This is a genomic window from Pantoea sp. X-Soil-TKNS-1207 (assembly GCF_059730485.1).
The window spans coordinates 1-56,309 of sequence record NZ_AP035959.1 but is presented as its reverse complement, the minus strand read 5'-3'; the positions used below and the strand labels follow the sequence as shown (position 1 = coordinate 56,309).

53 protein-coding genes (1 of these 53 running past the window's edge) are annotated in these 56,309 nt (G+C 56.8%); 22 read left to right on the top strand and 31 right to left on the bottom strand.

The window, feature by feature from the left end:
• The 4 genes in view from fabF to AC6I8V_RS20395 are tightly spaced (at most 22 nt apart) and all read right to left on the bottom strand, a layout consistent with a single transcriptional unit that may run on beyond the window.
• Positions 1–703 carry the 5' portion of a beta-ketoacyl-ACP synthase II gene (gene fabF / locus AC6I8V_RS20410; protein ID WP_497846292.1) on the bottom strand. Its footprint begins 575 nt before the window's first position, so 703 of the gene's 1,278 nt are visible here — the first part of the coding sequence; it begins with the start codon at positions 701–703; the stop codon falls past the left edge of the window.
• Positions 704–725: 22 nt separating this feature from the next.
• The gene (locus AC6I8V_RS20405; RefSeq protein ID WP_497846291.1) at positions 726–2,276 is read right to left on the bottom strand and encodes a DHA2 family efflux MFS transporter permease subunit; all 1,551 of its coding nucleotides are present in this window, start codon (positions 2,274–2,276) and stop codon (positions 726–728) included.
• Positions 2,273–3,316 carry an HlyD family secretion protein gene (locus tag AC6I8V_RS20400; RefSeq protein WP_497846290.1) on the bottom strand — a complete coding sequence of 348 codons (1,044 nt, stop codon included), beginning with the start codon at positions 3,314–3,316 and terminating at the stop codon, positions 2,273–2,275. The genes AC6I8V_RS20405 and AC6I8V_RS20400 overlap by 4 nt, the downstream gene beginning before the upstream one ends.
• Entirely contained in the window at positions 3,313–3,858 is a 546-nt protein-coding gene (locus tag AC6I8V_RS20395) for a winged helix-turn-helix transcriptional regulator (RefSeq protein WP_497846289.1), read from the bottom strand. Before AC6I8V_RS20395 ends, AC6I8V_RS20400 begins: the two co-directional genes overlap by 4 nt.
• Positions 3,859–4,128: 270 nt before the next feature.
• On the opposite strand from AC6I8V_RS20395, the gene AC6I8V_RS20390 reads away from it, so the two are divergent.
• Positions 4,129–4,494: a protease inhibitor I42 family protein gene (locus AC6I8V_RS20390; RefSeq protein WP_497846287.1), complete on the top strand. Its 366-nt coding sequence runs from the start codon at positions 4,129–4,131 to the stop codon at positions 4,492–4,494.
• A gap of 13 nt (positions 4,495–4,507) precedes the next feature.
• Here AC6I8V_RS20390 and AC6I8V_RS20385 read toward each other — a convergent pair whose 3' ends face one another.
• Entirely contained in the window at positions 4,508–5,521 is a 1,014-nt protein-coding gene (locus tag AC6I8V_RS20385) for a LacI family DNA-binding transcriptional regulator (protein ID WP_497846286.1), read from the bottom strand.
• Positions 5,522–5,830: 309 nt separating this feature from the next.
• Between AC6I8V_RS20385 and ascF the strand changes: the two genes are divergently transcribed.
• Both ascF and AC6I8V_RS20375 read left to right on the top strand, forming a co-directional pair.
• Positions 5,831–7,282 (top strand): PTS cellobiose/arbutin/salicin transporter subunit IIBC, encoded by a 1,452-nt coding sequence (gene ascF, locus AC6I8V_RS20380; protein WP_497846285.1) that lies wholly within the window; start codon positions 5,831–5,833, stop codon positions 7,280–7,282.
• 18 nt (positions 7,283–7,300) lie between these two features.
• Positions 7,301–8,731, top strand: a complete 1,431-nt coding sequence (locus tag AC6I8V_RS20375; RefSeq protein ID WP_497846284.1) for a 6-phospho-beta-glucosidase — start codon at positions 7,301–7,303, stop codon at positions 8,729–8,731.
• A gap of 61 nt (positions 8,732–8,792) precedes the next feature.
• Here AC6I8V_RS20375 and AC6I8V_RS20370 read toward each other — a convergent pair whose 3' ends face one another.
• Positions 8,793–9,842 carry an NAD(P)-dependent alcohol dehydrogenase gene (locus AC6I8V_RS20370; protein WP_497846283.1) on the bottom strand — a complete coding sequence of 350 codons (1,050 nt, stop codon included), beginning with the start codon at positions 9,840–9,842 and terminating at the stop codon, positions 8,793–8,795.
• A 112-nt stretch (positions 9,843–9,954) separates the two neighbouring features.
• Between AC6I8V_RS20370 and AC6I8V_RS20365 the strand changes: the two genes are divergently transcribed.
• Positions 9,955–10,386: a winged helix-turn-helix transcriptional regulator gene (locus AC6I8V_RS20365; RefSeq protein WP_497846282.1), complete on the top strand. Its 432-nt coding sequence runs from the start codon at positions 9,955–9,957 to the stop codon at positions 10,384–10,386.
• Here the strand turns inward: AC6I8V_RS20365 and AC6I8V_RS20360 are convergent.
• Positions 10,328–11,152 (bottom strand): helix-turn-helix transcriptional regulator, encoded by an 825-nt coding sequence (locus AC6I8V_RS20360; protein ID WP_497846280.1) that lies wholly within the window; start codon positions 11,150–11,152, stop codon positions 10,328–10,330. The genes AC6I8V_RS20365 and AC6I8V_RS20360 overlap by 59 nt on opposite strands.
• A gap of 103 nt (positions 11,153–11,255) precedes the next feature.
• On the opposite strand from AC6I8V_RS20360, the gene AC6I8V_RS20355 reads away from it, so the two are divergent.
• On the top strand, positions 11,256–12,143 hold the full coding sequence (locus tag AC6I8V_RS20355) for an SDR family oxidoreductase (RefSeq protein ID WP_497846279.1): 888 nt from the start codon (positions 11,256–11,258) through the stop codon (positions 12,141–12,143).
• 40 nt (positions 12,144–12,183) lie between these two features.
• Here AC6I8V_RS20355 and AC6I8V_RS20350 read toward each other — a convergent pair whose 3' ends face one another.
• Together AC6I8V_RS20350 and AC6I8V_RS20345 are read right to left on the bottom strand one after the other, a co-directional pair.
• On the bottom strand, positions 12,184–13,005 hold the full coding sequence (locus AC6I8V_RS20350) for a Cof-type HAD-IIB family hydrolase (protein ID WP_497846278.1): 822 nt from the start codon (positions 13,003–13,005) through the stop codon (positions 12,184–12,186).
• A gap of 135 nt (positions 13,006–13,140) precedes the next feature.
• Positions 13,141–13,779 (bottom strand): TetR/AcrR family transcriptional regulator, encoded by a 639-nt coding sequence (locus AC6I8V_RS20345; RefSeq protein ID WP_497846277.1) that lies wholly within the window; start codon positions 13,777–13,779, stop codon positions 13,141–13,143.
• Positions 13,780–13,871: 92 nt separating this feature from the next.
• Here AC6I8V_RS20345 and AC6I8V_RS20340 point away from each other — a divergent pair, with 92 nt between their 5' ends.
• Positions 13,872–14,540, top strand: a complete 669-nt coding sequence (locus AC6I8V_RS20340) for an O-methyltransferase (protein WP_497846276.1) — start codon at positions 13,872–13,874, stop codon at positions 14,538–14,540.
• 12 nt (positions 14,541–14,552) lie between these two features.
• Here AC6I8V_RS20340 and AC6I8V_RS20335 read toward each other — a convergent pair whose 3' ends face one another.
• Both AC6I8V_RS20335 and AC6I8V_RS20330 read right to left on the bottom strand, forming a co-directional pair.
• The gene (locus tag AC6I8V_RS20335; protein WP_497846274.1) at positions 14,553–15,089 is read right to left on the bottom strand and encodes a DUF4865 family protein; all 537 of its coding nucleotides are present in this window, start codon (positions 15,087–15,089) and stop codon (positions 14,553–14,555) included.
• Positions 15,090–15,225: 136 nt separating this feature from the next.
• Positions 15,226–16,140, bottom strand: a complete 915-nt coding sequence (locus tag AC6I8V_RS20330) for a LysR family transcriptional regulator (RefSeq protein ID WP_497846273.1) — start codon at positions 16,138–16,140, stop codon at positions 15,226–15,228.
• 112 nt (positions 16,141–16,252) lie between these two features.
• On the opposite strand from AC6I8V_RS20330, the gene AC6I8V_RS20325 reads away from it, so the two are divergent.
• Both AC6I8V_RS20325 and AC6I8V_RS20320 read left to right on the top strand, forming a co-directional pair.
• Positions 16,253–17,389, top strand: coding sequence for a M20 family metallopeptidase (locus AC6I8V_RS20325; RefSeq protein WP_497846272.1), 1,137 nt, complete (start codon positions 16,253–16,255; stop codon positions 17,387–17,389).
• On the top strand, positions 17,386–18,783 hold the full coding sequence (locus AC6I8V_RS20320) for a YfcC family protein (protein WP_497846271.1): 1,398 nt from the start codon (positions 17,386–17,388) through the stop codon (positions 18,781–18,783). Before AC6I8V_RS20325 ends, AC6I8V_RS20320 begins: the two co-directional genes overlap by 4 nt.
• A gap of 37 nt (positions 18,784–18,820) precedes the next feature.
• On the opposite strand, the gene AC6I8V_RS20315 is transcribed toward AC6I8V_RS20320, so the two are convergent.
• The gene (locus AC6I8V_RS20315; protein WP_497846270.1) at positions 18,821–19,600 is read right to left on the bottom strand and encodes a sulfite exporter TauE/SafE family protein; all 780 of its coding nucleotides are present in this window, start codon (positions 19,598–19,600) and stop codon (positions 18,821–18,823) included.
• A 128-nt stretch (positions 19,601–19,728) separates the two neighbouring features.
• Here AC6I8V_RS20315 and AC6I8V_RS20310 point away from each other — a divergent pair, with 128 nt between their 5' ends.
• From AC6I8V_RS20310 to AC6I8V_RS20295, 4 genes are all read left to right on the top strand, one after another.
• A complete protein-coding gene (locus AC6I8V_RS20310) occupies positions 19,729–20,499 on the top strand; it encodes an AraC family transcriptional regulator (RefSeq protein WP_497846269.1) in 771 nt (256 codons plus the stop codon).
• A gap of 161 nt (positions 20,500–20,660) precedes the next feature.
• Positions 20,661–21,923, top strand: coding sequence for a DUF1479 domain-containing protein (locus tag AC6I8V_RS20305; RefSeq protein WP_497846268.1), 1,263 nt, complete (start codon positions 20,661–20,663; stop codon positions 21,921–21,923).
• An 82-nt stretch (positions 21,924–22,005) separates the two neighbouring features.
• Complete coding sequence (locus tag AC6I8V_RS20300; protein ID WP_497846267.1) at positions 22,006–22,761, top strand: DeoR family transcriptional regulator; 756 nt, start codon at positions 22,006–22,008, stop codon at positions 22,759–22,761.
• Positions 22,762–22,825: 64 nt separating this feature from the next.
• Positions 22,826–23,923 (top strand): NADH:flavin oxidoreductase/NADH oxidase, encoded by a 1,098-nt coding sequence (locus AC6I8V_RS20295; protein WP_497846266.1) that lies wholly within the window; start codon positions 22,826–22,828, stop codon positions 23,921–23,923.
• 176 nt (positions 23,924–24,099) lie between these two features.
• Here the strand turns inward: AC6I8V_RS20295 and AC6I8V_RS20290 are convergent, their stop codons facing one another.
• The 3 genes from AC6I8V_RS20290 to AC6I8V_RS20280 form a co-directional block, all read right to left on the bottom strand.
• Entirely contained in the window at positions 24,100–24,282 is a 183-nt protein-coding gene (locus tag AC6I8V_RS20290) for a hypothetical protein (RefSeq protein ID WP_497846265.1), read from the bottom strand.
• Between the two features lie 114 nt (positions 24,283–24,396).
• Positions 24,397–24,921: a hypothetical protein gene (locus tag AC6I8V_RS20285; RefSeq protein WP_497846264.1), complete on the bottom strand. Its 525-nt coding sequence runs from the start codon at positions 24,919–24,921 to the stop codon at positions 24,397–24,399.
• Between the two features lie 103 nt (positions 24,922–25,024).
• Entirely contained in the window at positions 25,025–26,431 is a 1,407-nt protein-coding gene (locus AC6I8V_RS20280) for an aminotransferase-like domain-containing protein (RefSeq protein WP_497846263.1), read from the bottom strand.
• 121 nt (positions 26,432–26,552) lie between these two features.
• On the opposite strand from AC6I8V_RS20280, the gene AC6I8V_RS20275 reads away from it, so the two are divergent.
• A complete protein-coding gene (locus tag AC6I8V_RS20275; protein WP_497846262.1) occupies positions 26,553–27,416 on the top strand; it encodes a DMT family transporter in 864 nt (287 codons plus the stop codon).
• 45 nt (positions 27,417–27,461) lie between these two features.
• Here the strand turns inward: AC6I8V_RS20275 and AC6I8V_RS20270 are convergent, their stop codons facing one another.
• Positions 27,462–28,568, bottom strand: coding sequence for an ABC transporter substrate-binding protein (locus AC6I8V_RS20270; protein ID WP_497846261.1), 1,107 nt, complete (start codon positions 28,566–28,568; stop codon positions 27,462–27,464).
• 121 nt (positions 28,569–28,689) lie between these two features.
• On the bottom strand, positions 28,690–29,442 hold the full coding sequence (locus tag AC6I8V_RS20265; RefSeq protein WP_497846260.1) for an IclR family transcriptional regulator: 753 nt from the start codon (positions 29,440–29,442) through the stop codon (positions 28,690–28,692).
• A 405-nt stretch (positions 29,443–29,847) separates the two neighbouring features.
• Between AC6I8V_RS20265 and AC6I8V_RS20260 the strand changes: the two genes are divergently transcribed.
• The 6 genes from AC6I8V_RS20260 to AC6I8V_RS20235 all read left to right on the top strand — a co-directional run bounded on the left by AC6I8V_RS20260 (position 29,848) and on the right by AC6I8V_RS20235 (position 34,661).
• Positions 29,848–30,240, top strand: coding sequence for a RidA family protein (locus AC6I8V_RS20260; protein WP_497846259.1), 393 nt, complete (start codon positions 29,848–29,850; stop codon positions 30,238–30,240).
• A gap of 139 nt (positions 30,241–30,379) precedes the next feature.
• Complete coding sequence (locus AC6I8V_RS20255) at positions 30,380–31,216, top strand: ABC transporter substrate-binding protein (RefSeq protein ID WP_497846258.1); 837 nt, start codon at positions 30,380–30,382, stop codon at positions 31,214–31,216.
• Between the two features lie 49 nt (positions 31,217–31,265).
• On the top strand, positions 31,266–32,003 hold the full coding sequence (locus tag AC6I8V_RS20250; RefSeq protein ID WP_497846256.1) for an amino acid ABC transporter permease: 738 nt from the start codon (positions 31,266–31,268) through the stop codon (positions 32,001–32,003).
• The gene (locus AC6I8V_RS20245) at positions 32,000–32,644 is read left to right on the top strand and encodes an amino acid ABC transporter permease (RefSeq protein WP_497846255.1); all 645 of its coding nucleotides are present in this window, start codon (positions 32,000–32,002) and stop codon (positions 32,642–32,644) included. The genes AC6I8V_RS20250 and AC6I8V_RS20245 overlap by 4 nt, the downstream gene beginning before the upstream one ends.
• Entirely contained in the window at positions 32,641–33,378 is a 738-nt protein-coding gene (locus tag AC6I8V_RS20240; protein ID WP_497846254.1) for an amino acid ABC transporter ATP-binding protein, read from the top strand. Before AC6I8V_RS20245 ends, AC6I8V_RS20240 begins: the two co-directional genes overlap by 4 nt.
• An 11-nt stretch (positions 33,379–33,389) precedes the next feature.
• Positions 33,390–34,661: an alanine racemase gene (locus tag AC6I8V_RS20235; RefSeq protein ID WP_497846253.1), complete on the top strand. Its 1,272-nt coding sequence runs from the start codon at positions 33,390–33,392 to the stop codon at positions 34,659–34,661.
• 55 nt (positions 34,662–34,716) lie between these two features.
• Here AC6I8V_RS20235 and AC6I8V_RS20230 read toward each other — a convergent pair whose 3' ends face one another.
• On the bottom strand, positions 34,717–35,415 hold the full coding sequence (locus tag AC6I8V_RS20230) for an aspartate/glutamate racemase family protein (protein ID WP_497846252.1): 699 nt from the start codon (positions 35,413–35,415) through the stop codon (positions 34,717–34,719).
• Entirely contained in the window at positions 35,412–37,463 is a 2,052-nt protein-coding gene (locus tag AC6I8V_RS20225; RefSeq protein WP_497846251.1) for an FUSC family protein, read from the bottom strand. The genes AC6I8V_RS20230 and AC6I8V_RS20225 overlap by 4 nt, the downstream gene beginning before the upstream one ends.
• A 32-nt stretch (positions 37,464–37,495) precedes the next feature.
• Between AC6I8V_RS20225 and AC6I8V_RS20220 the strand changes: the two genes are divergently transcribed.
• Together AC6I8V_RS20220 and AC6I8V_RS20215 are read left to right on the top strand one after the other, a co-directional pair.
• The gene (locus tag AC6I8V_RS20220; RefSeq protein WP_497846250.1) at positions 37,496–37,645 is read left to right on the top strand and encodes a hypothetical protein; all 150 of its coding nucleotides are present in this window, start codon (positions 37,496–37,498) and stop codon (positions 37,643–37,645) included.
• Positions 37,646–37,726: 81 nt separating this feature from the next.
• Positions 37,727–38,674, top strand: coding sequence for a sulfonate ABC transporter substrate-binding protein (locus AC6I8V_RS20215; RefSeq protein WP_497846569.1), 948 nt, complete (start codon positions 37,727–37,729; stop codon positions 38,672–38,674).
• A 355-nt stretch (positions 38,675–39,029) separates the two neighbouring features.
• Here the strand turns inward: AC6I8V_RS20215 and AC6I8V_RS20210 are convergent, their stop codons facing one another.
• From AC6I8V_RS20210 to ssuD, 8 genes are all read right to left on the bottom strand, one after another.
• Positions 39,030–40,244, bottom strand: coding sequence for an acyl-CoA dehydrogenase family protein (locus AC6I8V_RS20210; protein ID WP_497846249.1), 1,215 nt, complete (start codon positions 40,242–40,244; stop codon positions 39,030–39,032).
• Between the two features lie 3 nt (positions 40,245–40,247).
• Positions 40,248–41,681 carry an MFS transporter gene (locus tag AC6I8V_RS20205; protein WP_497846248.1) on the bottom strand — a complete coding sequence of 478 codons (1,434 nt, stop codon included), beginning with the start codon at positions 41,679–41,681 and terminating at the stop codon, positions 40,248–40,250.
• A gap of 178 nt (positions 41,682–41,859) precedes the next feature.
• Complete coding sequence (locus tag AC6I8V_RS20200) at positions 41,860–42,735, bottom strand: MetQ/NlpA family ABC transporter substrate-binding protein (protein ID WP_497846247.1); 876 nt, start codon at positions 42,733–42,735, stop codon at positions 41,860–41,862.
• The gene (locus tag AC6I8V_RS20195) at positions 42,732–43,430 is read right to left on the bottom strand and encodes a methionine ABC transporter permease (RefSeq protein ID WP_497846246.1); all 699 of its coding nucleotides are present in this window, start codon (positions 43,428–43,430) and stop codon (positions 42,732–42,734) included. The genes AC6I8V_RS20200 and AC6I8V_RS20195 overlap by 4 nt, the downstream gene beginning before the upstream one ends.
• Positions 43,427–44,446 carry a methionine ABC transporter ATP-binding protein gene (locus tag AC6I8V_RS20190; protein ID WP_497846245.1) on the bottom strand — a complete coding sequence of 340 codons (1,020 nt, stop codon included), beginning with the start codon at positions 44,444–44,446 and terminating at the stop codon, positions 43,427–43,429. Before AC6I8V_RS20190 ends, AC6I8V_RS20195 begins: the two co-directional genes overlap by 4 nt.
• Positions 44,443–45,834 carry an LLM class flavin-dependent oxidoreductase gene (locus AC6I8V_RS20185; protein ID WP_497846244.1) on the bottom strand — a complete coding sequence of 464 codons (1,392 nt, stop codon included), beginning with the start codon at positions 45,832–45,834 and terminating at the stop codon, positions 44,443–44,445. Before AC6I8V_RS20185 ends, AC6I8V_RS20190 begins: the two co-directional genes overlap by 4 nt.
• 75 nt (positions 45,835–45,909) lie before the next feature.
• Positions 45,910–47,316 (bottom strand): FAD/NAD(P)-binding protein, encoded by a 1,407-nt coding sequence (locus tag AC6I8V_RS20180; protein ID WP_497846243.1) that lies wholly within the window; start codon positions 47,314–47,316, stop codon positions 45,910–45,912.
• Positions 47,317–47,357: 41 nt separating this feature from the next.
• Complete coding sequence (ssuD, locus tag AC6I8V_RS20175; protein WP_497846242.1) at positions 47,358–48,530, bottom strand: FMNH2-dependent alkanesulfonate monooxygenase; 1,173 nt, start codon at positions 48,528–48,530, stop codon at positions 47,358–47,360.
• Between the two features lie 274 nt (positions 48,531–48,804).
• Between ssuD and AC6I8V_RS20170 the strand changes: the two genes are divergently transcribed.
• Complete coding sequence (locus AC6I8V_RS20170) at positions 48,805–50,739, top strand: aliphatic sulfonate ABC transporter substrate-binding protein (protein WP_497846241.1); 1,935 nt, start codon at positions 48,805–48,807, stop codon at positions 50,737–50,739.
• A gap of 458 nt (positions 50,740–51,197) precedes the next feature.
• Here AC6I8V_RS20170 and AC6I8V_RS20165 read toward each other — a convergent pair whose 3' ends face one another.
• The 4 genes from AC6I8V_RS20165 to AC6I8V_RS20150 all read right to left on the bottom strand — a co-directional run bounded on the left by AC6I8V_RS20165 (position 51,198) and on the right by AC6I8V_RS20150 (position 56,266).
• A complete protein-coding gene (locus tag AC6I8V_RS20165; RefSeq protein WP_497846240.1) occupies positions 51,198–52,169 on the bottom strand; it encodes a ParB family protein in 972 nt (323 codons plus the stop codon).
• A 7-nt stretch (positions 52,170–52,176) separates the two neighbouring features.
• Positions 52,177–53,376 carry an AAA family ATPase gene (locus tag AC6I8V_RS20160; RefSeq protein ID WP_497846238.1) on the bottom strand — a complete coding sequence of 400 codons (1,200 nt, stop codon included), beginning with the start codon at positions 53,374–53,376 and terminating at the stop codon, positions 52,177–52,179.
• Positions 53,377–54,257: 881 nt separating this feature from the next.
• On the bottom strand, positions 54,258–54,734 hold the full coding sequence (locus AC6I8V_RS20155) for a hypothetical protein (protein ID WP_497846237.1): 477 nt from the start codon (positions 54,732–54,734) through the stop codon (positions 54,258–54,260).
• 602 nt (positions 54,735–55,336) lie between these two features.
• Entirely contained in the window at positions 55,337–56,266 is a 930-nt protein-coding gene (locus AC6I8V_RS20150; RefSeq protein ID WP_208726072.1) for a RepB family plasmid replication initiator protein, read from the bottom strand.
• Positions 56,267–56,309 lie beyond the last annotated feature (43 nt).

Genomic DNA, 56,309 nt, shown 5'->3' with positions numbered 1-56,309 from the left:
AGGGACGTGAGGCGCTGGTGGGTTGATCGTTGAAGCCGCTGGACAACGCTTTGGCCGCCGCGAATCCACCAAGGCTGACGCGGTGAATCGCCGCTTCACTGCCGCCGCATAAGGCAATATCCGCCTCGCCGCTGCGAATCAGGCGGGCCGCATCGCCAATCGCCTGAGCACCGGCAGCACAGGCCGTGACCGGTGCGCCAATCGGGCCGCGAAAACCGTGGGCGATGGAGACATGCCCGGCCGCCAGATTGGCGAGAAATGAGGGTACGGTGAATGGTGACAGGCGACGCGGGCCGCGAGCCTGAGTGGTTTCCACCGCCGCCGCGATTTCGTTAAATCCGCCGATGCCGGTGGCGATGACCGTTGCCGTGCGCTCGCGTAATGCCTCCAGCTGGGGAAACCAGTTAGCCTGGGTTAAGGCTTCATGGGCGGCGACCAGCGCGAACTCAATAAAGCGATCCATTTTCTTACGTTCTTTCGCCGGGATAACCGCCAGCGGATCGAATCCATGCTGCGGGTCCTGCTCCACCGAGGGCACCTGCCCCGCGACTTTACAGGGAATATCTTCCGCGGTGGCGTCCGGCAAGGGGCTGATGCCGGATTGCCCTTTCACCAGGGCGCGCCAGACGTGTTCCACGCCACAACCTAATGGGCTGACAATGCCCATGCCGGTGACGACAATGCGCTTTAATGAGATATCCATATGATCTCCAGATAAAAAATGGCTAGGTTTTTGGCACTTTCATAAACGGCACCAGCAGCGCGGCGATAAAAAATCCGATCATGATGAGCCAGAAAGCGTCCGCAAAAGCCTGGGTTCTGGCTTCGCGAAGGGTGAGTGCCGCAAGGTTCTTCAGCGCGGCGGTCTGTGCAGCATCGGGGCTAAAGCCCTGGCGAGTCAGTGCTGCGGTTGAGGATTGCATAAAATCGCCCAGCGTCAGGCTGGCGCTGTTGAGATGATCCGCCAGGCGACTGTAATGCAGGTTGGTACGATTGTTCAGGATGGTGCCGCACAGGGCGATGCCGATCGCGCCGCCAAGATTGCGCATCAGGTTAAACAGGCCGGAGGCCTGTTTCAGACGCGACGGCGGCAGACTGCCCAGCGTGAGCGTTACCGTTGGCGCCACGGCGAATTGTTGCGCCATGCCGCGAAACGCCTGCGGCAGCAGCAGCTGATCCGCGCCCCAGTCATGGGTTATCGGCACAAAACTGTACATCGACACGCCAAAGGCGATCAGGCCGAACGCCAGCAGCCAGCGCAAATCGACCCGATTCGCCAGAAAGGAGTAAAACGGGATAGAGAGAACCTGAAACAGGCCGGTGGAGAAGATCGCCAGCCCAATCTCCAGCGCGCTGAAGCCGCGTACCGTGCCGAGAAACAGGGGCGTCAGATAGATCGTGGCGAAGATGCCCACGCCAGCCATAAAGGAAAAATAACAGCCGAGGGTAAAAGTGCGATCTTTTAAGGCGCGCAGATCCATTACCGGTTGCCGATGGCGCAGCGTGCGGATGATAAACATCGCCCCGCAAATCAGCGCCAGCCAGCCGGTGAGGGTCAATGTCTGATCGTCAAACCAGCCCCAGCGCGGCCCCTCTTCCAGCGTATATTCGAGGCATCCCAGCGACACCGCCAGCAGCAGGATGCTGAGGTAATCCGCGCCGCGCAGCAGCGAGGTATCCGGCTCATCGATTTTCACCAGCATTGGCACCACCAGCGTGATGTAGAGGCCGGGCAGCACGTTGATGAAAAACAGCCAGTGCCAGTTGTATTGTTCGGTAATCCAGCCGCCCACCGTCGGACCGAGAGTGGGCGCCAGCGATGCAAGGCCGCCGATGGTTGCGGCCGCGATGACTCGCTGCTTTCCCTGAAAGAAGGCGAACGCGGTGGTGAAGACCAGCGGGATCATCGAGCCACCCGCCAGTCCCTGCAAGGCGCGAAAGGCGATCATGCTCTGGATATTCCACGCCCAGCCGCACAGCACGCTCATCAGGGTAAACCCCGCTGCCGAGGCCGCGAATAGCCAGCGGGTTGACATCACCCGCGCCAGCCAGCCGGAGAGTGGAATGATGATGATTTCGGCAATCAGGTAGCTGGTCTGCACCCACACGGTTTCATCGTCGCCCGCCGACAGACCACCGCCGATATCGCGCAGCGAGGCCGAGACAATCTGGATATCCAGCAGCGCGATAAACATGCCGATGCACATGGTGGCAAACGCGATGACCTTCTTGCTGACCGGCATTTCCAGCGTCGGTAGCGCAACCTGGCTACTCATGGAGTGGATTTCTCATCAACCGTCACGGTGACCGACAGACCCGGTCGCAGCAGTCCCAGCTTCGCCGCATCGCCTTCCAGCGCGATACGCACCGGCACGCGCTGGACTATTTTGGTGAAATTGCCGGTGGCGTTTTCCGCAGGCAGGATGCTGAAGCGAGAGCCCGTCGCCGGAGAGAGACTGACTATATGCCCGGTGAAGGTACGGCCAGGAAACACATCGGCAACGATCTTCGCGGATTGTCCCGCCTGCAAATGCGCCAGCTGGTTTTCCTTAAAGTTGGCATCCACCCACAGTCCCTGCGACGGCACCAGCGACAACAGTTGCGTGCCGCTGGTGACGTAAGCGCCAGACCAGGCGCGGCGGTTGCCGATGACACCATCAAATGGCGCACGGATCTCAGTATAGCCAAGATTGAGTCGCGCCATTTCCAGCTCCGCCTGGGCCTGCGTCAGCGCCGCTTGCGTCTGTTGTTCGCGCGCGTCGAGTACCCGCAGCTGACGTTCAGCCACGCTTTTATCGGCGCGCGCTTTGCTTTCCTGCGCCACCGCCTGGTGGTAATCCGCCTGGGCGTATTCGCGCGTCTGCACCGAGACCGCCGCAGTCTGCGCCAGCGCGCCGTAGCGACGGCTGTCTCCAGCGGTTTTTTCCGTCATGGCCTGCGCGGCATTGACGGCCGCCACCGAACCGGCAATGGTCGCCAGCTGCAACTGCCGCGTGGCATCGATATCGGCCAGCGCCGCCTGCTGCGCCTCCACTTCACCGCTGGCTTTCATTAACGCAGCCTGATAATCGCGAGCATCGAGGCGCACCAGCAAATCGCCCTGTTTCACCTGCATATTGTCCTGCACCGCGATTTCCTGCACGTAGCCCGCCACTTTGGCGGAGATCGCGCTGATATCGCCGCCGACATAGGCATCATCCGTTGACTGGATAAAGCGGCCGGATTGCCACCACCACAGGCTATACCCGGCCGCCAGCAGCAGTACGATTACCACCGCGCCCAGCATCAGCAGGCGTTTGTTAGCAATGGCTTTCATGGCGCATCGCCTTTTGCCGTTTGCGGCATAAATTTCAGCGCGGCTTCACCGGCACGTTTTTTCTTCAGGTACTCATGACGGTAGATGAGACCGGCTCCCGCCGCAGGTCCTGGCACCATCGCGTATTTTTCCACGCTGATTGGCTCACCGGTTTCGCTGTCGACCATAATTGCGCGTACCGGGCGCTGCGTTTCGGTTTCCACCAGCTGCATCTGCCGTCCTTCCGGCGAGAAATGGCGGCTGCCCCACTCGGCCAGCGCCATCAATACCGGCCTGAAGTCACGCCCCAGTTCGGTGAGATGATATTCGTAACGCGGCGGCGTGCGGTGGTAGCACACCTTTTCCAGCAGGCCATCTTCCACCAGTTCTTTCAGGCGACGGGAGAGGATGTTGGGCGCGATATCCGAGCTTTTCTGGAACTCATCAAAACGGGTAAACCCGGCGAAGGCATCGCGCAGGATCAGGATGCTCCAGCTATCGCCGATGCGCCCAAGGCTGCGCGCAATCGGACAAGGGGCTTTGCATAGCGGTTCGTTTTTCATGTTGCTGGCTCGGATTAGCGTTCGATGCGCACAGATTTCCACAGTAACTTGCAAAATGCAAGTTACTCCTTTTACCACCGCTCGGCGTGCTAAGGGGGCGCAATTAACTGCTACTGACCCGATCTGTCGCCGGGCCTGGCGCCGTGACGGAATCAACTAATAGTATGTTGTAACTAGGTTGCGCAAAATTATCCCAGCAGAACCCCTTACCTTTGCTGGCGGCAGTGCTATGTTCAGAGAGAGAGAAGCCGTTGAGAGAGGGGCATTATCATGAAGTTGAGGTGTGTGACAGGCGCCGCGTTGTGCCTGGTATTAACCGCGGCGGCGGCCACAGCAGATGCCGCCAGCATGTCCAAAACGCTGAAAAGGGGTGAACAATTTGAGGTGGCGCTGCCAGCCAATCCCAGCACCGGTTATTCCTGGATGCTGCGCACGCTGCCTGCGCCTTTGATGTTGGTTTCCATCGACGTGCGTCGCTCTGGCAAGTGCAAGCCAGGACAAACCGGATGCGGTGGCGAACAGATCTTCCGTTTTAAAGGCGTGCGTCCCGGTTCCGGCAAGATTGAACTCCTTTATGGACGCCCGTGGGACACGGCCACCGTGAAAAATCGCGTGATGAATGTCGTGGTCAGGTGAGGCGGATTGCAGCTTAACCATGCGGACCCGGCCCGATGGATTCCCGCATCATCAGGCTGGCATTGAAACTTTTGCGATGACCAATTTCGCCACCGTCGAGCATCGACACCAGCTGTTCGATGGTCTCCTGCACCATTTCCGTCACCGGGAGTTTCATGCTGGAGAGCGACGGAATGGTGTAAGGCGCGAGGGGAATATCATCAAAGCCCACCACCGAGACCTGCTGCGGAACGGCCACGTTGGCGGTGGCTAGCTGCTTCATCGCGCCGATCGCCATTTCGTCATTGCTGGCGATAACGGCAGTGAAATGACGCCCGGTCGCCAGCAGTGCGGCAACCGCCGCCATGCCGCTTTGCGCATGCCATTTACCCTCGATAATCAGGGCATCCTGTAGCGGAATCTGATGCTCCGCCAGCGCCGCTTTATAACCCGAAAGTCGTTCCAGCCCGGTGGGGGAATCGAGCGATCCGGTGATAAAAGCGATGTCGCGATGCCCCAACGCAATCAGCTGATGCACCGCCTGGGCGCTGGTGGCTTTCTGATCGGCATAGATACAGTAGCTATGATGCTGCCGCAGGCGACGGTTAATCACCAGAATCGGTTGTTTATGTTGGGAGATGATGTCATCCATCTCGTCGATGGAGAGAAAACGGGGATAGATGATGATGCCATCACAACGCAAATCCAGCAGAAACTGAATGGCCGCCCGCTCCTCGGCCGCGCTGTGCTTGCCGTCGGCGAGGATCAGCTGACGTCCCTGCTGCTCCATCAGGCGCGCCGAGTGCGACATCAGTTCGCTAAAGTAATTGCCGCTGTACAGCGTATTGGTGATCACCAGACCAATGGTTTGCGTGGATTTGACCGCAAGATTACGCGCCAGCAGATTGGGCCGGAAGTCGGTCTCAGCGATAGCCTGTAGCACCTGTTCACGCTTTTCCTGGCTGACGTAGCCGTTCCCCGACAACACGCGTGACACCGTCGCTTTAGAAACGCCCGCCTTTTTTGCCACTTCGAGAATGGTCGCCATGGTTATCTCATCTCACTCAGTCCGGGTTGCAGTGTAACTAAGGTACTCATTGATTGGGAAATTTTTAACAGCTTAGCCCTGATTTCGCTCTCCGTTCATATTGATACGTGTCACATTTTTTAAAACCCAATTTTAAATCTCTTGTTAGGCGCAAAAGATCGCTTCATGATTTTGTGAAACCGGTTTCTCATGGTGAGAAATTAACCCAGCGCGCTGCCTCCCTGCGCTGATGGCAGGTTGCTTCTGTCCCTACAACAACAGATGCGCGCCGGTCAAAACGATACCTATTTGATAAGAGACGACTATTCCATGCCGAAGAATTATGCCGAAGTCTCCCGCGCCATCGTCGATGCGCTAGGCGGACCCGATAACATCGAAGCCGTCACCCATTGCATGACCCGCCTCCGATTTGTGGTGAAAGAGAGCGAACGCATCAACACCGCGACCTTAAAGGCCATTCCTGGCGTGATGGGGGTGGTGCATAACGATGCGCAGTGTCAGGTGATCATTGGCAACAATGTCAGCCAGGCCTACCAGGAAGTTCTGAAACTCGGGATGCCCGGCGTGGCCCCGGCAGCTGACGCGGTAAAACGCAGGATCACCCTGAAGCGCATCGGCGCGGGCATTCTTGATGCGCTGGTCGGCACCATGTCACCGCTGATCCCCGCCATTATCGGTGGCTCGATGGTGAAACTGCTCGCCATGATCCTCAATATGACCGGCGTGTTTCAGGCAGGCTCCTCAACGCTTGTCATCCTCAATGTGATTGGCGACGGCGCGTTCTTCTTCCTGCCGATCATGGTGGCGGCTTCGGCAGCACTGAAATTTAAAACCAATATGTCGCTGGCCATCGCCATTGCCGGGGTGCTGGTCCACCCCAACTTTATCGATCTGATGGCGAAAGCCGCCCAGGGCCAGGCGGTTGAATTTGCCTATATTCCCGTCACCGCCGTCAAATACACCTACACGGTTATCCCGGCGCTGGTGATGACGTGGATTCTGTCGCATATCGAACATATCGTCGATCGCATCACCCCGGCGGTGACGAAAAACTTCCTCAAACCGATGCTGATTGTGTTGATTGCCGCGCCGATAGCCATTGTGCTGATTGGCCCGCTGGGCATCTGGATTGGTAGCGGGATTTCCGCGCTGGTTTACACCATCCACGGCTACCTGGGATGGCTGTCGGTGGCGATTATGGGCGCGCTCTGGCCGCTGCTGGTGATGACCGGTATGCACCGGGTGTTCACACCCACCATCATTCAGACCATCGCTGAAACCGGCAAGGAAGGCATGGTGATGCCCTCGGAGATTGGCGCTAACCTTTCGCTCGGCGGCTCCTCGCTGGCGGTGGCCTTCAAAACCCGCAATCCTGAATTACGTCAGACGGCGCTGGCCGCTGCCGCATCCGCCATCGTTGCCGGTATTTCGGAACCGGCGCTGTACGGGGTTGCGGTACGTCTGAAGCGTCCGCTGATCGCCAGCCTGATCAGCGGATTTATCTGCGGTGCCGTAGCGGGGATTGGCGGCCTCGCCAGCCATTCGATGGCCTCTCCTGGCCTGTTCACCAGCGTGCAATTTTTTGATCCCGCCAATCCAATGAGCATTGTCTGGGTCGGCGGCGTAATGATTTTGTCGGTAGTGCTGTCATTTGTATTGACCCTGATGCTGGGTTTTGAAGATATCCCGGTAACGAACCCTGGCGAAAAAACATCACCACCAGCGACGGATGGCGTGAAACTGTCAACGCCGGTTAATTGAAAAAAATTGAGGTTATTCATGTCTGAACTGACATTTCCTGCGGGATTTTTATGGGGTGGCGCGTTAGCGGCTAATCAGTCGGAAGGGGGTTATCTGGCAGGCGGCAAGGGATTGACCACCGTGGATATGATCCCGCACGGTCAGCACCGTATGCCGGTGAAACTGGGCCTGGAAAAACGTTTCTCGCTGCGCGAGGATGAATTCTATCCGAGCCACGATGCCATCGATTTCTATCATCGCTACAAAGAAGATATCGCGTTGATGGCGGAGATGGGGTTCACCGTCTTTCGCACCTCTATCGCCTGGAGCCGTCTCTACCCGAATGGCGATGAGTTGCAGCCCAATCCCGAGGGCATCGCGTTTTATCGCGCTGTCTTTGAAGAGTGTCAAAAATACGGCATCGCGCCGCTGGTCACGCTGTGCCACTTCGATGTCCCTATGCATCTGGTCACCGAATATGGTTCGTGGCGCAACCGTAAAATGATCGAGTTTTTTGCCCGCTACGCCCGCACCTGCTTTACCGCATTCGATGGTCTGGTGAAATACTGGCTGACGTTTAACGAGATCAACATCCTGCTGCATAGCCCATTTTCCGGTGCCGGTCTGGTGTTTGAAGCGGGCGAAAATCCTGAACAGGTGAAATATCAGGCGGCACATCATGAGCTGGTCGCCAGTGCGCTGGTTACGCGCATCGCCCATGAGGTGAACCCGCAAAACCAGGTGGGCTGTATGCTGGCGGGCGGCAATTTCTACCCCTGGTCGAGCAAGCCGGAGGATGTGTGGGCTGCGCTGGAGAAAGATCGTGAAAACCTGTTCTTTATCGATGTTCAGGCACGAGGCGCATATCCCTCTTACTCGGCGCGCGTATTTCGCGAGAAAGGCGTGAAGATTCAGATGGAAGACGGGGATGCGGAGATCCTGAAAAACACCGTGGATTTCGTCTCCTTCAGTTACTACGCCTCGCGCTGTGCGTCGGCGCAGATGAACGAGCAAAACAGCAGCGCGGCAAACGTGGTGAAATCGCTCACCAACCCGCATATCACTCGCAGCGAATGGGGCTGGGGCATCGATCCTCTCGGGCTACGCATCACCATGAATATGATGTACGACCGCTACCAGAAGCCGCTGTTTCTGGTGGAAAACGGCCTGGGCGCGCGCGATGAGGTCACCGCAGAGGGCGAAATCAATGATGATTACCGCATCAGCTACCTCAAAGAACATATCTTTGCCATGGCTCAGGCCATCGATGACGGCATCCCGGTTATCGGCTACACCACCTGGGGATGTATCGATTTGGTCGCGGCATCAACCGGCGAAATGAGTAAACGCTATGGCTTTGTCTATGTCGATCGGGATGATCAGGGGCAAGGTACGTTGAACCGAACGCGTAAGAAATCGTTCTGGTGGTATAAAAAAGTGATTGCCAGCAATGGCCGGGATTTGGATTAGCCTGACTTTTTGGCGATTTCAGCCTGAAATCCCTGCCGCTCGCGGCAGGGAGTCTTCAGACTTACCAGCGTGTCGCCTGCATATCGATGACGAAACGGTACTTCACATCGCCCTTCAACATACGCGCAAACGCGGTTTCAATCGCTTCACCGGCGATCAATTCAATATCCGCCGTGATGTTGTGCTCACCGCAGAAATCCAGCATCTCCTGCGTTTCTTTAATGCTGCCAATCGATGAGCCGCTGATGCTCAGACGACGGAAAACCATCGGCGTGACGTTTGGCGACGGGTGCGGCTGATCGGGAATCCCCACCAGCACCAGTTTGCCATTGGTTCTCAGCGTCGCCAGGTACGGGTCCAGGTCGTGCGGGGCCGCGACGCAATCCAGAATCAAATCCAGCGAGGTTTGGCAGGCGGCCATTTGTGCCGCATCACGCGAAACCACCACCTGCTGCGCCCCTAAACGGCGGGCGTCTGCGCCCTTCTCCGGGGAAGTGGTAAACAGCGTCACTTCCGCGCCCATCGCGCTCGCCAGTTTCACCGCCATATGACCGAGGCCGCCTAAACCGACGACACCGACCCGGTCTCCGGCTTTCACCTTGAAATGACGTAGCGGAGACCAGACCGTGACGCCCGCACATAACAGCGGGGCAACCCCTGCCAGCGCCAGCTGCGATGGGACGCCGACCACAAAATCCTGATCGACGATCACGCTTTGCGCATAGCCGCCCCAGGTGCTGTCGCCGGTATATTTGTCGATACCGTTATAGGTGGCGGTGAATCCCACCTCGCAATATTGCTCCTCCTGCTGCTGGCAGAAATGGCAGGTGCGACAGGAATCGACCATCACCCCGACGCCAACCACATCACCCACCTTAAAGCGGCTGACGTCTGCGCCGGTGGCGACAACGCGTCCGACAATTTCGTGGCCCGGCACCAGGGGATAGCGACTCACGCCCCATTCATTGCGCGCCATATGCAGATCGGAATGGCATACGCCGCAGTAAAGAATGTCGATTTTGACATCCTGCGCCTGCACGCTGCGCAGCGCGATCTGGCCGGAAGTAAGGGGTTGCGTGGCGTGGGGTGCGACTAACGCGTTGATTTTCATTGCGCCTCCATAAGCGAACTGGCAATGGCTGAGTAAAGGCGGCAGACTATAGTGAAGACGGTTCGGAATTGATAGTAGTTACCTTTTGGTAACCATACCGGGAGATAAACCTATGCCCGCCTGGGTAGACGGCAAACTGATGTTCTTCGCGGATTCGCCACCGCGTCGCCTGATGGATCTTTTTTCGCAAAAATGGAACAGCATGGTGCTGCATGCGCTGTATCACTGGCCGGGACATCGCGCCCGCACCGGGGAGCTACAACGCAGTTTGCAGGGAATTTCCAAGAAAATGCTGTTTCAGACGCTAAAAGAGCTGGAACAGCGCGGACTGATCGCCCGCCATGTTTACGATGTGATCCCGCCGAAGGTGGATTATCGCCTGACGCCGCTCGGCATGACCTTTGCCGCGCCCATTGAACAGATGTATCAATGGGGACTTGAAAATCAGGCAGCGCTGGATGCGATGGCAGCGCACTATCGCGCCGCTACGGACGCGCCATCAGACGGGCTATGCAGGCCCGATCGCGCTCCAGACGCGGATTAAATACCACCAGGCTCAGGCCCGGTTTGCCCTCGACGGCGAAGGTGCTGTATTCCAGCTCCAGCACCCCCTCGTCCGGCAGCCACAGCTGCTTGATGCCTTCGCCATGATGGCTGACCTCCTGCGATTGCCACAGACGGCGGAAAGTTTCGCTCATGGCGCTCAGCTCCTCCACCAGTGCGCGTACATGCTCACTGGCTCCGGTGCGCGCCACGTCGGCACGGAAATTCGCCACCATGCCACGGGCGACGCTCTCCCACTCGGGTAAGCGCTTTTTCATCTGCTCCTCACGGAACATCATCAGCAGGATATTGCGCTGCGCGGGCGGCAGCTCGGCGTAATCAACAAATACCCTGGTGGCCGCACGGTTCCACGCCACCACCTGCCATTCGGCGGTTTTCACCAGCGCAGGCGTGGTTGGCATACTGTCGAGTACCCGTTGCAGTGAGGGCGATACGCTCACCCCCGCCTGCCAGGTGACGCCCGGCAGACGATTTTGCGCCAGCAGGAACAGGTGATCGCGCTCCGCTGCGCTCAGTTCCAGCGCTTTCGCCAGGCGTTCCAAAACCACTTCTGACGGCGCACCGCCCCTGCCCTGCTCCAGCCAGGTATACCAGGTTGTGCTGACACAGGCGCGCACCGCCACTTCTTCCCGGCGTAAGCCCGGCGTGCGACGGCGTTGCATCGGATAGCCGAGCTTTGCCGCATCCAGCCGCTGGCGGCGTTCACGCAGATAATTGCCCAGCAGATTGTCGTCTTGCATCGTCATGGTTTTATCCTGTTAGTGGCCATACCCGTATAAGCTCACGACTTTTCGCCGCGCGACAGGCTTTTATCATAGTGCTTATCAACAGCCAGTGAGGAGCACGATTATGCGAATTTTTGTGACCGGCGCGAGCGGCTTTATCGGCTCGGCCATTGTAAAAAAACTCCATGCCCGCGGTCATCAGGTGCTGGGACTGGCGCGCAGCGCCGCGTCGGCAGAGAAGCTGCAACAGCAGGGTGTCACGGTGATACGCGGCGATCTGGAGGATATCGCCAGCCTGCGCGCCGCCGTGCAGCAAAGCGACGGCGTGATCCATACCGGTTATATCCATGATTTCAGCCGCATGGATCACGCGGCGGCGGTCGATCAGCAGGCGATCGTGGCAATGGGGGCAGAACTGGCGGGTTCAAACCGGCCGCTGATTGTCACCTCCGGCACCGCGCTGGTGGCGCCGGGGCGGATGGCGACGGAGCAGGATCTACCGGTGGCGGGGGTACATCCGCGTTCCGGTTCTAACGTGGTGGCACTGGCGCTGGCGGAGCAAGGGGTGCGGGTGGCGCTGGTACGCTTGCCGCCGACGGTACATGGCGCTGGCGATCACGGTTTTATCCCGATCCTGATCAATCTGGCGCAGGAGAAAGGCGCGGCGGTGTATGTGGATAGCGGTGACAATCGCTGGCCAGCGGTGCATCGCGATGATGCGGCCGAACTATTTTGCCTCGCGGCGGAACAGGCCGAAGCGGGGGCGATTTTGCATGCGGTGCAGGAAGAAGGCATCCCCTTCCGTGAGATTGCCACCACCATTGGCGCAGGCTTAGCGTTGCCGGTGAAAAGCCTGACGGTGGAGGAAGCACAAAGCTGGCTGGGCTGGATGGCGCGCTTTGCCGCCACCGATAATCTGACGTCCAGCGCCTGGACGCGTAAGACGTTTAACTGGCAACCGCGCGGCGCAGGGTTATTGCAGGATATGCGTGAAACGGATTATTTCCGTTAAAGGGAGCGGTGCGCATAAGCAATGCGCACCCGCCATACCATTAACCAAACGGGAACTCGCGCGCCAGCAGGCGCGCAATCACGTTCAGCGCCCCTTCATCGTTGTTGCTTTCGGTTTTGTAGCGCGCCACGGCGCAAACCGGGGCCGCCGCATTCGCCATCGCAAAGCTGTAGCACGCCTGACGCAGCATTTCGAGGTCATTGGCGCTGTCGCCAATCGCCAGCACTTCGCAATCATCAATGCCCCATTTCTCCTGCAACAGCGCGATACCGTGCGCCTTATGGCAGCCAGGAATGATCAGATCGACAAAACCGAAACCGCTGGAAACCGGGTGCATGATGTTCTCAATCGCGTTCAGCTCGGTATGCAGACGCTCCATCAGCGCATCAACCCCTTCGTGGGCCAGATTGAGCGAGAACTTGAAAATGGTGTCATCGATATCGTAGAGATTGTCGCGTTTTTCCAGACGATGGTAATGATTAGCCAGCATCGCCATCACCTCATCCGGCATTGAGGTGTGGACGTAAGCGCCGTTACGGCCGCAAACCACGGTACTGATCTCCGGTTCTTTCGCCAGAATATCGAGGACCTGATGCACACGCTCCTGCGCCAGCTCGCCGCAGAAAATTTCTTCGTTGCTGTCCGACACCCAGGCGCCGTTTTCCGCCACAAAGGCAATTTCATCTTTTATTTCAGGAAAATAGCGCAGCAGCTGATAATACTGATTGCCGCTGGCAACGACGAAGCGGACACCCTTCTCTTTCAGCAACGCGTACTGACGCAGAAAACGCTGGGCGTTGTACTGCTTGTTGTCATCCAGAAAAGTGCCATCCATATCAACCGCAATCATCTTCACTGCCATTTTGCTCTCCCGTATCTGTGCGCCGTCGAATCCGTCCGGCGTTAAAGGTTTTTATAAAGCTTACTCGCGGTGTGGATTATTGAGAATGTGAATAATGAGTTTGCTGACCGCTTTCAGAGATTTCCAGACCATTATTTACTGTATTTCTGCCCCTTTTTCCCTGATCCAGGCACAGAACATGGTCGCCATATCGTGCGCATAGGCTTCAATTTCCTGGGCGGTGCGCGGCGTTTCCGAAAAATGCTTGCCGACATTGCCCAGCGTGCAGTTGATCAGGTCCGCCGCGCGCTCACGTTCGTCATCAGGTAACTGCGGCAGCAGTTCGCGCAGAAAATCGCTGACGATATGCTCACCAGCGGCACGCGCTTCCTGCACTTCCGGCGCATCACGATACAGCGGCGCGGCATCGCTGAGCGCCGTGCGCATCGCCGCCTCTTCACACTCCGACTGTAAAAACGCCAGGGTTAAATCGTGCAGGCGTTGCGCCGCTGAACGCTCAGGGTTACGTAAAATAGCCGCCAGCATCCCGCCGGTGCGTTGCCACTCTTCACTTTGCAGGCGGAACAGAATTGCCGCTTTGTTGGGAAAATACTGGTACAGCGATCCAATACTCACCCCGGCCCGTTCCGCCACCCGCGCGGTGGTAAAACGCGTTGCGCCTTCCCGCGCCAGAACCTGAGTAGCGGCCTCAAGGATGGTTGAAACCAGCTCGCTGGAGCGAGCCTGCTTTGGTTTTTTCCTTTCTAAAATCAGTTTGTTACGACGTTCCGTCATCGTCCTCTCCTGAACGCGAATAGTGAAATGCGATTAATCCATCGTATTCTTATCACCGGCTTAAATCTACTCATCTGCACAGGACAATATCGATGAATACCTTAACCTCGGCTCCCCTCGCCCCATTATTACGCTACCTGTTTGAACTGGCCGACAACATCACGCCTGCCAGCAATGCAGCTCTTGCCGCGCTGTCTGAGGAGGAACAAACCCGGCTGATGACCAGCAAAACCGCTTATACCGAACTCTACACGCAGCTGAAGGAGGTGCCGCTGGCGGTCTCGCGTGAAACCGGCCAGCTGCTGTATCTGCTGGCGCGCAGCAGCAAAGCGCAAAATATTGTTGAGTTTGGCACGTCGTTCGGTATCTCCACGCTGCATCTGGCCGCTGCGTTGCGCGATAACGGCGGTGGAAAAGTCATCACCAGCGAGTTTGAACCCTCCAAAGTGGCGCTGGCGCGTAATCACTTTGCCGATGCAGGCGTCAGTGATTTGATTGAAGTCCGCGCCGGTGACGCATTGCAAACGCTGGCAACTGACTTACCGGCCACGATCGATATGCTGGTGCTGGACGGCGCGAAGGCGCTTTATCCGGCGATCCTGCACCTGGTGGAAGCAAGGTTGCGTCCGGGCGCGCTGATCATCGCCGATGACGCGGATTACAGCCCGGAGTACCTGGCCCGCGTCCGCGCCGTCGAAGGAGGCTTCCTGTCGCTGCCCTTTGGTGGCGATGTGGAGGTGTCGCTGTGGCTCGGGGCATGATGCTAAAGAAAATTACGGCAGAGAAATGTGACCTATCCGGTAATGCTGCTGTTGCGGGCGACGCTCACCTGAAAGGTTCTGCCACAGACTCAGCCGGATAAGCTGCCAGTGCTGCGGGTCCCAGGCCAGAACCTGTGATAACGCGCCACCCGGTTCAGGCAGCTGTTGCAGTTCAGACAAGTCGCTATAGGCAGGGATACTACTGATGTGGCGCGCGGCAAAATGCGCCTTAGTCGGTGCTGACGGCAGGGAGGCCGCCAGAACCGGATACACCTTAACGCTGGGCCAGCCAAATGCCTGCGTCAGCGCCTTAAAGCCTTCGCCGAGCAGAAAGCGGTGCATACTTGCCTCATCCTGCCAGAGGTAAAAAGGCGCATACAGATTTTCATGGCTGGCAGTCAATAAATCAGCCCGATCGGCATAAAGATAGAGTTTAAACAGCAGACCCGGAAAGCCATCCATCAGATGGCCTTTCTCAGCAATCCGGCGTTCAATGATCGCCATATCGTAATCGGCAGGCAGCGTAAAACTGTATTGCATCGCGAGCATGGTTTTATCCTTACTGTTGTGATTGTCAGCAGGAAGATAAAAAAGCGCGACGATTTATAAAATCATAAATAACAGGACTAAGAGTCCCGAAAAACAGGATGATAATCCCACCGGCCGGAAGCCTGCCCACAGCCCGTTAATTTTCTGTCGCATAAAAATAGTTACACAGCAGCTGCCAGAGATAGCTGGCCGCGGGGGTGAAACGATGGTCGCCGCTGCGCAGCAGATGGCTCTGGCTCTCGCGGGCGATACGGTGATCAATCGGCACCGCCTTTAACGCCTGTTGCAGCAGTGACTGCGGGACGGCCTGCGCGGTCATAAAGGCAATGCCCAGGCCGGCCTGACAAAGCGACAATGCGCTGGAGAACAGGTTGCAGCAATATGCCGGGGCAAATACCTGGCCTTCGCTTTTGAAAATAGCGCTGAGATAGCGTTGCAGGCCAAAACTGTCGCTCATGGCGATCAACCGGTACTGGGTGAGTTCCGCCACGCTGACCTGAGGATAATCAGCAATCGGATGTTCCGGGGTAACAATGGCGCAAATCGGTCCGCGATCAACGCTGTGGGTCTTCAGTCCCGGCGGACCGGCGGTACCAAAGCCCACCGCCATATCGACTTCGCCGCGCATAATCAGGTCAACGGTGGTTTGCATATCGCCGGAACTGATATCGATAAAAACGCCAGGCCAGGCGATGGAAAACTCCTTCAGTACATGGGTAACGACCTCTTCCACCATCCCCTGTCCGATGCGCAGCGTCACCGACCCTCCGCGCATATGGCGCAGATCGCGCAGCTGTCGTTCCAGCAGCTTGCGGCGCTGCGTGGTCTGCGCATAATCATCGGCCAGCAACTTACCGGCTTCGGTTAAGACCACATTACGGCCGCGTCGCTCCAGCAGCGGTAACTGCATACTGCGTTCCAGCAGCGAGAGTTGACGGCTGACCACCGAAGGGTTGATTCCCAGCACATCCGCCGCCCGACGAATCCCGCCGTGCATCCCCACTTCATACAAATAACTTATCGCTTTTTCTGGATATGTGACCATCGTCATAAGTTACGCTTATCCGTTGCTCTCAGGGCAACAATTCTACCATTCCCACCTGCTTTTTATACGATGACTTTTCTGCGCATACTGCGCGCTGGACAAAGGCAGGAACTTATAAATGAACAACATAAAAAATTACTTACAGCAGCACGCCGACGAGATTCTGGGCGATATCAAACGACTCGTGCAGGCGGAATCACCTTCGTTAGACAAGGCTGCGGTGGATCGCTGCGGCGAGGTATTGCAAAGCCTGTTCCGCGAGCGTCTCGGTATCAGCGCGGACGTGGACGTTCAGCCGCACTATGGCAATCACCTGCGTTTTGCGCTGGGTGATAGCGGCCCGCAGACCACCATCATCGGTCACTTCGACACCGTCTGGGATCACGGCGAATTAGCGTTGCGTGAAGAGGATGGCAAGCTGTTTGGCCCCGGCATCCTCGATATGAAAGCCGGACTGGTGCAGGCGATTTGGGCGGTGCGCGCGCTGGCTCAGCTGGATGGTTTAACCGGCAAACGCGTGGTGTTCCTGTGCAACAGCGATGAAGAAGTTGGCAGCCCCAGCTCCAGCGAGTGGATTTGCCACAACGCCGCGGGTTCACAGCAGGTGCTGGTGGTGGAACCGGCGGTTGCGGGCAGCGATGCGCTGAAGGTGGCGCGCAAAGGCACCGGACGTTATGACATCGTGATCACCGGACAGGCGGCCCACGCGGGCAACAATCCTGAAGAAGGTATCAGCGCCGTGCAGGAGATGGCGCATCAAATCCACGCTCTGCATGGCCTGAATGCGCCGGAACGCGGCACCACGGTGAACGTGGGCATCGCCAATGGCGGCAATCGCATCAATGTGGTGGCCGACCATGCAGAGCTGGGTATTGATACCCGCGTCACCAGCGAGGAAGAGGCGCAGCGCATCCACGCGGCGATCATCAATTTGCAACCGGTGATGCCGGGTATTGTGTTGCAGGTGAAGGGTGAGCAGGGCCGCCCGCCGATGCGCCAGACCCCCGCTTCGCAGCGGCTGCTGGAACGTGCGCAGCAGGTGGCTCAGGCGCTCGGCTTTGAGGTTGCAGGCAAATCTGTCGGCGGCGGCAGTGACGGCAACTTCACGGCGGCAATGGGGCTGCCGACGCTGGATGGCCTCGGTGCGACCGGCGCCGGTATCCATGCCCGCCATGAACACATCATTATCGCCAACATCGCGCCCCGCGCGGCGCTGGTGGCAGGCATCATCGCCGCAGAAGGAGCGACGACGTGACGCAGTTACATATCGCGCAGTCTGCCCCTGCGCCTGCGCCGCGCCCGGCTGGTCAAAGCCCGTATCTGCTGCTGTTTATTATGCTGGTGGTCGCGGCGGTGGCGACCTGGCTGATCCCGGCAGGCGCGTTTGATTATGAAATCCGTGAAGGTATCAAGTTTGCGGTGAAAGGCAGCCTTCATGCGGTGCCGCAGTCCGGCGTCTATCCGCTGGAGATCTTCACGGCCATTGCCAACGGCATGGTGAAGTCGGCGCCAATTATCTTTTTGATTTTATTCACCGGCGGCGTACTGGCGGTGGTTGAATCTACCGGCGCTATTGCCACCGCGCTGAACTCGCTGTCGCGCAGCACCCGCCTGAGCGATACGCGTATCATTCTGATCTTTGGTGTGATTTTCGCCATTCTTGGCACCACCGGCGCGGTGGTCAATGCCGTGGTGGCCTTTGTGCCCATCGGGCTGCTGGTGGCGCGTTCGCTGGGTCTGCCGCCGATGCTCGGGGCAGCGCTGGTCTATCTCTCCTGTGCCGCCGGGTTTAACGTGTCGATACTGGGACCGGCAACAACCGGCCTGACGCAGCATCTGGCGCAGCTGCCGCTGTTCTCTGGCATGTTGCTGCGCGGACTGACCTGCCTGATGTTTGTGCTGAGCGCGATGGGCTATCTGATCTGGTCGGTGCGTAAAGAACGTCTGGCGGGGAATCTGCGCCCGAAACAGGCGGAAAACAACGCGGAGGCGCTGGTTGTCACCGCACGCCACAAGCTGATCCTTACCACCTGTGCGCTGGCGCTGATGATCTTTATCGGCGGTGCCGTGCATTATCATTGGGGCACCAATGAGATGTCCGCGATGTTTATCCTGCTGGCGATTGTGGTGGGATTGATTGGCCGGATGTCGGGGTCAGATATCGCCAATACCTTCCTGTCCGGCTGTTCCGGCCTGGTGAAAGGCGGCTTTATTGTGGGCCTGGCAGGCGCGGTTTCGCTGGTGCTGCAACAGGGTCATGTGCTTGATCCGATTGTCGGCTTCCTCACCGATCTGCTGGCTCCGGTGCCGCAAAAAGTGGCTGCCATCGGCATGTTTATCAGCGCGGCGCTGATCCACTTCGGCATCTCGTCCGGTTCCGGAGAATCGGCGGTGTTGATCCCCATCTTCTCCCCGCTGGGCGACAACCTCGGCCTGACGCGTCAGGTAACGGTGCAGACGGTGCTGTTGGGCGAAGGGATTGTGAACTGCATCAGCCCAACCTCTGGCGTGCTGATGGCGGTACTGGCGACCGCCGGTATCCCGTTTGGGAAATGGCTGCGCTTTATCGCACCGCTGGTCGCCGTCTGGTTCAGCATCTGTGTTGTGATGCTGCTGGTGGGCGTAGCGATCAAGTGGGGACCGTTTTAAGGCGTAACGGAACGGGTGCGCGCCGCTGCGCACCCGTTCACACCACAATCGCCACCAGCACCCCAAACAGCAGCAAAATGTATACCCTGGCATGCCAGATATCGGGCACCGCTGGGATACAGCGCCGACTGAACAGAATGCCGCCCACGCCCGCCACGATAAGCCACGCCAGAATGTGCAGATTAATCAACCCCAGATAGCCGCTCATCGGGTATCCGCTCAGGCTATAGGTGATGGCGCCGCACACCGCCACCGGTAGCGACAACGGATTGGCCGCGCTGACACAGTCGCGCATGGCATAGCCGTGTCGCCGCAGCAGGGGCACGGTCATCACGCTGCCGCCAACGCCGAGTAACGCCGCCACGATGCCAATCGCCACGCCGCCCACGCTCAGGGTAGAGGCGGATAGTCGTCGCTGCGCCGGGCGCTGCACAAACCCGCGACGCAGCAGGCAATCCGCCAGCGTGATCAGCAGGTAAATCACAAACAGCAGCTTAACCACCGCATCCGCCATCAGGCCAGCCAGCAGCGAACCCGCTAGCGCGCCGCAGGCGATAAACCCCACCAGCGGAAACAACATTTCCCTGCGTAGCCTGCCCGCCCGCCAGTTCTGCACGCTGGCCCATCCGGCATTGAACACCATCACCGCCGTCGAGGTCGCCACCGCGATATGCATGGCATTGCCGGTTAACGCCTGCTGGCGCACCAGCAACTGATAGACAAAAGGCACCACAACAAATCCGCCGCCGAAACCAAAAAGTACGGTAGTTATCCCGGTAGCAAAACCGGCGAGAATAATGATGATAAGGTCGTTCACTGATAATCCCTGTGCTGAGGGCAGTTGCCCGTGAGGCGGGAAGTCTGACAGTTTGCGTGCTGGCTTCACATTTCCACAGCGCTCATTTACCCTTGCGAATCGGTCAACTTGCAGGACGGCAGGGATTTATGCGCAACGTGCATATCGATGATTATGATGGCCTTGAACGCGAGGTCGTCGCGGTGGGGAATGACTATCCGGGAGGCTACGTCTTACCCACGCATCGCCATCGGCGCGCGCAGCTGCTCTATGGCGCGACCGGCCTGATGCATGTGACAACCCAGTCGGGTAACTGGACGGTGCCGCCCCAGCACGCAGTATGGATCCCACCCGCAACCGACCACAGCGTCACCTTTATCGGCGTCTCTACCCGCAGCCTGTATATCGAACCGCGCAGCGCCCAGGGTCTGCACAGCCGCGAGCGCTGTCAGGTGATGACGGTTTCACCGTTCCTCAGACAACTGTTGATTGAAGCGGTGGCGCTGGAGCCGCTGTATACCTCGACGCGCGATACGTTGCTGGTCGCCCTGCTATTGCAGGAGCTGGCCGCGATGCCGGTACGCGAATTTGATATTCCCCTGCCCCGCCATCCGCTGCTGCTGGAGCAGTGCCAGAGGTTTATTGCCGCCCCGTCGATTCACGATCCCGCACAGCGCTGGGCCACGGCGTTATTTATGAGCCAGAGCACCTTCCGCCGCCATTTTTTGCAGCAAACCGGCATGTCATTTTCTGACTGGCGTCAGCGCGCCTGCGTGGTAGCGGCGCTGAGTCGTTTAGTGGAGGGAATGTCCGTGAACCAGGTCGCGCTGTCGCTGGGTTATGACAACGGATCCTCCTTTGCCACCATGTTCCGGCGCGTTACCGGCCAGTTGCCCTCCGCTTATCATCCGGCGCGCTAAAACGGCCGATCGTCCGGTTCCCTCCCCTGCCTGCCCCAAACCTGGTTATCTGTGAAGCCGCGCAACTTTTCGATGTTGCGGCTTTGTTATTATCGCTTCGACTTACGAATGAAAGTTAATAAATATTCATTCGAAACACACCAACCCGACCAGGAGCGGCTATGAACAGTTCTTTTACCTCGGTAAGCCTTCCCGACGATCATCAAGCGCAAATCCGTCTGATGAAGCAGCAGCTGCGCGAACAAATTGGCGATGTTGAAGGCTTATTCCTTGAAGTTAAAGCCAAAATCAACCAGGCGATTGCTGAAGCGAAACAGGATGAAGCCGCACAGGGCACCGCCTGGCCGGTGCTCAATATGCGCGATATCGCGGAAAACAACGTTTCTCCGCAGCAAATCGACTTCATCAAACGGCGTGGCTGCCTGGTGGTGAAACAAAACTTCGCCCGCGAAGAGGCGCTGGCGTGGGATAAGGCGATGCTCGATTATCTCGAACTGAACGACTTTGACCGTCAGTACCGTGGACCGGGCGACAGCTTCTTTGGCAGCCTGGAGGCTTCACGCCCGGAAATCTATCCCATCTACTGGTCCAAATCGCAGATGGAAGCGCGCCAGAGCGAAGGGATCGCGTTGACGCAATCCTTCCTTAATCGCCTGTGGAAATTTAACAGTGGTGGCGTCAGCTGGTTCGATCCTGACGTCAGCATTATCTACCCGGACCGCATCCGCCGTCGTCTGCCGGGCACCACCTCTAACGGTCTCGGGGCGCACACCGATTCCGGCGCGCTGGAACGCTGGTTGTTACCGGCCTATCAGCAGGTGTTCCGCAAAATTTTTACCAATCAGTTTGCCGACTATGATCCCTGGGATGCCGCGCACCGCACTGAAGTGAATGAATATGACGTGGCCAATACCACCAAATGCTCCGCCTTCCGCACCTTCCAGGGCTGGACGGCGCTTTCGGATATGGAAAAAGGCCAGGGGTTGTTGCATGTGGTGCCGGTGCCGGAAGCGATGGCCTATATTCTGCTGCGTCCGTTGCTCAACGACGTACCGGAAGATGAGCTGTGCGGCGTCGCCCCCGGCAAAGTGTTGCCGATTTCAGCGCAATGGCACCCGGATCTGATTGCAGGTTTATGTTCTATTCCCCCGTTGCAGGCGGGCGACTCGGTATGGTGGCATTGCGATGTGATCCACTCCGTCGCGCCGGTCGAATCACAACAGGGCTGGGGGAATGTCATGTATATTCCCGCCGCGCCGCTGTGCGACAAAAACCTGCGCTATGCCCGACAGGTTGCTGACGCGCTGGATAAAGGCATCTCCCCGCCGGACTTCCCGCGTGAGGACTATGAACAGACATGGCAGGGGCGCTTCACCACAGCGGATCTGAATCCCATTGGCAAACGCAGCCTTGGCCTGGGCTGATTAACTTCCGCCCGGTGCACCGGGCGGAAGGGTTCTGCTAAACTGCCCGACGTTTACCCTAACCGCGCCGTAGCTGAAGCCTATGCATACCCGACACGAACAGATTATCCAGCTGGTGAACGAACGCGGCAGCGTCAGCGTTCACGAGCTGTCGCAGTTAACCGGCGTTTCTGAAGTCACCATTCGTCAGGATCTTAACGCGCTTGAACGCGAGAATTTCCTGCGGCGCGTCCACGGTTCGGCGGTCGCCCCCGACAGTGATGATGTGGGTTCGCGTATGCGCACCCGCTATGCCACCAAACAGGCGGTGGCCGAACATGCCGCCTCCTTAGTCAATGACGGCGAAGCGGTATTTATCGAGGGCGGCAGCACCAACGCGTTGCTGGCGCGCTGCCTCGCCAGCCGCCGCGATCTGACCATCATTACCGTAAGCCACTATATCGCCCAGCTGCTGCGCGACGCCCAGTGCGAGGTGATTATCCTCGGCGGTCAGTACCAGAAAAGCAGCGAGTCGGTGGTCGGCTCGCTAACCCGCTTCTGTATCCAGCAGATCAATTTCCATAAAGCCTTTATTGGCGTGGATGGCTGGCATCAGGACACCGGGTTTACCGGACGAAATATGATGCGGTGTGATGTGGTCAATGCGGTGATGGAGAAGCCGACCTACGCCATCGCGCTCACCGATTCATCCAAGTTTGGCGTGGTGCACCCCTACCCGCTTTCCGTGACGCGTCCTTTTGACGCGGTGATCACCGATGACGCCATACCCGATTTCGCCAGAGAAAGTTTGTCCGGGGCGGGTATCCGCTTAGAACAGGTGACCCAACGCACAAATTGATCGTCGTCCGTCTCGCTCCAGAGCGCATGATGTGTTCCTTCGGCATAACAACCAGGAATCGCAAATGAGCAAATTGTTTAGCCCCATTCAACTGGGTTCTGTTGCATTAGATAACCGCATCGTCATTGCGCCGATGTGCCAGTATTCAGCAGAGCAAGGCCGCGCCACAGCCTGGCATCGTATCCATTTAGGTCATCTGGCGTTGTCCGGCGCCGGATTGCTGATCGTGGAAGCCACGGCGGTTGAACCTGAAGGGCGTATTTCGCCGCAGGATTTGGGGCTGTGGGATGATGCAACGGAAGCCGCGTTGCAGACGGTGGTCAATGACATTCGCCAGTACGCCGATATTCGTCTGGGGATTCAGTTAGGACACGCGGGCCGTAAAGCGTCAACGTCTGCGCCCTGGCTTGGCGGCAAACAAATTTCGCCGGATCAGGATGGCTGGCAGACCGTCGCACCCTCTGAGGTGCCAATGAATGACGGCGAAAACCCACCGGTAACGCTCTCCCATGACGACCTCGCACGCATCAAACAATCCTTTGTCGCCAGCGCACAACGCGCGGTACGTATCGGCTTTGAATTGATTGAGCTGCACGCCGCCCACGGCTATCTGCTGCATCAGTTCCTGTCACCGCTGTCGAACAAACGCCAGGATGAGTACGGCGGCAGTCTGGAGAACCGGATGCGTTTCCCGTTGGAAGTGCTGGCGGCAGTGCGCGCGGCTGTCCCTGCCGGGGTCGGCGTTGGCGTCAGGATCTCCGCCACTGACTGGGTTGAAGGTGGCTGGGACGTCCCGCAATCCGCCGAGTTCTGCCAGAAAATCGACGCACTGGGATCGGCCTATGTCCACGTCTCCAGCGGCGGGCTGTCGGCACAGCAGAAAATTACCGTCTCGGCGGGCTATCAGGTGCCGTTCGCGCGTGAGTTACGCAAAATCACCTCGATGCCGGTTATCGCCGTCGGACTGATCACCGAAGCGCGCATGGCGGAAGATCTGTTGCAGGAAGGCGACGCCGATTTAATCGCGCTGGCGCGCGGCATCCTCTACGACCCGCGCTGGCCGTGGCATGCGGCCGCTGAATTGGGCGCCAGCGTGCATGTTCCGCCGCAGTATCTGCGTTCTGAACCGCACGGCGTTAAAGGCAGTATCAAGGCGCGCTAATCACTAAAACCCCCTGAGGTCGGGTCAACCGGCCTCGGGTTGCTGGTGATCATGCAATGCATCCGGCACCAGCAGGAAGCTATTATCGCCTGACGCGCCGTGAGCTTTGACGCAACGGGAAAAAACAGCAATAAAAAACCCGGCAATATAGCCGGGCTTATAGAGTATGAAGGGAATTAAGCAGCCTTTTTGCCGCTCTTTCTCTTACCGTGACACTCTTTAGTACCATCAACGGTGTTGGTCGCCAGAAACTTCGGCGCAGCAGCAAGCAGATTTTCCATTGCCACACCCATGCGTGAGAACGCTTCAGGCGTTGAGACTTCAACCTGTGCGGCTTTGCTTTGACGAGTATGTTTCATCGCTTCTCCTTCGCCTGCTTTCCAGGTTGAACCCTGGATGCCTGAGGCTGTACGCTTCATAAATCACGACCAAATTCGGTCAGAAATTATACTTTTAATATTGTGATTGTCTATCTATACACCCGGCATGGCGGTAATCACATGCTTTATGGCTGCAATGGTTGCTGTCATAAGGGTTTTATCACCCTGAAATCCGAAAGACTGATATAAGTTCATCAGGTCCTGACTATCTGGTTCTATCACATTGACCGTAGAACATCCAACAGCCGAGCAAAAGAGATATGCGGCCATTAGTGTGATTTTAAGCAGCTTCCCATGCAGTGGATGCTGAGGCAGATGGCGGACAAAACTCTCTATGAATTGGATGTCAAAACTCTCTGCATCTGTATTGTAGATACAAATTGCAGCGCCAGCAGGGATGCCATTATCCTGCGAAACCAGCTTAATGGTAAGTTCAAATTTATGCGGATGATTGCCGAACTGATCAAAGGCAAAATCCCAATTTAGCTCTGCGAACTGAGATGTAAGCCACTGGTAGTCGGCATCACAAATTGCCCCAACAGCAAGGGGTAGTCCGGCGCTATCAATCAGCAACTGCAGGTTAGAAAGAACTAAGTTACCGATTTGTTCTAAATCCATCCATGAGTCCTCATCCTGAGAAGGCAACGATTTTATCACGTCGCTGCAATCCGGATTCAGGGCCGTCACAGGCTATTTAAGCATTCATTGTTCTAAGTCACGGTCAACCGGCCTCGGGGTGTTGCCCCTCACGCAACGCATTCTCCAGCACCGTAAAAATCCGTTCGTCATCGCACTGCGCCACATTGAAACGCAGAAAACGATCCGCCGTGCCGGACTGGCTAAAGGTGGAGCCAGGAGCCAGCACCACACCCTGCCGCAGGCAGGCGCGCGATATATCCGCCGCAACACAGCCCGCAGGCAGTTCACACCACAGAAACAGGCCGCTTTTCGGTATCAGCCACGGGCGAATGCCTGATTTGCCAAGCCGCGCAATCACCCGCTGCCGATTGTCCGCCAGCCGCTGTTTCACCCACTCAATATGGCGTCGATAGCCGCTGTCTTTCAGGACGTTGAGCAGCACTTCGGAGGCCAGTCTGCCGCCGCTAAATCCGGTGGCGATTTTAAGATCGGTCAGTTTATCCACCCACGCCGGTTTCGCCGCGATATACCCACAGCGTACCGAGGCCGAGACGGTTTTCGAAAAGCTGCCAATCACCATCACCCGAGACAAACCATCAAGCGCGGCCAGTCTGGGCGCGGTGCTGGTTTCCAGATCGGCGAAGATATCATCTTCAACAATCACCAGGTCGGAATGTTCAGCGATTTTCAGCAGTCGATGGGCGGTAGCCATTGAAAGCGTAGCGCCGGTGGGGTTGTGGATGCCGGAGTTGGTGATATACAGGCGCGGAGCGTGGGTGGTCAGCGCCTGCTGAAACGCCGCCAGATCCGGTCCCTGCGCCGTCCAGGGAATTCCTGTCACATTGACACGCTGCGCCCGCAGCAACGCATGAAAATTGAAATAGCAGGGATCATCCACCAGCACCGTGTCGCCCGGTTCGAGCAAAAAACGGCAGATAAGATCGATAGCGTGGGTGCCCGAATCCGTCAGTACCAGCTGATCGGGCGTGGCCGACAAACCATAGGCTGCGAGTCGGCGCGTCAGCAGCTGGCGCAGTTCCGGGCAACCGGCAGGCGCGGCATAGTCGGTTAACAGCGCGCTGTCACCGCGCGCCGCTTTTCTCAGCGCCCGTCGCATCCCCTCTTCATACATCCATGCGCTCGGCAACCAGCCACAGCCAGGTTTCAGCATATCAGGCGCCGCATCCAGCGCCTGGCGGGTGATCCATAACGGATCGACATCACGCTCCACCGTCGGTGCCAGCTGGGCAAGGTCCAGCGGCGCAATCGGCCCGGCGACAAAAAAACCGGCGCCGGGACGCGAGATAATCACGCTTTCCGCTTCCAGCCGATCATATGCCTCGACCACCGTGGAGACCGAAACCCCGGCAGCTTGCGCACGGGCGCGTACCGAAGGCAGGCGGCTGCCCGGCGTTAACGCCCGCGCTGCGATCTGTGAACGGATGTCATCCATCAATTGTTCAATACGGGTTTTGCTGCGCAACACCATTTTATCCCTCAGCTGTACTGGGCCATAGACCAGTACAGTTACTTTAAACCGTACTGGATTGTATCTGGTCGCCACAGGGAAGTCAGTGCTTAACTGTTCAACATTAACCAGGGAGAAAAGAATGAAAATTGCATTGAACGGTTGGGTCAGTGGTTTTATTGGCGTGATGATTTTTGCCGGCTCGCTGCCTGCCACCCGCGCCGCCGTGGCCGATTTTAGTCCGCTGTTTCTCACCAGTGCCAGGGCGACGATTGCGGCACTGCTGGGAAGTCTGCTGCTGCTGGTGCTACGCCAGAAACGCCCGGCGCGCGCCGATCTTCCCGGACTGGCGATCACCGCGCTGGGCGTGGTGGTCGGTTTTCCGCTGCTGACGGGTCTGGCGGTGCAACATATTTCGTCGGCACGCTCGATTGTGTTCCTTGGGCTGTTGCCGATGTCGACGGCCATCTTCGCCGTGCTGCGCGGCGGTGAACGTCCACGTCCGGTGTTCTGGCTGTTCTCCATCACCGGCGCGGCGATCATTGCGGGCTTTGCCCTGACCGGCACCGCCGGAAACCTGATGACCGGCGATGCGCTGATGATCGGTGCCATCATTCTCTGCGGCTTAGGTTATGCCGAAGGGGCAAAACTTTCGCGCAGGCTCGGAGGCTGGCAGGTGATTAGCTGGGCGCTGATCTTCTCCCTGCCGGTGATGTTGCCGCTGGCTGTTGTCACCCATCCGGCAACGTTTTCCGGCATGGCCCTCTCCGCATGGCTGGGTTTTGCCTATGTTTCGGTGTTCAGTATGCTGATCGGTTTTATTTTCTGGTATCACGGGCTGGCGAAAGGCGGGATTGCGGCGGTGGGTCAGTTGCAGTTGTTACAACCGTTTATGGGATTCGCCCTGGCGGCGTTGCTGTTACATGAATCCGTGAGCTGGGCCATGCTGGCGGTCGCTTCCGGCACCATCCTGTGTGTCTTCGGTGCCAAACGCTTTGCCATCTGAATGATGTTCACCCCGTCAGAGTGCGGGGTGAACATGCTGTCGCGCTTATTTGCCCTGCGGGTAATTTAGCGTGATTGCATCATCCGGCAGTGTGGTGAACTTTTTGATGATGGTGTGGAAATCTGCGGTCGGGTTAAGATCGCTAAACTGGGCTGGATAGAGATCTTTCGCCAGAATTTCCATGCCCACGATGTTGTAGGGGTGGTTGTAGAAATGGTGATAAACCCCATAAACCCGGCCCTGTTTCACCGGCGCGATCTGTGACAATCCGGTGCGGCTCAGCAGTTTCTGGAAGGTCACACCCACATCTTTCGGATCGACACCATAACCAAACGGCAGAACGTTGGTGTTAGGACGTTTTGAGCCGGTCATGATGTAGACATCCGGCTTCATGGCGATGATTTTTTCCAGCGAAACAAAACCAGTGTTGCCCGGCAGCAGCATGGAACCGATGTTCTTACCACCCACCGCTTCCACCAGCCCGCCCCAGCCGTTGTGGCTATGGGTAAAGCAGCAGTTGTCGCTGTTACCGGCAATCGGCTCGATAAATACCGTGGGTTTATTTTTAACCTTATCAATCGCTTGCGTCAGTTTTTCCATACGCTGCTGATAGAAATCGGTATAGGCTTTGGCCTCAGATTCACGATTCAGCACTTTACCCAGCAGGGTGACGCTCGCGGCGGTGTTCTGCGCCGGGTGCAGCTCATAATCGACGAAAATCACCGGAATATGCAGGTTGTTCAGCGTGGTTAACACGCCTGACTGCGATAGCGCGGGTTTAGCGCGCAGCTGTGCAATCATCAGATCCGGTTTCTGCGCCAGTACGCTCTCCAGGTTGACCTGCCCCTGATCGTTAAAACCCATATCGACGATTTTCGTCGCTTCAGGCCAGCGTCCCTTCAGCAGGTCCCAGGTCTGGGTATCCTGTTTTTTCGGCAGGTTATTCCAGGCCACCACGCGTTTGAACGGGTCATTACGATCCAGCAGTGCCAGCGTCAGCACGTCGCGACCATCCTGTAAAATGATGTGCTGCGGTTCTTTAGTGATGGTCTGGGTGTGACCGTCCACGTCAGTGATGGTGAGTGGATAAGTCGTGGCAGAAGCCGCCGTTGAAGCCAGCAACCCCATTGCCAATAGCAGGCGCGTTTTCATCCCTTTCTCCGTGATAAAAAGAATAGTTATTATTATCAATAACCTTAACACAACCTTAAGGCGTGAAAAATAAACCAGACTTCAATCGGTTGTCGCGGAGCAGGATGAAAACGCAGTGAAATCAGGTGAAATCCGATAACTTTTGCCCGGAAACGATCAATTCTTTCAGCAGCATCTGGCGGCGCTCCTCCGGCGTATCGCGACTCACCATAAAACAGATAGCCGCCACCGCCTGACCGTTGCGCGAACGAATCGGCGCCGCCATGCAGCAGGTAAAACTTTCCGATAACCCTTCCGTCAGACAATAGCCGAGATGCCCGGCACGATGGATATCCTCCAGAAAAGCCTGTTTATCGAGAATCTGCCCGTTCGCCAGCCGGTAATCCTCTTCCGGGATCAGATCGAGAATGGCGCTGTCAGACCAGTTGCTGAGCAGCAGGCGGCCGGTGGCGGTCCAGGTGATCGGCACCCGTACGCCAATATCGGAGGTAATTTTGAAAGGATGCGCGTTACTTTCCGACAGCACCACGGTGTACTTATTGCCTTCCAGCATACACAGCTGCACGGTTTCGCCATGCCGCGCCACGATCTCCACCATTAACTGATGGGCGCGGCGGATCAAATCATTGTGCGCCATATAATCCGCACCGTAATAGTGCATCTCGCGGCCAAAGAAGACCGCCCCTTCGGCGTCCAGTTCCACCAGACCGGCTTCACTCAACAGATTAACTAATTCATAGACGCTGGAACGCGGCGCGCCCGTGGCGTCGATCAAATCACGCATCGCCATCGGCTGTCGGGCAGCATGAAGCTGGCGAAAAATATCGATAACCCGGTCAACGCCGCGCGCCCGCGATGGCTTCTCATCCGGCATAAGCAAATTCTCCTGGGGCTGTGATGCGGTTTCTGAACTGTATCAATAAAGAAAGGCATCATACACCGCCGGGCGGCGTTAACCCATCCCCGTCAATTAAAATTTTAACCACTGAATTTATATTTCCCTGTTCACTTTTGGGGCCTCATTTTAGCGCAGGCTGCACGGCGCTTTGTTTAAAATTACGATAACGATCACATTCCCATTCAGAAACTGAAGCCTGAACTTTTTTATTTTGCGATCGCGACAACATCACAAAAAATTAAATCCCGGCGCCCATATTGCAAAAGCAAAAATCCTGTGCAAATCTTGCCCTATCCGATATTGCAGATTGCAGTCCGATATACCAGACAGCCGTCATGCAGTTTACATTGCTGAGTTAAGGTCAAAAAGGAGCAGAGTTGCATGACGATTAAACGTTATGGCATTGAAGGCGGCACCGGCACCGGCGGGCAGAAACTGCCGTTCGCGCGGGCTGTTGAAGCCGATGGCTGGCTGTATATCTCAGGTCAGACGCCAATGCGCGAGGGCGAAGTGGTGGAAGGCGGCATCATCGAACAGACGCAACTGGCGTTCGACAACTGCCTGAGCATTATGCGGGAAGCCGGTTACGCGGTTGAGGATGTGGTGCACGTTACCGCGGTATTGACCGACGCGCGCTACTTCAGTTCATTTAATAAAGTATTCAGCGAAATATTCAGCGGTAATCCGCCCGCACGTATTTGCAGCGTGCAGGATTTAGTTGTCGACTGCAAAGTGGAAGTCGATATGAAATGCTTCCGTGCGGATCGGAAATAAGCGCGACGCGTTAAAACAGGCTGAGGCTTTTCATTTTATTTGCCCACACCAGGACAGCCTGTAAATAAACAATGCTTTTCATTTTGCTGTGAAATAACGGTTTTTCATGTCGTCTCCAATTTAATAAGAGAGCATAGAAATGAATGCAACTTCATTAAAAGTAAGCGTCAGAATGGTCGCAGGCGCATTGGTTATGCTGGCCGTTGCCGGTTGTACCCCCACGGAAGAGAAAAAAGAAGCGGGTGCGGCTCCGCAGTCTGCGCTGCAAACCGTATTGCAGCGCGGCACGCTGCGGGTCGGCGACTGCCTGAGCTTTGCCCCCTTCGGCTTTTACGATAAAGACGGCAACCCCGATGGTTACGACGTCGATCTGGCGAAAGCGCTGGCGAAAGAGATGGGCGTGAAGCTGGAGATGGTCAACACCACCAGCGCCAACCGTATTCCTAACCTGCAAACCAACAAAGTGGATGTGGTGTTCTGCAACTTCACCCGCAACCTGGAGCGCGCCAAAGAGATCGGCTTTACCAACCCGTATGTGGTGGCGAGTGAGGCGATGCTGGTGCGTAAAGAGAGCGGCATCAAATCGGCGCATGATATGGCGGGTAAAACCATCGCGACGGTTAAAGGCTCCACCAACGGTGACGAAGTGCGCAGCATGGGCATTGACGTGAAGATCCAGGAATACGATTCGTCGCAGGCGGCGATTCTGGCGGTGAAACAGGGCCAGGCCGATGCGATGATCGAGGATAACAACTTCCTCGCCTATCAGGCCAAGCTCGACCCAACGCTGACAGTGACCAACGAAGCGCTGGTGCCGCTGGAGTACAACGCCTTTGGCGTGAAACAGGGTGACCAGGTCTGGCTGAATTATCTCAATGAGTTCCTGTTTGAAATCAATGCCTCCGGCGAGAACGCCCAGCTTTATCAGAAATGGTTTGGCAGCAAGCCGCGTTACCCGCTGAACCCGCAATTTTGATCGCACGCGACGCAGCACCGGCTGCTGCGTCGCCTGAAGGAGTCAACCCATGAGTTATCAATGGTTAACCCTGTGGCGTTACAGCGAGACCTTTCTTTCTGCCGCCTGGCTGACGCTACAGGTCACCCTGCTCGCTTTTGTGCTGGCCGTGGCGCTCGGACTGCTGGCCGCACTGGCGAAAGCCTCGCCGCTGGCGCCGGTGCGCTGGCTGAGCCACGGCTATGTCGAATTTATTCGTAATACGCCGGTGCTGCTGCAAATCTTTATCATCTTTTTTGGCCTGCCTTCACTCGGCATCACCATGAGCGCCTTTACCGCAGGCGTACTGGCGCTGGGGATTAACGTCGGTGCTTATCTGTCTGAAATTTTCCGCGCCGGGATTCAGTCGGTGCCTAAAGGGCAGCTGGAAGCCGCATGGATCCTCGGTATGCCGCGTCGCCAGATATTTCTCAGCGTGGTGCTGCCTCAGGCAGCGCGCGCGGTATGGCCCGCCATCATCAATAACCTGATTCAGCTGCTGCTCGGCACGTCGCTGCTGTCGGCGATTGCGCTGCCTGAACTGACCGGCACCGCCACGGTGATCAACGCACGCACCCTGCTGTACATCCAGACATTCAGCGTGGTGACGGTGGTGTATCTGCTGCTGAGCAACCTGTTTTCCTGGCTCGGTAATCTGGCGGGACGGCGCATGTTTCATCCGCCGCTGGTGACCCAGGTAAAAAAGTCCGCCTGGTGGTGGGCAAAAAAATGGCTGACTAATCCACTGAAACGGGAGAACGCGCTATGAGCGACCTGATCATCAGCTCGTTGCCGCTGTTGCTGAAAGGGCTGGGCATCACCCTGCTGCTTTCCATCGCGGCCATTGCTGGCAGTACCCTGCTCGGCCTGCTCGCTGCGGTGCTGCGTACCAGCCGCTTGCCCGTCGCCAGACAAATCGCCGTGATCTATACCGAGCTGTTTCGCGGTACGCCGGTGCTGATCACCCTGATGTTTATCTACTTCGGCGTGGCCTATTTCGGCTATGAAATCAACTTGTTTGCGGCGGGCATTCTTGGCCTGAGCATTTATCAGGGCGCGTATATCGCCGAGGTGTTCCGCGCCGGTATCGAAGCGGTGCCAAAAGGCCAGTGGGAAGTGTCGTGGATCCTTGGGCTTTCCAAACGCCAGACTTTTCTCAGCGTAATCCTGCCGCAGACGCGCGGCATCGTGCTGCCGCCGCTGGTGGGCCAGTATCTTTCTCTGATTAAAGACACCTCCATCGTCAGCATGATCGGTATGTCCGAGCTGATGCATCAGGGCCAGGCGATTGTCGATCGCATCGGCCAGCCGGTGGTGATTTATGCGCTGGTGGCGGTGCTGTACTTCGTTGTCTGCTTTCCGCTTTCCCGTTGGGTTCAACATCATCAAACCAGGAGCCAGTTATCATGAGCAAATCCGCCATTACGCTGAGCCGGATTACCAAATCCTTTGGCGCCACTCAGGTGCTGAAGGAGATTAGCCTCGACGTTTCACCCGGCGAAGTGCTGGTGTTGATTGGCGCATCCGGTTCCGGGAAAAGTACCGTGTTGCGCATTATGAGCGGGCTGGAAACCGCCGACGGCGGCGAGATCTGGGTAAACGATGTGCCGCTGCATGATAGCAAACGCAGCCGCGAAATCTGTGGTCATGTCGGCATGGTTTTTCAGCAGTTCAACCTGTTCCCGCACAAAACGGCGCTCGGCAACGTGACGCTGGCGCTGATCAAAGCGCAAAAACTGTCCGAAGCTGAAGCCAATAAACGCGGCATGGCGGCGCTGACGCGCGTGGGCCTCGCCGAACGCGCGCATCACTATCCGGCGCAACTCTCAGGCGGCCAGCAGCAGCGCGTAGCCATCGCCCGCGCCCTGGCGGTTGAACCCAAAATTATGTTCTTTGATGAAGCCACCTCCGCACTCGACCCGGAGCTGGTTGGCGAAGTGACAGAGGTGATGCGCAGCCTGGCGCGCGAAGGCATGACCATGGTGGTGGTGACCCATGAGATGGGTTTTGCGCGCAAAACCGCCGATCGCGTGGTGTTTATGGATCAGGGCGTGATCGCTGAACAGGGTTCGCCGGATCAGATTTTCGTTAATCCGCAGAACCCGCGCACCCAGCAGTTTTTATCGCGCGTGCTTGAGCATTGATCGGAGGAATTATGTCGATTCGTTTTCCGCTGGTGGCGGATGGTCAACTGGATCCACAACAGGATACGCCGCGTTTTAAATCGGTCGCCGGTGCGGGCGATACTCCCCTGCCCCCCGGTACGCCGGTGCTGAGCAGTGACCAGGTTTTCTCACCCCTGATGATTATGAAGCAGTCGGCGCTGGAGAATAACCTGCGCCAGCTGGCGGATTTTTGTCGCGAGCAGGGAGTGCTGCTGGCGGCACACGGCAAAACCTCGATGTCACCCGCCATTCTGCGGCGCGCCATCACGCAAGGCGGTGCCTGGGGATTAAGCGCGGCAACGCCTGCGCAGGTGCGCGCTCTGCGCCAGTTCGGCATCCGCAACGTGTTTCTCGCGAATCAGCTGGTCGACCCGGCAGGTATCCGCTGGATAGGTGCCTGGCAGCGGCAGCATCCCGATCACGGCTTTCTCTGCTACGTAGATTCACTACAGGGAGTACGTTTGCTGGAGCAGCATCTCGGTGACAGCCCGATTTCGGTACTGCTGGAGATGTCCGTCAGCGGCGGGCGCACCGGCTGTCGTTCGCCAGCGCAGGCGCTGGAAATTGCCGCCGCGATTGCCGCCAGCCCGGTGCTGCAACTGGCGGGCGTAGCCGGTTATGAGGGGGCATTGGGCGCAGGTCGCGATACCGCCGGGATTGCCCGCGTGCACGATTATTGTCAGATGTTGATCGCCACCGCCGCCCTGCTGGCGCAGGAACAGCTATTCAGCAGCGACAACATTATCCTCAGCGCCGGTGGCGGTGCCTGGTTTGACGTGGTCACCACCTGTTTCACCGAGGCAACGCTGCCGTTGCCGGTCACGCCGCTGATTCGCTCTGGCGCCTATATGGCACACGATAACGGGTTATACGCACGTATCGCTCCGTTTGCGCAGCCCGGCGCGACCCATCACTTTGCGGCGGCGCTGGAAATCTGGGGCCGGGTGTTGTCGCGCCCGGAGCCAGGGCTGGCGTTTGTTGATTTTGGCCGGCGCGATGTGCCCTTTGATCAGGATCTGCCCAATCCGCTGTGGATACGCAACGCCGATGGCAGCGCGCCGCGTCCAGCAACCCATTTGCGGATTAGCGACGTCAACGATCAGCACGCCTATCTGCTGCTGCCCGAGGACGACGCGTTGCAGCCGGGTGACTGGGTCGGCTGCGGCATCTCGCATCCCTGCACCGCATTTGATAAGTGGCGCTATTTGCCGCTGGTGGATGATGATTATTGCGTCACAGATTCACTGGAAACAGCATTCTGATAGATGGTCTGCTGGCAGGGTCGGCATAAATGCCGACCCTGGCGCCTGTGCGATATTAGTTGTCAGCCAGCGCGATTTTTACCGCGTCCTGAGCGTGGATCAGCGTGGTGTCAAACAACGGTACGCTGGCGTCTTCAGGTTTCACCAGCAACGTGATTTCCGTGCAGCCCAGAATGATCGCTTCCGCTCCCTGCGTCACCAGCTGGGCGATGATTTCACGATACTGCACGCGTGATTCCTCACGAATGATGCCGAGACACAGCTCCTGATAAATGATGTCGTGCACCACTTTACGCTGCGGCGCGTCAGGCACCAGCACCTCGATACCGGAGGTCTGTTGCAGTCGCCCTTTGTAGAAATCCTGTTCCATGGTGAAGGCCGTCGCCAGCAATCCCACCTTCTTCACGCCCGCCTGACGAATACGCTGCGCGGTGGCGTCAGCGATATGCAGTAGCGGAATCTGAACGGCGGCGGTCATCTGATGCGCCACCTTATGCATGGTGTTGGTACAAAGCACGATAAAATCCGCCCCACCCCGCTCCAGACTGACTGCCGCAGCGGCCAGAATCTCTCCGGCTTTTTCCCACTCGCCCGCCACCTGTAGTTGTTCAATCTGCTGGAAATCGACGCTGTACATCAGGCTACGTGCCGAATGCAGGCCGCCCAGCTGTTGCTTCACCTGTTCATTGATCAGGCGGTAATAGAGCGCCGTTGACTCCCAGCTCATCCCGCCAATCAGACCGATCAGTTTCATATTGTCCCTTCCTGACTTTCCGGCCAGCGTGCCGTCGGAAACAACGATAACCGAATATTGAATAAATGGAACAGCGGCGTAAACAGCGCACGCTCCTGCGCCGCCCCGGCTTCCAGGCCGAGCAGCAAACGGTTCAGCTCCATCAGCAACGCGGGCTGAGGCTGCGTCTGCAATGACTTCAGGCGTTGCCTCAGGAACAGGCTCAGCTCATGAAACATCGCCCCGCTGTCGATATGGTGTGCCGCTAACAGCGCCTGATGGCGGGTGTAAAAATCATAGCAATTGGCCCCCAGCCAGGCTTCAGCAATCAGATTGCCGCCGGAAACCAGATCCGGGGCCGGATCGACGCGTTTACGCGGCAGGATAACGTTGACCTTATCCAGCGTGCGCGCCACAAACTGCTGGCGCGTCGACATGGTTACGCCATTCAGCCGCATCGCCGCAATAAATTGCAGCAGTTCGCGAATGCCCTTCCTCACCGCACGTTTCGCCGTCCAGGAGGGGCGTCGGTTGCGGATCAACGCGGTGATCACCACGCCAGACACAATCCCCACCATCGTGGACATTATCGCATTCACTACAAGCAGTAAGTCGGGTTTGAAATGGTGGCTCATGCCGATAAAACCGGGGATCTGCGTTGCCACAATCAGGCCAATCAGGTTGGTGGACGGATTGGCGATAACCAGTCCCAGCGCCAGCAATCCCGGCGCCAGACAAATCATCAGCGCCTCAAAGGTGATGGCCTGCGGAATGAGAAACACGATATACATCAGACTGATCGCCACCGCGATCACCACCCCTTTCAGGAACAGTTTCATCGGCGCGGTGGGGCTATCCATCCCGGCAAAGAACGAACACAGCACCGCCGCCATCATCGGCGCAGTGGAACCGTCCACCCAGCCGCTACCGATCCAGAACACGCAGGTGGCGAAAGTGGCGAAAAAGGCGGTGAATGAGGAGAGCAGCAACAATCCTTTGTCGATATGCCGGTGCGCGCGTACCAGGGTTTTGCCGGGTTTCACTGCGGGTGTCCATTCGCTGATACGTTCGCTGACACTGTGGTAGGCATTGGCGATACGCACAAAATTCAGCAAGCGCTCCAGCAGGCCAATCAGCAGAATGCTCTCTTCACTGTTCAGCCGTCCCTCCTCCCACGCCTGCTTCAGTTGCGCCTGAGCGGCCTCCAGATTGTCATGCACCGGCTGCGCGTCATCACCATTCAGCCACAGCAGGAATTGCTGAAACGCCTGAGCGACATACTCCGGGAAACGGATCTCCTGCTGCGCCAGCAGATTAAGCCGCGACTCAATCGCCGTCAGCGTCGGGATCAGATAAGACAGATGCTGATACTGCACGCTGACCAGACGAACCAGACGGCGCGCCGCATCGCCTTCATAGACGCAGTGAGTAATCAGCGTTTCGACGTTGAGCGGATAGTTTGCCATCTGGATCAGGATATCTTCGCGCTCCAGCGATTTGTCGGCGGGCATCACCGTCAGCAGCTCGCTACAGAGTTTGCGCGCGTTCTGATACCACTGGCTGACGCTCTGCTCCAGCAGATTACGCATCGACACCGGCATAATCAGCCGATGTATCAGGCTGCTGCACACAATCGCCACGGTGATCTCTTCAATACGCGAAATCACCGTATAGGTAATGGACGCGGGTGATGTCACATCCGGGAAACCCATGATCGCGGCGCTGTAGCCCGCCAGCATGAACACATAGCTTTTTGGCGTGCGATCGTGCAGCGAGAGATAGAGGCATACGGCAACCCAGAGCGAGATGCAGAGACTGAACAGCATGGGATGCTGCACCGTCGCCGGATAGATAAGTAGCGTGAACAACCCACCCAGTAACGTGCCGAAAAATCGAAAGATCGATTTCGACACCGTAGAGCCGGAATAAAGCTGCGAAGCCACGTATACCGTGGTCAGTGACCAGGCCGGTTTATCGAGGTTGAGTTCCAGAGCAATATAAAAAGCCAGAAAGGCAGCAAGACAAGTTTTGGCAGAAAACAGCACTGCACTTTGTGAAAACCACTTCATAAAGCAAAAAAGACCTTGAGGAGGCAGTAGTTATGCCTATCCTGGCAGAAGCCTCTGAGGTTGGCATTTTGATTTGTTATACAAATTATTACCGTGCTAATTATATAGGCATCTATGGAAATTTCCGTTCAGATTTCACCCGCCTGCTGAATACAGTGAATGTCTTCTTTTATCAAAAATAAAGTTATAAGCGATCGAAAATCGTTATTTATTGGTTATATATGCGCTTTGCTAAGGTGGTCAAAAACCATGAGAGAACAATGATGAAACCTAAAACGCATGTATTGAGTACGCTGGCGTTAAGCCTTGGCCTGCTCTCGGCTCACGCCTTCGCTACCAACCCGGAAACCGTCACCATCGGCTATCAGAAAGCCAATATTTTTGCGCTGCTGAAATATCGCGGCTCGCTGGACGAAACCTTCAAAAAGGACGGCATTAACGTTCGCTGGGTTGAGTTCCCGGCCGGACCGCAGATGCTCGAAGGGCTTAATGTCGGCAGCATCGATTTAGCCGCCACCGGCGATGCGCCACCCGCTTTTGCCCAGGCCGCCAAAGCCGATTTGATCTACCTGGCGCACTCGCCCGCCAACCCGAAAACCGAAGCTATCGTGGTGCCGCAGGATTCTCCGATCAAAAGCGTCGCCGATCTTAGAGGTAAGCGTGTGGGCCTGAATAAAGGCTCTGACGTGAACTATCTGCTGGTGAAAGCGCTGGAAGACGCCGGGCTGAACTACAAAGATATCACCCCGGTGTATCTGCCTCCCGCTGATGCCCGAGCCGCCTTCCAGAAAGGGGCGATTGATGCCTGGGTGATTTGGGATCCGTTCCTTGCCGAAGTGGAGGCGCACACCGGCGCGCGTCAGGTACGCAATGCCGAAGACCTGGTGCCGCACTACACCTTCTATCTCGCCAGCCGTCATTTTGCCGAGCAGTATCCGCAGGCCGCGAAGCAGGTGGTGGATGAGCTGAGCAAACTGAGCGACTGGGCGAATCAACATCAGGATGATGCTGCGGCGATTCTGTCAAAATCCACCGGACTGGATAAGGCGATCTGGCAAACCACGCTGGCGCGCCTGCCTTATGGCGCACAGCGCATGACGCCGCAGGTATTTGATGAACAGCAGGTGTTGGCGGATACCTTTACCCGTGTCGGCCTGCTGCCGGTAAAAGTGGATGTGCGCAGCGCAACCTGGTCGCTGGATAAACAGTAACGTTATGGTCAGGTCGGCATCAATGCCGACCCTACAGCATCAATGCCGGACCTGTGGCGTAGGGTGCGCATTTATGCGCACCAGATTGCCGGATAGGCAGTCACGTCATATTCAGGTCGGCATTAATACCGACCCTACAGCATCAATGCCGGGTCTGTGGCGTAGGGTGCGCATTTATGCGCACCGGGTTGCCGGATAGGCAGTCACGTCATATTCAGGTCGGCATTAATGCCGACCCTACAGCATCAATGCCGGACCTGTGGCGTAGGGTGCGCATTTATGCGCACCGGGTTGCCGGATAGGCAGTCACGTCATATTCAGGTCGGCATTAATGTCGGGCCTGTGGGCCTGACATTCACCCCTCTCCCCTGCCAATCTGCCAGATGGCGGTTGGCGCTGTGCCATTCACCTTCCAGTTGCCAATATCACGCGCTTTGTAGATCACCGGATTATGTGAAGAGACCGTCCGCGCGTTGCGCCAGTGGCGGTCCAGCGCCTTGCTCAGCCGGGTATCGGACGCTCCCAGCGCATTAAACAGCTCGGTTGCCGCGCGGGGCACCAGTTCGCTGGCAATCACCTGCGCCTGCCCGGCTTCCGCCTCCGCCAGCACATTTGCCTGATTGATAACATCCTCATCGCTGCTGAGATGGGCTTCATATGCTGATTGCAGTGAATGTGAGGCGCGGATTACCGTCGCTTCGACGGCAAACGCGAGGCTGGTGACTTCACCCACCACCTGTAACACCTGCACATCATCGCGTGACGCGTTGCCATTGCTGTGACTGTAGATGCGCTGACGCGCCGCTACGCCCTGCGCCGCGTCCCTTGCCACTGCGCGGGCGATACCGGCCAGCGTGGCCAGCAAAACGTGCTGATAGAAAGCGGTTTGATAACGGAAGCGCTCGGCAAAGTCGTAGACATGCTCCTGCTCAACATGGGCGTTGTCGAAACGCGTGGTGCCGCTGCCGGTTAAACGCTGGCCGAAGCCGTCCCAGTCATCTGAACGCCTGACACCTGACTGATGGGTATTCACCAGCGCGATCACATCCCCCTGATTGTCGTTACGCCGGGCATAGACATCAATCCAGTCAGCAAACAGCGCGCCGGTGCTGTAAAACTTCTCGCCGTTCAGCGTCCAGCCTTTTCCACCCGGCGTGACGCGGGTGTTCACATCCCCCAGTTTTACCGCGCCGATTTCAGTCCAGCCGTTGCCGACCAGCTCCCCATCGAGAAAGCGGCCAAACCAGCGATCGCGCTCCGGGCTATCCGGCTGATTAAGACGATCTTCGACAAAGGCAAAATGCCCACGTAACGCCTGCGGCAGATTGGAATCCGCTTCGGCCAGTTCGGTCAGCAGCTGGAACAACTGGGGCAGCGATGCCCCCCAGCCGCCTTTCTCCTGTGGAATGCGCACCGTGCCAAAACCCGCTTCTTTCAGCCATGTCAGCGGTTCCAGCGGCAGCGTGCGCTGGCGTTCACGTTCCACCGCTCCCGCCGCGATGCGGGCAAACACCGGGCGGAAATGTGCGGCAAGGCGCGCGTAATCAGTACCTTTAGCAAGTAACGTCATGATTTACTCCTGATGGGAAAGGTCGTCGATGTCGTGGCGGGTTGGCTCGTGACGCACCGCCAGCAGGAAGAAAATAGGGATAATCGCGCAGAGCGACACCACCCAGAACATGTTGGTCCCCAGCGCCGACTGCAAAATCGGCAGAATAAACAGCGCCAGCGCGCTGCCAATGCCAGACAGCGCGCGGCTGAAGCCCACCCCCGTGGCTCGGATGGAGGTGGGATAAGAGAGCGCCGGATAGACCATCAGCTGCGCGCCAGGTCCAAAGCCTTCAGCAAACAGCCACAGCCCAAGCATCAGCACCGCAAACACAACGCCCACCAGCGCCTCTGGGTGACCAATCAGCGCCAGCGCAATAAGCGCGAGAAATTGCAGCGCAAAGCCCGCAATCGCCACATGGCGCGACGGATATTTCCACGCCAGGCGCATACCAAGCAGCCCGCCGGTAAAGGCAAACAGCGCGTTGAGTCCCAGCGATGCGGAAATGGTTTCGAATACGCCCGCCCCCAGGAACTGCGCCAGAATCGACGGCAGGAAGAAGGCAATTGCGGTGTATTCAAACGAGATGCAGATATTCATCACCCCGGCGACGATGGTGCGTTCACGCCACGGTTTCTGGAACAGCACGCGGAAGCTCACCTTCGGTGCGGCGGCAGCCGGCGGCGCTTCAGGTTCTGCTTCATGGGCGTGGATCCCGTAGGAGTCGCGCAGAATGCGCACCGCCGATTTCAGATCTCCCTGATTTGCCGCCCACAACGGGGATTCGTTCATAAATTTGCTGCGCACCGCGATAATCAGCAGCGCGGGCACGGCGCCGAACAGCAGCGAAGCCCGCCACAGCCAGTCGAGGTGTTCTTTCGGCAGCAGGAAGTAGAGGCCAAAAATCAACAGGAAGCAGAGAGTTGAGGCGGCGTACCACATCGGGCACCAGGCGGCGAGTCGCGCCGCTTTGTTACCTTTGCCCGCAAATTTGGAAAACTCGGCGAGATAGGACATCGCCACCGGCAGGTCAATCCCCACGCCGATGCCCATCAGAAAGCGTGCGCCAATCAACACCCAGACATTGGGCGCCAGTCCGGCAGCAAGCGCCGAGACCACGAAGAACAGCATATCGGCCATAAACACCGAGTAGCGGCCATATTTATCGGTGAGCCAGCCGCCGATCAGATTGCCGACGATGGTGCCTACCATGATCGAGGAGGTCACCAGTCCGGTAATAAACGGCGAGATCTGGAATTCGCGCACCACATCATCAATGCCGTATGACAGGGTGGTGAGATCGTAAGCGTCGAGAAAGACGCCGCCGAGCGCGAGGAACACAATCATGCGGGCATAATTGTTTTTGTCGCTACGGGTGTTGATCAGCCGCGCGACGTCGCTGACCGAACGTACCGGTTCCGAAACCGGCAGGGTGTTTTCTAAAGGGATTGAACTCATAACAAACGCCTCACGATTTTTTAGTTATGCAGGTGAGGTTGTTATAAGCGCTAATGACCGGGGACCAAAACAACAAATAGTGATATTTATTTGTTTTAAATCAATAACATAATCACAGGAAACACAAAAACCCAGGCACGCCGTGCGCGCCTGGGGGATACGGTCAACAGGAGGCGGATTAGTCAGCAGAAACCGGAACCAGCACCCCTTTTACCAGCGGATCGTCGGTAGTTTTCAGCCACTGTTGTAAGCGCGGATCGGAAAACGCTTTTTTCAGTTTTTCGATATTTTCCTGCGACAGATAAGGCGTGCCGATCACCAGCTGTGAGGCAAAGGTCCGTGGCGCAGGCGGGAACAGAATGCCTTTATCACGCGGCACCTTACCGGCATCAAACTGCGATACATAGCCAATTGCGGCATCGACCGAGTTCAGCGCGCGTGGCATGGTCAGCAAATCCAGCTCTTTAAAAACAAAGCCATGCGGGTTGCCGGTGATGTTTTTCAGTTTCGCCGTACGCGGCTCTACGTTGGGGTCGAGCGTGATCAATCCCTGGCGTGCCAGCAGCCATAGCGCCTGGCCCTGATTCGCGCCATCATCCGGCACCACAATGGTTGCTCCCTGCGGCAGCGCATCGATAGATTTATAGCGATCTGAATAGATACCAAACGCCCACTGGAACAACGGTAACGCTGGCGTGAGAGCAAAATTGTTGGCATCCACCACCTGTTTCAGCCACCACTGGTGCTGATAAACGGTGGCGGCATATTGCCCCTCAGCCACCGCACGGTCCGCCTGAACCGGGTCCTGCACACCTACCGCCTCCAGCTTCAGGCCGTAATCCGGCGCGATATGGTCGCCGACATACTCAATCAGCTTCTGCTCTCCGGCCATCGCGGGTTCAAAGTGAATTTTCAGTGTGGTGCCGAATACCACCGCCTGCGGTTGCTGGCTGCGCCACAGCCAGGCAGCCCCGGCGGCAATAACGACCACTATAATCAGTAGCAGCCACGGCCAGCGGCGGGTTTTACGTAATTCAAATTCCTGTGTTGTCATAGCGATGTCCCCTGAGGATGACGTAATGCGGTGACCAGACGGTCACCAAGAAACTGAATGGTCTGAATAAGCGCGATCAGCACCACGATGGTGGCGATCATGATGTGGTTGTCGAAACGCTGGTAGCCGTACACCACAGCCAGGTAGCCAATGCCCCCTGCCCCGATGGTGCCGGCAATCGCCGAGTATTCGATCATGGAAATCAGGTTAAGGGTGATTGCCGCGATAATGGCAGGTAAGGCTTCGCTCAGCTGGGCCTGGCGGATGATTTGCCAGCGTGAGCCGCCACACACCAGTCCCACCGCCGTGACTTCGCCCGGCAGCTCGCGCAGCGCGTTATCCACCAGGCGCCCAAAGAACGGGATACCGGCGGCAATCATCGGCACCACCGCGGCCGGAATGCCGATGGTGGTGCCGGTGAGCCAGAAGGTAAACGGGATGATGGCGGCCATCAGCACCAGAAACGGCAGCGAACGCCCCATATTGACGAACCAGCTCAGCACCCGATTTATCCCCCGATGCGGGAACAACCCGCGCGCGGAGGTGTTAAACAGCACCACGCCTACCACGCCGCCGCAGGTCACCACGAATAGCATTACGATGCCGACCATCAGCGCGGTTTCCCCGATAGCGGGTAGCATCAGCGCTGGGATCTCATTCCAGGGCGTGTCCTGGCTCATTACGGAGACGCTCATACCGCCTCCTTCAGCACCGTCACGCCATCCGCCACGCTGGCCACCAAACCCAGTTGCGTCAGCTGAGTCAACAGATGCGGCAGCGCAACACGCTCACGCTGAAAGTGAATGCCCACCTGCAACCGCCCGAGTTGCCGGCCGTTAACCTGCTCAACATGGGCACCGAGCAGATCGATACGCAGGGCAAACTGCTGGCTGAGGCGGGAAATCCAGTCGCTGGCGACCGGCACGTCGGTGCGGTAGCTAAGCTGAAGCACCAGTTCCGATGCCGCAGGCTGCGGTGCCAGCGGCAGCAGTTGCTGCGCCAGACGTGAATAGGGCTGCGCCAGCAGATCTTTCACCACGCCGTAATGCACGATCTGGCCGTCACGGATCTCCGCCACTGCATCAGCCGCACGGCGCACCGCATCCATCTCATGGGTGATCAGCACAATCGCCAGCCGGTATTCGTCACGCAGCTTTCTCAGCAGGTCGAGAATGGTGACGGTGGCTTCCGGGTCGAGGCCTGAGGTCGCTTCATCGGCCAGCAACACCGATGGACGCAGCGCCAGCGCACGGGCGATGCCAATGCGCTGACGTTGCCCACCGGAAAGCTGTGCAGGCCAGGCCTTCGCTTTATGACTCAGCCCAACGTTTTCCAGCAGCTCGCCGACCCGCGCCGCGATATCACGTTCCACGACGCCGAGATAACGCAGCGGCAGCGCGATGTTTTCCCATGCGGTTTTACGCTGCAACAGCGCCGAAGACTGAAACACGGTGCCGATGGCACGCCGTTCGCGGCGCAGCTCCTCCCCGCTCAGCCGCGAAAGATCATGCCCGTTAACCCAGATGCTGCCCGCACTCGGCTGCTCCAGCAGGCTGATACATTTCGCCAGCGTGGATTTACCTGCCCCGCTTGGCCCCACCACCGCCGTGATGTTGCCGGGCTGAACCTCAAGGTTGATCGACTTCAGCACCTCCGTCACGCGACCATCAGGCGCACGATAGTGTTTACTGAGCGCTTCGATTTCGATCATATGGCCTCCTGCGCCACTGGCTGCACGCGATAACCCGCGCCAGGATGGGGTGCCTGCAACTGGGGTCCGGCAGCGAACAATTTTTCGCGCAGCGTGCCGCTGGCGTAGTCCTTTTTATACACGCCCCGTTTTTGCAGCTCGGGGATCAGCAATTCCACCACGTCCTCGAAGGTTTCATGAGTCAGTGCGTAAGCGAGGTTGAAGCCGTCAACGTCGGTTTCCTCCACCCAACTTTGCAACTCATCCGCCACGGTTGCCGCACTGCCGACCAGCAACGGACCAAAGCCGCCAATGCCAACCCATTCCGCCAGCGCAGCCACCGTCCACTGGCGATCGGGATCGGCGGTAGAAAAGGTCTCGACCGCCGACTGGATGGCGTTGGTATGCAGATACTTCAGCACCTGGTCCGGTTGGTACTGACCGAAATCGATGCCGGTCCAGCCCGATACCAGCGCCAGCGCGCCTTCATAGCTCACCCAGCTTTTGTACTCCTGCCATTTCGCCTGGGCGGCTTTGTCGGTTTCGCCAACAATCACCGTTTGCAGATTGAAGATCAGAATGCTGCGCGGATCGCGCCCGGCTTCCGCCGCACGGCGACGAATATCCGCCACGGTTTTCTTCAGCAGCACTTTGGACGGCGCGGCGACAAACACGCACTCGGCATGTTCCGCCGCGAACTGCTTGCCACGGCTGGATGCGCCAGCCTGATACAGCACCGGCGTGCGTTGCGGCGAGGGTTCGCACAGGTGAATCCCCGGCACGTTGAAGAAGGTGCCCTGATGATTGATCGGATGGATTTTGCGTGGGTCGCTGAAGATACGACGTTCGCGATCGCGCAGGACCGCATCGGCTTCCCAGCTGCCTTCCAGCAGTTTGTACACCACCTGCAAATACTCGTCGGCATAGTCGTAGCGGCTGTCGTGATCGGTTTGCGCCTGGTGACCGATATTGCGCGCACCGCTCTCCAGATACGAGGTCACAATGTTCCAGCCGATGCGCCCTTTGGTCAGGTGGTCGAGCGTCGAGAGGCGACGGGCAAACGGATACGGGTGTTCAAACGACAGCGACGCCGTCAGGCCGAATCCCAGATGTTCCGTCACCAGCGCCATTGGCGTGATTAACGCCAGCGGATCGTTCACGGGAACCTGTGTCGCCTGGCGAATGGCGGCATCGCCATTGCCGTTTAGCACATCGTAGATACCGAGCACGTCGGCGATAAACAACCCATCAAATTTGCCGCGTTCCAGCAGGCGCGCCAAATCGACCCAATATTCCAGATCTTTGTACTGCCAGGAACGGTCGCGCGGGTGCGCCCACAGGCCTGGCGACTGATGTCCGACACAGTTCATATCAAAGGCATTCAGCCGAATTTCACGTTGCGATGACATAGCAATCTCCATAGCGAGGCCGTGATCGCGCTGCGACCCGGCGTTCGTCAGTTAATTTTCAGTAATGTTGAGAGATTAAGGTGCTGAAGGGGGACATCGCTCCGCGTGAGCGATATGTAGCGATGTAAGAATGTGGTGCGCGACAGCGGCAGCGTGATCGGCGACCTGCGGCAGCCCCATCAGTTCGCCAAATCTGGCCCTCGCCGCCGGTCCGGCCACGAAGATCTGCGCGTTGGCTTCGCCAGACTGGGTGAGCGCATGTGACTGGCGATCGACATCGAAGCCAAATCCCAGCGCATCGGCGCGGATCATGCCTTGCTGGCTGAGCGAGCGCAGCAGCGGCTGACTGGCGGTTAACGCCTCATGGCCGGGGCCGGTGGTGACGATCAGATGATCGGGTAAATGATTTTCCATCACCCCGCTGCGCGTTTGCAGCTGAATACGTAGCCGATCGCCGCTGGCCGCGATAGCGTTCAGGCGTGCGGCCACGACCCGCAGGCTACCCGTGTGCTGGCGCTCAGCGATCTCCGCAGCCACCTGCGGCGCAATGCGATAACGATGCACATCCCACCACGAACGCAGATGACGGACAAAACGCTGCTGTTCAGGCAACGGCAGCGCTTGCCAGATGGTTTGCCCCTGTACGCGCACTTCATCCAGCACGCGCTGCCACGGCAGCTGCTGCGTGGCGGCACGCGCCACCTCAGCACGGATGTGATGCAGCCACTGGCGGGTGCTGGGCTGTTCCTGCGCCGCCAGCGTCCACTCCGGCCAGTCACCACTCAGATTGGCGCGTGAAAGCTGCCCACGGCGCGAGAAGGCCAGCAGTGGGCCGCGGTGTTGCCGCGTTCCCAGCGACGCCACCACATCGGCCATGCTCAGGCCGGTGCCGATGATCGCCACTGACGCGTCGCTCGCGATCGCGTCAAGCACGCCTGGTTGCCAGGGATTGGCTATCAATGCCGGATGCGCGGCAAAAGGCAGCAACGCCCGCGGCAGCGACGGCGGTGGATGGCTGATAGCCAGCGCCAGCACATCCCCGTGCAGGGTTTCACCATTGCTGAGCAGCAACTGCTGCCCCTCCCAGGCGACCGCGCTGGCCTGAATATGGCGCAACGTGACCTGCGGATAGCGGTGCGCGGTTGCAGCAAATTGCTCCGCCACATAGCGACCAAACATCGCGCGCTGCGGATAAACCGATCCATCGGCGCAGTGCGCTACTGAATCCAGTGAACATTCCGGCTGTTGACGATACCAGCGATCGAAGGCACCCGCCTCGTCACCGCTTAGCTGCATACGGGAAGCGGGCACGTTGATGCGATGAGCAGGTTCCGCCGTTGAGTAGGCGACGCCCGCACCGAGCTGCGCCCTGGGTTCAACCACCGTCACCTGCAAAGGCGCGGTTGAACCGCGGGCAAGGTGAATCGCCAGCGCTGTGCCGCTAAAGCCGCCACCCACAATGATCACCTGTGCTGTTTGCATCGCCTTATCCTCGCTGCCTGTCTCAGCCTTCCATTGCGTCATTAGCTGGCGCTCGCCTGTTTTGACGGGCGTTTGTCGCCACCGATGGTTTCGCCGAAGGGGCCGGTGTTAACGCTACGTGCGCGCTGCTGCTGACCATGTGCCAGTGGCAACAAGGGTAACAGCAACTCGGCTACACGGTGTGCCTCTTCCAGGTGCGGATAGCCGGAAAGGATGAAGTTGGTCACACCCAGCGCCTGATATTCGCGGATACGGGCCGCCACCTGCTCCGGGCTGCCGACCAGCGCCGTCCCTGCCCCACCGCGCACCAGCCCCACGCCAGCCCACAGGTTCGGGGAGATGTAGAGATTATCGCGTGAACCCTGGTGCAACGCGCTCATGCGCGCCTGTCCCGCAGAATCCATACGCGCAAAGATTTTCTGCGCCTGAGCGATGGTGTCTTCATCCAGATGGGCAATCAGCTTGTCCGCCGCGGCTTTCGCTTCTTCTTCGGTCTCACGCACGATGACATGCAGACGGATGCCATATTCCAGCTTGCGACCGCGCTCCTCAGCTCGTGCGCGCACCACGGCCAGCTTTTCCGCCACCTGCGCAGGCGGTTCGCCCCAGGTGAGATAGGTATCGATCTGTTCAGCCGCAACATCAATTGCCGCTTCCGAGGAGCCACCAAAGTAGAGCGGCGGGCCATTTTCCTGCACCGGCGGGAACAACACTTCAGCGCCTTCGACGTGAATATGCTCCCCTTTATAGTCAACCTTTTCCCCGCGCAGTAAGCGGCTGTAGACATCCAGAAACTCTTTCGTCACTTCATAACGTTCACTATGAGTGAGGAAAATGCCATCGCCTTTGTTTTCGACCGGGTCGCCACCGGTGACGACGTTGATCAGCAGACGACCATCAGACAGGCGATCCAGCGTGCTGGCCATGCGCGCGGCCAACGTCGGCGGCTGTAGGCCGGGTCGCACGGCTACCAGGAAACGCAGGCGACGCGTCAGTGGCGCCAGCGCCGAGGCAACCAGCCAGGAATCTTCACAGCTTTTGCCGGTGGGGATGAGCACGCCGTAAAAGCCGAGGTTATCCGCCGCCAGCGCAACCTGTTGCAGGTAGCCTAAATCAACCGGTCGGCCGCCCTCAGTGGTGCCGAGGTAGCGTCCATCGCCGTGTGTCGGGAGGAACCAGAAGACATTGATGTTCTCATTCGCGGAATCGGCCATTATGCATTTCCTATATAACTTTATTAAAAATTGATCATTTAGGTTCATTTATTTAGTTATATAGGCCATAGCGAATTCCGTGCCAGGTCGGTATTTAAGATAAACAACGAATTTTCAGTGGGTTAAGCATTGCCAGATTGTCTGGCTTAGTTGCAATCGCGACTATGCAACGACAGCATTTGCTGCATATGCAACTCCTTATGCTTTTTTCCTGCTGTTCACAGTGAACGTGCCTGGTTAGCGTAGCGTGATGCTTCTACAAGGATAGCCCGCCATGCTGACAACCTATGCTGACTTCACTGATTCACCGCGTCTGGTCGATCCCGCGTCACGCGCCTTTCAATCTTTGCTGGATAAGTTCGCGCCGACCGACGCCACGGTGCTGATTGTCGGCGAGACCGGTACCGGCAAGGAGGTGGTTGCGCGTTATCTGCATCATCACAGCGCGCGTCGTCATGGGCCTTTTCTGGCGGTGAACTGCGGTGCATTAACCGAGAGCCTGGCGGAAGCTGAACTCTTTGGTCACGAGAAAGGCGCGTTTACCGGCGCAACCCAGGCTCATCCCGGCTGGTTTGAAGCGGCTCAGGGCGGCACCCTGCTGCTGGATGAGATCGGTGAGCTGAGTCTGCCCTTGCAGGTAAAGTTATTGCGCGTGTTGCAGGAGCGCGAGATCACCCGTGTCGGATCACGCAAACCGATCAAGGTTGATGTTCGTGTGATAGCCGCAACCCACGTTGACCTTGCGCAGGCGATTCGCGAACGCCGCTTTCGCGAAGATCTGTTCTATCGTCTCAACATTGCGGTGGTGCCCCTGCCGCCATTGCGACAGCGTCGGGAAGATATTCCTGTGCTGGCTCAGCACTTTCTCGCCCTGTATTCACGACGCCTTGGTCGTCCGGCAAAACGATTGTCGCCCGATGCACTGGAAGCATTACGGGAATATGGCTGGCCGGGCAATATCCGCGAGCTGGAAAACACGCTGCATAACGCGGTCTTGCTCAGCCGTGATGAAACCCTGACGCCCGCACAATTGCGTCTTGCCAGCTACAGTGAACATCACTTTGCTGATGCGCAGGATTCAACGCTGGATAGTTTTCTGCGCCAGCGTTTGCTGAATGAACCTCAGCAGCTGTTCGACCGCGTAATCCATAGCCTGATAAACAACGCGCTGGATATCTCCGATAACAATCAAACCCAGGCGGCGACATTGTTAGGTATCAGCCGCCACACCTTGCGCACCCATCTGGCGAATAAAGGGATGATCAAGGGGCGTCGTAAGTCAGCATCCTTGTCTGCCGCTCCGGGTTTAGTAACGAATCAGCACGAACGCGAATTACGCATCGGTTACCAGAAGTTTGGCAATCTTGGGGTGTTAAAAGCGCGGCAGAGCCTGGAGCAGTGCTTTGCAAAGCAGGGCGTTAACGTACTGTGGAGCGAGTTTCCCGCTGGCCCGCAGCTGCTGTATGCCCTGCAAAATAACGAGGTGGATTTTGGCACCACCGGTGAAGTGCCACCGATATTCGCCCAGGCCACTGGCAATGCGGTGACTTATATCGCCTGGGAACCCCCAGCGCCGAGCAGCGTGGGTATCGTTGTACCACTCGAAAGTGATATCAACACGCTCGCCGATCTGCGCGGCAAGCGCATTTCCGTCAACAAAGGCTCTAACGTTCACTGGCTGCTGTTGCAGTTGCTTGATGAGGCGGGTATTGGTCTGGACGAAGTCAAAGTGGTTTATGCCCCGCCTAAATATCCATTAACCGTTAGCGATTATCTTTCCGTTGATGCCTGGATGATGTGGGACCCGTTGCTCAGCGAAGCGGAAAGTAATCCAGCGCTGCGTATTATCGCGAACGGTGAAGGGCGGGTGCGCAATCATCAATTCTATCTGGCCCGCCGGGATTACGTGCAACAGCATGACGACATCGTGCATCAGCTGGTGGAGGCGCTACAGCAAACCGGACAATTTATTGATGGTCACCGGCACGAGGCTGCCATGCTGCTGGCCCAGGAACTCGGGCTGGAAACCTTCTCAGTGGAGCGCGCGTTGTCGCGCCGCAGTCATCAGACACGGGCGATAGCGTTTGAGGTGATCAGGGAACAACAGGCCATCGCCGACCGTTTCTATGCACTGGGCTTGATCAATAAGCCGGTTCGGGTGAGAGAGGCGGTCTGGCAGTTTTCCTCCGGGTTACGGTTACTGGCCTGATGGGTTTAGCCCTGTTGAGAAGTCGCAGGGCTGGGAAAGTTATCCACCTTTTCTGTGGATAAATCATTGAATATCATCTGTCTAAATCCTCAGGAGCTAACTCGCCACCGGCTGAAAAGACGCTTTTCTGTGGCGATTTCACCCTGAAATCTTTTCTAAAAATCCTTTTTATTCATTGAGATATCGATGAAACGGACGCGGCGAGCCTTGAGAATTTCAGCGACTTGCTGACGTTGAGGTTTCTGAAAGAGACGATTGTCGATTTCGCACACAGCTGGTCACAATGCCAACACTCTGTGGTTGCTGATATCAGCCGATAGCATGGATGCTGGCATGAAACCCTGGCGATTTCAGCCTGAAATTCTCTGGCTCATTATCGATATTTCATGCAGTTAGCGCTGAAATCAGCGTGGCGAAGGGAAATCTGGCGCAAAAAAAACCGCCCGAAGGCGGCATTTCTACTGATTGAGATATTTGTTCAGCGTCTCGTTAATCACCCTGTCCAGCTCCTCCTGAAGCTCTTTCGACTGGCGATTGAATTCATAGCTGAACATGCGTCCACGGGTCTTCTTACGTGCAAAGCGGTCTTTGTCAGCAAAGGTCCAGAGTGGCGTAGCAACCACTTTATCCTTCGCCGGTGACTGCACCAGCGTCTGGCTGCCGTTGCGGACCAGGCGCAGAATGCCGTTCTTCACTTCATCTTCGGCCAGATTGTCACGGGCGCAGACGGTATCAACATCCATTCCGATGGCATCGATCAAGGCTTCAACTGTCTGCCCCGTTTCCTGCAACTTCTCATACGCCTGCAACAGAGACTTATAATCGGGATATGTCAGCTCAGAATGATTGGGGAACAGGGTGATCAAATCTGCCGGAACGCTGGCTGCCTGCAACGCGCGGGTGACTTTCGCCTGTGAAAGCCCTTCGCTCTGCGCGATTTCCTTCTGCGACAAACCGCTCTCTTTCAGCGCCAGCAGACGCATACCGACTTCTCGCAGATTGTGTTCGCGTGCAGTCTGAATATCCTGCGCCAGGCGACGCGCCTCTTCAGCGGTGATAGCAACGTCAGTTACCAGCACGTCCAGCCCGGTCTTACAATGCAGTGCGGCGGCACGACGACGTGAGCCATCGAGTATCTCGATACGATCGTCACGTTTTACGCCAATTGCCGGAAAGAACTGCTGCAATTTAATGGTGCGGATGATGTCGCGCAGCGACTCTGGCGTCAGGCCAGATTGATCGCGACCATTGGTTTCCATCACGACAAAGGTTTGTTCTTCGATCTCTTTCGCAGCGATGCGTTCCAGCGAGAACTGGGCACGTTTACCTGTGGACAGGATAAAGGTTTGGGTATGGCCTTCTGATGTTTCTTCTGTTTGCAGCGGTGTCTGGCTGAACGTTCTGCCAATCGTGATGCGTTTTGCGCTCATAGTAACCTCAGTTCAGGCGAATAAATTCAATACGGTCAAACACGGCTTTGGCGAAATCTTCCGCCGCCGAGCGCGCATTCTTCAGGGCTTCCGAACTACCTACATAGGTAGAAGGGTTGGCCGAAATAACGGTGTCAAACGACTCTCCGCAGCGCTCAAAACCGTCAAGTCGCGGTAAGGCTGCATCCAGCATGTCGCCGCCAAAAATCTCTTTAGCGAGGCTGTGACACAGTTTATGGTCCGCCTTGTTAGAGAGCTTAGACATAAAGCCAATGTTGCCCTGCAAACGACAGCTGGCACCAGACTCTTCAATGATGCCAATCAGCTCGGGTAAACGCGTCAGGTACTTCAGCGTTGAGTGAAAGTCGACCTGAGCCGGAGGGACTGGCGTCATCAGCAAATCAGACGCGGCAATGGCATTTTTCAGGAAAGCGTCGAGGTGAGGACCGCTGTCGATAAAGATAAAGTCATAATCTTTTTTCAGTTTGGCAATGACGTTTTCATACAGTACGGCATGTACGTTGTGCTGTGGCAGATGCTCCGCGCAAAGTTCGTCCCAGCGTGAAGCAATAAAAGCATCGTCAATGGATGCTGGTAACACATCAACACCCGGAATAATCGAAGGAACGATAAACTCGTTTAGCAACTCTTCACGGCTGACATTCTGCAACATCGCCTGCGCTGCCGTCGCTTCGACCAATCCAACAGAACGTTCGTGATTCAGGAACATTGTGGCCGACGATTGCGGGTCAAGATCGATAACCAGGATGCGTAAATCTTCATATAGCAGGTGCGGATGAGCACGTAAGGCGTGTGCCAGCGAAACGGTGGATACCGTCTTCGATACACCACCTTTCAGGTTGCCGACAAACAGCGTGAAAGCATCGCCATGGCGGTCGCGATACTTAGGGACACCGCGATGGTGGTAGATGTCGATGATGTTCTGAATCGACATCGCATATTTGGTGGAGCTGCCAGCCGCGCGCTTATCAAACGGATAGCCGTTCTCTTCCATTTCGTTGACGGCGTAATCAACGCTGGCACGCGTCAGTTTTGGTAGTTTTGCCAGGGCTGCTTTCGCATAAACCTGATAAAAAGTGTTTTCCTGCAACTCTTCTTTTTGTGCCTGAATCTGTTCAGTCAGGCTCATCAACATTCTTTCAGAACGCTGAGCGACCTTCATCACCTGCTTTTCATCGTTAGCCATAGTTGCTCCACATATGTAGGATTTATGACTTTATACCGAAATCCTGCACATCAGGCAAATCTATCTCTTCTGTTCAGAAAGAATTGTTATGACTGAAATGCCTTGAGTAAAAGGGCGATCTTACGAACATTCACTGTAATCAGTGATGCCGGATTAACCCTGTGCACGAATTACGCAAATGATGCACAGCTCATTTTTTGATCGCACCTGCGAAGATTCACTGTAATCAGTAAAAGCAACGCGGGTTCCAGGCGTCTGGCAGGATAAACGGCACCGATATGGCAGAAGCAGGGAAGCAGGGAAGCAGGGAAGCAGGGAAGCAGGGAAGCAGGGAAGCAGGGAAGCAGGGAAGCAGGGAAGCAGGGAAGCAGGGAAGCAGGGAAGCAGGGAAGCAGGGAAGCAGGGAAGCAGGGAAGCAGGGAAGCAGGGAAGCAGGGAAGCAGGGAAGCAGGGAAGCAGGGAAAGATTCACTGTAATCAGTCGCCATTGCAAGCGCCAGTGAAGAAGATTCACTGTAGTCAGCATAACATTCACTGTAATCAGCAGTGCAGCGGCGAATGTTCACTGTAACCAGTATGAGGTAGAGGCTGGAAATGGAAGCACCCCATAATGCCGGTTCGAGATATCTGCAAAAGCATTCACTGTAATCAGTAAAAGATATGACCCTTCATTCACGTCGAGTAAAACGTTCACTGTAATCAGCAGCCGTAACCTGGTGAAACCCGCAACGTTCACTGTAATCAGTAAGTCAAATCCCGTTTTATGGTCAGACATTCACTGTAATCAGCAACACGGTTCATAAAATCATCGACATTCACTGTAATCAGAAGCGTGATCTCTCTCACGATGACAAACGTTCACTGTAATCAGAAGCAGAACCCTTATTCGGATGCCGGCAGCCTGGCTGGTGGCAAAATTTCAGGCGTAAAAGAGTAGGGCAGTGCGACAACATTCACTGTAATCAGCAGGACAAACATCGCAACAGCAAAGGGAGTGAAGGCAGCATCGCAGCCACCGCGAGTCGAAGATTCACTGTGATCTGTATCCAAACGAGGTACAAGATATGTCTTAGCGTTCACTGTATTCAGTGACACCAGGAGAAGGGCAGCGCAAACATTCACTGTAATCAGCAGACGAAACAGGTACGGATTACGTAAAGCATTCACTGTAATCAGTAGCGCAGAAATGCGGAAGGAGATGAGAACGGGTCGCCGCCAGGAACGAACATTCACTGTATTCAGTAAACCGCCGTGAAGGAGTGGGGCAGCATAGCGTTCACTGTAATCAGTAATCTCCCCTGGGATCCTTTTGCCCGGCATCATTTCAATCAGCCCGCAGCCGGGGATTGCAGATAACATTCACTGTAATCGGTGACAGCGTGACGTTGTGTTTGAAAGCTCTGAAGCGTCAAACGCCGCCCTGTTTTTAGCATTCACTGTAATCAGTATTCGGGGGAGAAATTCACTGTAATCAGCAAACGTGACCAACCCTGTCACTTTTTACTATGCCGAAAGGGCGCTGGTGCTGATTACAGTGAACGTTTAGCCACAATAAGAATCAATTCATTTAAAATCATATAGATAAGTAAAATCATTCACTGCAATCAGCAAACCTGCATTGCGATAAGCATTCACTGTAGTCAGTAGGTACTCACATTTTGAACACATTCACTGTAATCAGTAAATCGGCCTGTAATAGGTAGGATCATGGCGTACACCTCAAATATGTAAGCACTCACTATCAATATAAGCCAGTGAAATCGACAACCCTCTTCAGGCGTATCTGAGACCATAACGCCTGAAGAGATAGAATCACTGATTACAGTGAACATTACTGATTGCAGTGAACAGGAGGATGAGAAGCTGATTACAGTGAACGTATTAAGAAGGGGGCGTGTCACTTTTATCGGCAAAAGTGACACTGCAACGCAGGAATTACTGACTACAGTGAACGACAAAAATCAGTCTTCGAAGTCCAGATCTTCAAGCGAATCGATACTCTCGAGATTGCTGATTCCATCCAGTTTCGGCGTACGGCTGTGGATGATAAAGAACACCGAGCGACCGCGTTTCACTTCTGAGTAGTCGAGGTAACCGATCTCTTTCAGCTGCTCCATCGCACGACGGACCACATGGTTCTGCGTGGTGGTTTTGGAGCCGAGATTAAGACGCATACGCAGACGCGCCAGCGAAATTGGGGCAGGGTTGGTCGGCAGGCTCTCCAGATACGTGTAGAGCGCCTGAGCAGACTCCTTACGCTTAAGCCGTGAGATAGCTCGCAGCTGCAACAGCACCTTGTGATCGAAGTTGTACAGCTCGAACAACTTAGGATCCGCCTGAATACGCACCACATCCTTCTCACGATCGTAGTAAGCCGATTGCACCAGGTGAGTATGGTAGGCTTTACCGTTACCTTCGAAGGAGAGCGTATTGGTCGCGATACGGCGTAAGGAGGCGTCTAAACGCTTACGTAACGCCGCAGACGAGTTTGCCGAGGGAATGCCACACATTTTGACGAAATCGATAAAAGGCAACGTCACGGTGTCGCCTTTGGACGGATAACGCGAGAATGACTGAATGATCCCGGCCCAGGTTTTGAAATCGTTATCCATATCCAGCCTTGCGCCGGTGATGGTAATCTTTTCGTAACCCTCAGCTTTCACCAGAGAGAGGTTTTTCAGCTCTTTGGTCGCATCCGTTGAGGCCATCGCGCCTGATTTACCGCGTGCAGTTGACTTCAGTGTCGGAACAAACAGTCCCAGGCGCATCAGAGCGACCGGTTGTACGGTGTTATTTTTATTCGGGTGGAGCTGAATAACTTCACCGCTGTTTTTTGTCACCGACAGAAAAGGTTCAAGTAACGCCTTGTTTTCACTCTCTTTATCTGCCATAGCCTGAGGTCTTCATTCTGTGGATGAAAAGGATCGGTTTCTG

Excerpts from the sequence above, each read along its gene's own strand:
- AC6I8V_RS20405 (WP_497846291.1), bottom strand. The coding sequence starts at position 2,276 with ATGAGTAGCCAGGTTGCGCTACCGACGCTGGAAATGCCGGTCAGCAAG.
- AC6I8V_RS20400 (WP_497846290.1), bottom strand. The coding sequence starts at position 3,316 with ATGAAAGCCATTGCTAACAAACGCCTGCTGATGCTGGGCGCGGTGGTA.
- AC6I8V_RS20395 (WP_497846289.1), bottom strand. The coding sequence starts at position 3,858 with ATGAAAAACGAACCGCTATGCAAAGCCCCTTGTCCGATTGCGCGCAGC.
- AC6I8V_RS20390 (WP_497846287.1), top strand. The coding sequence starts at position 4,129 with ATGAAGTTGAGGTGTGTGACAGGCGCCGCGTTGTGCCTGGTATTAACC.
- AC6I8V_RS20385 (WP_497846286.1), bottom strand. The coding sequence starts at position 5,521 with ATGGCGACCATTCTCGAAGTGGCAAAAAAGGCGGGCGTTTCTAAAGCG.
- ascF (WP_497846285.1), top strand. The coding sequence starts at position 5,831 with ATGCCGAAGAATTATGCCGAAGTCTCCCGCGCCATCGTCGATGCGCTA.
- AC6I8V_RS20375 (WP_497846284.1), top strand. The coding sequence starts at position 7,301 with ATGTCTGAACTGACATTTCCTGCGGGATTTTTATGGGGTGGCGCGTTA.
- AC6I8V_RS20370 (WP_497846283.1), bottom strand. The coding sequence starts at position 9,842 with ATGAAAATCAACGCGTTAGTCGCACCCCACGCCACGCAACCCCTTACT.
- AC6I8V_RS20365 (WP_497846282.1), top strand. The coding sequence starts at position 9,955 with ATGCCCGCCTGGGTAGACGGCAAACTGATGTTCTTCGCGGATTCGCCA.
- AC6I8V_RS20360 (WP_497846280.1), bottom strand. The coding sequence starts at position 11,152 with ATGACGATGCAAGACGACAATCTGCTGGGCAATTATCTGCGTGAACGC.
- AC6I8V_RS20355 (WP_497846279.1), top strand. The coding sequence starts at position 11,256 with ATGCGAATTTTTGTGACCGGCGCGAGCGGCTTTATCGGCTCGGCCATT.
- AC6I8V_RS20350 (WP_497846278.1), bottom strand. The coding sequence starts at position 13,005 with ATGGCAGTGAAGATGATTGCGGTTGATATGGATGGCACTTTTCTGGAT.
- AC6I8V_RS20345 (WP_497846277.1), bottom strand. The coding sequence starts at position 13,779 with ATGACGGAACGTCGTAACAAACTGATTTTAGAAAGGAAAAAACCAAAG.
- AC6I8V_RS20340 (WP_497846276.1), top strand. The coding sequence starts at position 13,872 with ATGAATACCTTAACCTCGGCTCCCCTCGCCCCATTATTACGCTACCTG.
- AC6I8V_RS20335 (WP_497846274.1), bottom strand. The coding sequence starts at position 15,089 with ATGCTCGCGATGCAATACAGTTTTACGCTGCCTGCCGATTACGATATG.
- AC6I8V_RS20330 (WP_497846273.1), bottom strand. The coding sequence starts at position 16,140 with ATGACGATGGTCACATATCCAGAAAAAGCGATAAGTTATTTGTATGAA.
- AC6I8V_RS20325 (WP_497846272.1), top strand. The coding sequence starts at position 16,253 with ATGAACAACATAAAAAATTACTTACAGCAGCACGCCGACGAGATTCTG.
- AC6I8V_RS20310 (WP_497846269.1), top strand. The coding sequence starts at position 19,729 with ATGCGCAACGTGCATATCGATGATTATGATGGCCTTGAACGCGAGGTC.
- AC6I8V_RS20305 (WP_497846268.1), top strand. The coding sequence starts at position 20,661 with ATGAACAGTTCTTTTACCTCGGTAAGCCTTCCCGACGATCATCAAGCG.
- AC6I8V_RS20300 (WP_497846267.1), top strand. The coding sequence starts at position 22,006 with ATGCATACCCGACACGAACAGATTATCCAGCTGGTGAACGAACGCGGC.
- AC6I8V_RS20295 (WP_497846266.1), top strand. The coding sequence starts at position 22,826 with ATGAGCAAATTGTTTAGCCCCATTCAACTGGGTTCTGTTGCATTAGAT.
- AC6I8V_RS20290 (WP_497846265.1), bottom strand. The coding sequence starts at position 24,282 with ATGAAACATACTCGTCAAAGCAAAGCCGCACAGGTTGAAGTCTCAACG.
- AC6I8V_RS20285 (WP_497846264.1), bottom strand. The coding sequence starts at position 24,921 with ATGGATTTAGAACAAATCGGTAACTTAGTTCTTTCTAACCTGCAGTTG.
- AC6I8V_RS20280 (WP_497846263.1), bottom strand. The coding sequence starts at position 26,431 with ATGGTGTTGCGCAGCAAAACCCGTATTGAACAATTGATGGATGACATC.
- AC6I8V_RS20275 (WP_497846262.1), top strand. The coding sequence starts at position 26,553 with ATGAAAATTGCATTGAACGGTTGGGTCAGTGGTTTTATTGGCGTGATG.
- AC6I8V_RS20270 (WP_497846261.1), bottom strand. The coding sequence starts at position 28,568 with ATGAAAACGCGCCTGCTATTGGCAATGGGGTTGCTGGCTTCAACGGCG.
- AC6I8V_RS20265 (WP_497846260.1), bottom strand. The coding sequence starts at position 29,442 with ATGCCGGATGAGAAGCCATCGCGGGCGCGCGGCGTTGACCGGGTTATC.
- AC6I8V_RS20260 (WP_497846259.1), top strand. The coding sequence starts at position 29,848 with ATGACGATTAAACGTTATGGCATTGAAGGCGGCACCGGCACCGGCGGG.
- AC6I8V_RS20255 (WP_497846258.1), top strand. The coding sequence starts at position 30,380 with ATGAATGCAACTTCATTAAAAGTAAGCGTCAGAATGGTCGCAGGCGCA.
- AC6I8V_RS20250 (WP_497846256.1), top strand. The coding sequence starts at position 31,266 with ATGAGTTATCAATGGTTAACCCTGTGGCGTTACAGCGAGACCTTTCTT.
- AC6I8V_RS20245 (WP_497846255.1), top strand. The coding sequence starts at position 32,000 with ATGAGCGACCTGATCATCAGCTCGTTGCCGCTGTTGCTGAAAGGGCTG.
- AC6I8V_RS20240 (WP_497846254.1), top strand. The coding sequence starts at position 32,641 with ATGAGCAAATCCGCCATTACGCTGAGCCGGATTACCAAATCCTTTGGC.
- AC6I8V_RS20235 (WP_497846253.1), top strand. The coding sequence starts at position 33,390 with ATGTCGATTCGTTTTCCGCTGGTGGCGGATGGTCAACTGGATCCACAA.
- AC6I8V_RS20230 (WP_497846252.1), bottom strand. The coding sequence starts at position 35,415 with ATGAAACTGATCGGTCTGATTGGCGGGATGAGCTGGGAGTCAACGGCG.
- AC6I8V_RS20225 (WP_497846251.1), bottom strand. The coding sequence starts at position 37,463 with ATGAAGTGGTTTTCACAAAGTGCAGTGCTGTTTTCTGCCAAAACTTGT.
- AC6I8V_RS20220 (WP_497846250.1), top strand. The coding sequence starts at position 37,496 with ATGCCTATCCTGGCAGAAGCCTCTGAGGTTGGCATTTTGATTTGTTAT.
- AC6I8V_RS20215 (WP_497846569.1), top strand. The coding sequence starts at position 37,727 with ATGAAACCTAAAACGCATGTATTGAGTACGCTGGCGTTAAGCCTTGGC.
- AC6I8V_RS20210 (WP_497846249.1), bottom strand. The coding sequence starts at position 40,244 with ATGACGTTACTTGCTAAAGGTACTGATTACGCGCGCCTTGCCGCACAT.
- AC6I8V_RS20205 (WP_497846248.1), bottom strand. The coding sequence starts at position 41,681 with ATGAGTTCAATCCCTTTAGAAAACACCCTGCCGGTTTCGGAACCGGTA.
- AC6I8V_RS20200 (WP_497846247.1), bottom strand. The coding sequence starts at position 42,735 with ATGACAACACAGGAATTTGAATTACGTAAAACCCGCCGCTGGCCGTGG.
- AC6I8V_RS20195 (WP_497846246.1), bottom strand. The coding sequence starts at position 43,430 with ATGAGCGTCTCCGTAATGAGCCAGGACACGCCCTGGAATGAGATCCCA.
- AC6I8V_RS20190 (WP_497846245.1), bottom strand. The coding sequence starts at position 44,446 with ATGATCGAAATCGAAGCGCTCAGTAAACACTATCGTGCGCCTGATGGT.
- AC6I8V_RS20185 (WP_497846244.1), bottom strand. The coding sequence starts at position 45,834 with ATGTCATCGCAACGTGAAATTCGGCTGAATGCCTTTGATATGAACTGT.
- AC6I8V_RS20180 (WP_497846243.1), bottom strand. The coding sequence starts at position 47,316 with ATGCAAACAGCACAGGTGATCATTGTGGGTGGCGGCTTTAGCGGCACA.
- ssuD (WP_497846242.1), bottom strand. The coding sequence starts at position 48,530 with ATGGCCGATTCCGCGAATGAGAACATCAATGTCTTCTGGTTCCTCCCG.
- AC6I8V_RS20170 (WP_497846241.1), top strand. The coding sequence starts at position 48,805 with ATGCTGACAACCTATGCTGACTTCACTGATTCACCGCGTCTGGTCGAT.
- AC6I8V_RS20165 (WP_497846240.1), bottom strand. The coding sequence starts at position 52,169 with ATGAGCGCAAAACGCATCACGATTGGCAGAACGTTCAGCCAGACACCG.
- AC6I8V_RS20160 (WP_497846238.1), bottom strand. The coding sequence starts at position 53,376 with ATGGCTAACGATGAAAAGCAGGTGATGAAGGTCGCTCAGCGTTCTGAA.
- AC6I8V_RS20155 (WP_497846237.1), bottom strand. The coding sequence starts at position 54,734 with ATGTTATCTGCAATCCCCGGCTGCGGGCTGATTGAAATGATGCCGGGC.
- AC6I8V_RS20150 (WP_208726072.1), bottom strand. The coding sequence starts at position 56,266 with ATGGCAGATAAAGAGAGTGAAAACAAGGCGTTACTTGAACCTTTTCTG.